At 42.5% G+C, this 57,671-nt stretch carries 44 protein-coding genes and 3 pseudogenes (2 of these 47 only partly in view); 22 read left to right on the top strand and 25 right to left on the bottom strand.

Annotation, left to right across the window (positions count from 1 at the left end; translation table 11 throughout):
- Positions 1–586, bottom strand: partial view of an aspartate aminotransferase family protein gene (locus FD716_RS03140; RefSeq protein ID WP_139850913.1) — the 5' end (the start) only. It extends 758 nt beyond the left edge of the window; the window shows 586 of its 1,344 coding nt (coding positions 1–586); the start codon lies at positions 584–586; its stop codon lies beyond the left edge, outside the window.
- Positions 587–765: 179 nt separating this feature from the next.
- Between FD716_RS03140 and FD716_RS03135 the strand changes: the two genes are divergently transcribed.
- Positions 766–1,542 carry a DeoR/GlpR family DNA-binding transcription regulator gene (locus FD716_RS03135; protein ID WP_139850912.1) on the top strand — a complete coding sequence of 259 codons (777 nt, stop codon included), beginning with the start codon at positions 766–768 and terminating at the stop codon, positions 1,540–1,542.
- A 417-nt stretch (positions 1,543–1,959) separates the two neighbouring features.
- Positions 1,960–4,023 carry an OPT family oligopeptide transporter gene (locus tag FD716_RS03130; RefSeq protein ID WP_139850911.1) on the top strand — a complete coding sequence of 688 codons (2,064 nt, stop codon included), beginning with the start codon at positions 1,960–1,962 and terminating at the stop codon, positions 4,021–4,023.
- 166 nt (positions 4,024–4,189) lie between these two features.
- Here the strand turns inward: FD716_RS03130 and FD716_RS03125 are convergent, their stop codons facing one another.
- Positions 4,190–5,200: a hypothetical protein gene (locus FD716_RS03125; protein WP_139850910.1), complete on the bottom strand. Its 1,011-nt coding sequence runs from the start codon at positions 5,198–5,200 to the stop codon at positions 4,190–4,192.
- A gap of 104 nt (positions 5,201–5,304) precedes the next feature.
- Here FD716_RS03125 and FD716_RS03120 point away from each other — a divergent pair, with 104 nt between their 5' ends.
- Positions 5,305–6,213, top strand: a complete 909-nt coding sequence (locus tag FD716_RS03120; protein ID WP_139850909.1) for a competence protein CoiA family protein — start codon at positions 5,305–5,307, stop codon at positions 6,211–6,213.
- Positions 6,214–6,252: 39 nt separating this feature from the next.
- Here FD716_RS03120 and FD716_RS03115 read toward each other — a convergent pair whose 3' ends face one another.
- The 11 genes and pseudogenes from FD716_RS03115 to FD716_RS03070 all read right to left on the bottom strand — a co-directional run.
- On the bottom strand, positions 6,253–7,716 hold the full coding sequence (locus tag FD716_RS03115; protein WP_139850908.1) for an efflux transporter outer membrane subunit: 1,464 nt from the start codon (positions 7,714–7,716) through the stop codon (positions 6,253–6,255).
- A 20-nt stretch (positions 7,717–7,736) separates the two neighbouring features.
- Positions 7,737–10,910 carry an efflux RND transporter permease subunit gene (locus tag FD716_RS03110; RefSeq protein WP_139850907.1) on the bottom strand — a complete coding sequence of 1,058 codons (3,174 nt, stop codon included), beginning with the start codon at positions 10,908–10,910 and terminating at the stop codon, positions 7,737–7,739.
- Entirely contained in the window at positions 10,907–14,143 is a 3,237-nt protein-coding gene (locus FD716_RS03105) for an efflux RND transporter permease subunit (RefSeq protein WP_139850906.1), read from the bottom strand. The genes FD716_RS03110 and FD716_RS03105 overlap by 4 nt, the downstream gene beginning before the upstream one ends.
- A 7-nt stretch (positions 14,144–14,150) precedes the next feature.
- Positions 14,151–15,428, bottom strand: coding sequence for an efflux RND transporter periplasmic adaptor subunit (locus tag FD716_RS03100; RefSeq protein WP_139850905.1), 1,278 nt, complete (start codon positions 15,426–15,428; stop codon positions 14,151–14,153).
- A 567-nt stretch (positions 15,429–15,995) separates the two neighbouring features.
- Complete coding sequence (gene pcaG, locus FD716_RS03095) at positions 15,996–16,625, bottom strand: protocatechuate 3,4-dioxygenase subunit alpha (protein WP_139850904.1); 630 nt, start codon at positions 16,623–16,625, stop codon at positions 15,996–15,998.
- Positions 16,626–16,639: 14 nt separating this feature from the next.
- Positions 16,640–17,365, bottom strand: a complete 726-nt coding sequence (gene pcaH / locus FD716_RS03090) for a protocatechuate 3,4-dioxygenase subunit beta (protein ID WP_139850903.1) — start codon at positions 17,363–17,365, stop codon at positions 16,640–16,642.
- A 21-nt stretch (positions 17,366–17,386) separates the two neighbouring features.
- Positions 17,387–17,794 (bottom strand): 4-carboxymuconolactone decarboxylase, encoded by a 408-nt coding sequence (pcaC, locus tag FD716_RS03085; RefSeq protein WP_139850902.1) that lies wholly within the window; start codon positions 17,792–17,794, stop codon positions 17,387–17,389.
- 12 nt (positions 17,795–17,806) lie between these two features.
- Positions 17,807–19,162, bottom strand: a complete 1,356-nt coding sequence (locus FD716_RS03080; RefSeq protein ID WP_139850901.1) for an MFS transporter — start codon at positions 19,160–19,162, stop codon at positions 17,807–17,809.
- A gap of 281 nt (positions 19,163–19,443) precedes the next feature.
- Positions 19,444–20,802 carry a 3-carboxy-cis,cis-muconate cycloisomerase gene (gene pcaB, locus FD716_RS03075; protein ID WP_139850900.1) on the bottom strand — a complete coding sequence of 453 codons (1,359 nt, stop codon included), beginning with the start codon at positions 20,800–20,802 and terminating at the stop codon, positions 19,444–19,446.
- 42 nt (positions 20,803–20,844) lie between these two features.
- Positions 20,845–20,976, bottom strand: a complete 132-nt coding sequence (locus FD716_RS19255) for a hypothetical protein (RefSeq protein WP_267285302.1) — start codon at positions 20,974–20,976, stop codon at positions 20,845–20,847.
- A gap of 189 nt (positions 20,977–21,165) precedes the next feature.
- A pseudogene (locus FD716_RS03070) lies at positions 21,166–21,439 on the bottom strand (CoA-transferase); the annotation flags it as partial.
- Positions 21,440–22,048: 609 nt separating this feature from the next.
- Between FD716_RS03070 and FD716_RS03065 the strand changes: the two are divergent.
- The 5 genes and pseudogenes from FD716_RS03065 to FD716_RS03040 all read left to right on the top strand — a co-directional run bounded on the left by FD716_RS03065 (position 22,049) and on the right by FD716_RS03040 (position 26,090).
- A complete protein-coding gene (locus FD716_RS03065) occupies positions 22,049–23,398 on the top strand; it encodes an MFS transporter (RefSeq protein WP_139850899.1) in 1,350 nt (449 codons plus the stop codon).
- Positions 23,399–23,437: 39 nt separating this feature from the next.
- Complete coding sequence (locus tag FD716_RS19405) at positions 23,438–23,584, top strand: OprD family outer membrane porin (protein WP_139853598.1); 147 nt, start codon at positions 23,438–23,440, stop codon at positions 23,582–23,584.
- A pseudogene (locus FD716_RS19400) lies at positions 23,584–23,966 on the top strand (OprD family outer membrane porin). The gene FD716_RS19405 and the pseudogene FD716_RS19400 overlap by 1 nt, the downstream one beginning before the upstream one ends.
- 109 nt (positions 23,967–24,075) lie before the next feature.
- On the top strand, positions 24,076–25,134 hold the full coding sequence (locus tag FD716_RS03045) for an aromatic ring-hydroxylating dioxygenase subunit alpha (protein ID WP_139850897.1): 1,059 nt from the start codon (positions 24,076–24,078) through the stop codon (positions 25,132–25,134).
- An 11-nt stretch (positions 25,135–25,145) separates the two neighbouring features.
- Positions 25,146–26,090 carry a PDR/VanB family oxidoreductase gene (locus tag FD716_RS03040; RefSeq protein WP_139850896.1) on the top strand — a complete coding sequence of 315 codons (945 nt, stop codon included), beginning with the start codon at positions 25,146–25,148 and terminating at the stop codon, positions 26,088–26,090.
- A 502-nt stretch (positions 26,091–26,592) separates the two neighbouring features.
- Here FD716_RS03040 and FD716_RS03035 read toward each other — a convergent pair.
- Entirely contained in the window at positions 26,593–27,270 is a 678-nt protein-coding gene (locus FD716_RS03035) for a GntR family transcriptional regulator (RefSeq protein ID WP_139850895.1), read from the bottom strand.
- Between the two features lie 630 nt (positions 27,271–27,900).
- Between FD716_RS03035 and FD716_RS03030 the strand changes: the two genes are divergently transcribed.
- The gene (locus FD716_RS03030) at positions 27,901–28,380 is read left to right on the top strand and encodes a MarR family winged helix-turn-helix transcriptional regulator (RefSeq protein WP_139850894.1); all 480 of its coding nucleotides are present in this window, start codon (positions 27,901–27,903) and stop codon (positions 28,378–28,380) included.
- Positions 28,381–28,384: 4 nt separating this feature from the next.
- Here the strand turns inward: FD716_RS03030 and FD716_RS03025 are convergent, their stop codons facing one another.
- Positions 28,385–28,843 (bottom strand): MarR family winged helix-turn-helix transcriptional regulator, encoded by a 459-nt coding sequence (locus tag FD716_RS03025; RefSeq protein WP_139850893.1) that lies wholly within the window; start codon positions 28,841–28,843, stop codon positions 28,385–28,387.
- A 447-nt stretch (positions 28,844–29,290) separates the two neighbouring features.
- Between FD716_RS03025 and FD716_RS03020 the strand changes: the two genes are divergently transcribed.
- From FD716_RS03020 to FD716_RS02990, 7 genes are all read left to right on the top strand, one after another.
- Positions 29,291–30,130, top strand: a complete 840-nt coding sequence (locus tag FD716_RS03020) for a p-hydroxycinnamoyl CoA hydratase/lyase (RefSeq protein WP_171477078.1) — start codon at positions 29,291–29,293, stop codon at positions 30,128–30,130.
- A gap of 45 nt (positions 30,131–30,175) precedes the next feature.
- Positions 30,176–31,627, top strand: a complete 1,452-nt coding sequence (locus tag FD716_RS03015) for an aldehyde dehydrogenase (protein ID WP_139850891.1) — start codon at positions 30,176–30,178, stop codon at positions 31,625–31,627.
- Positions 31,628–31,715: 88 nt separating this feature from the next.
- Positions 31,716–33,599 (top strand): feruloyl-CoA synthase, encoded by a 1,884-nt coding sequence (locus FD716_RS03010; protein WP_139850890.1) that lies wholly within the window; start codon positions 31,716–31,718, stop codon positions 33,597–33,599.
- A 95-nt stretch (positions 33,600–33,694) separates the two neighbouring features.
- On the top strand, positions 33,695–34,834 hold the full coding sequence (locus FD716_RS03005; RefSeq protein ID WP_139850889.1) for an acyl-CoA dehydrogenase family protein: 1,140 nt from the start codon (positions 33,695–33,697) through the stop codon (positions 34,832–34,834).
- Positions 34,835–34,931: 97 nt separating this feature from the next.
- Positions 34,932–36,182: an OprD family outer membrane porin gene (locus FD716_RS03000; protein WP_215895444.1), complete on the top strand. Its 1,251-nt coding sequence runs from the start codon at positions 34,932–34,934 to the stop codon at positions 36,180–36,182.
- A gap of 58 nt (positions 36,183–36,240) precedes the next feature.
- Entirely contained in the window at positions 36,241–36,627 is a 387-nt protein-coding gene (locus FD716_RS02995; RefSeq protein WP_139850888.1) for a PaaI family thioesterase, read from the top strand.
- Positions 36,628–36,703: 76 nt separating this feature from the next.
- Positions 36,704–38,047 carry an MFS transporter gene (locus FD716_RS02990; protein WP_139850887.1) on the top strand — a complete coding sequence of 448 codons (1,344 nt, stop codon included), beginning with the start codon at positions 36,704–36,706 and terminating at the stop codon, positions 38,045–38,047.
- Positions 38,048–38,244: 197 nt separating this feature from the next.
- Here FD716_RS02990 and FD716_RS02985 read toward each other — a convergent pair whose 3' ends face one another.
- The 5 genes from FD716_RS02985 to FD716_RS02965 form a co-directional block, all read right to left on the bottom strand.
- Positions 38,245–39,510, bottom strand: a complete 1,266-nt coding sequence (locus FD716_RS02985) for a carbohydrate porin (protein ID WP_139850886.1) — start codon at positions 39,508–39,510, stop codon at positions 38,245–38,247.
- A 247-nt stretch (positions 39,511–39,757) separates the two neighbouring features.
- Positions 39,758–40,660, bottom strand: a complete 903-nt coding sequence (locus tag FD716_RS02980) for a hydroxymethylglutaryl-CoA lyase (protein ID WP_139850885.1) — start codon at positions 40,658–40,660, stop codon at positions 39,758–39,760.
- A gap of 7 nt (positions 40,661–40,667) precedes the next feature.
- Positions 40,668–42,050: a tripartite tricarboxylate transporter permease gene (locus tag FD716_RS02975; RefSeq protein ID WP_139850884.1), complete on the bottom strand. Its 1,383-nt coding sequence runs from the start codon at positions 42,048–42,050 to the stop codon at positions 40,668–40,670.
- 1 nt (position 42,051) lies between these two features.
- A complete protein-coding gene (locus FD716_RS02970) occupies positions 42,052–42,516 on the bottom strand; it encodes a sodium/proton-translocating pyrophosphatase (RefSeq protein ID WP_139850883.1) in 465 nt (154 codons plus the stop codon).
- A gap of 46 nt (positions 42,517–42,562) precedes the next feature.
- Positions 42,563–43,840, bottom strand: coding sequence for a hydroxymethylglutaryl-CoA reductase, degradative (locus FD716_RS02965; RefSeq protein ID WP_139850882.1), 1,278 nt, complete (start codon positions 43,838–43,840; stop codon positions 42,563–42,565).
- A 113-nt stretch (positions 43,841–43,953) separates the two neighbouring features.
- Here FD716_RS02965 and FD716_RS02960 point away from each other — a divergent pair, with 113 nt between their 5' ends.
- Positions 43,954–45,342 carry an aminotransferase-like domain-containing protein gene (locus tag FD716_RS02960; protein WP_139850881.1) on the top strand — a complete coding sequence of 463 codons (1,389 nt, stop codon included), beginning with the start codon at positions 43,954–43,956 and terminating at the stop codon, positions 45,340–45,342.
- A 251-nt stretch (positions 45,343–45,593) separates the two neighbouring features.
- On the opposite strand, the pseudogene FD716_RS02955 reads toward FD716_RS02960, so the two are convergent.
- A pseudogene (locus FD716_RS02955) lies at positions 45,594–46,106 on the bottom strand (Fic family protein); the annotation flags it as partial.
- 311 nt (positions 46,107–46,417) lie between these two features.
- Here FD716_RS02955 and dusA point away from each other — a divergent pair.
- The 3 genes from dusA (at position 46,418) to FD716_RS02940 (ending at position 51,521) form a co-directional block, all read left to right on the top strand.
- Positions 46,418–47,443, top strand: a complete 1,026-nt coding sequence (gene dusA, locus FD716_RS02950; RefSeq protein ID WP_139850880.1) for a tRNA dihydrouridine(20/20a) synthase DusA — start codon at positions 46,418–46,420, stop codon at positions 47,441–47,443.
- Positions 47,444–48,014: 571 nt separating this feature from the next.
- A complete protein-coding gene (locus FD716_RS02945; RefSeq protein ID WP_228714900.1) occupies positions 48,015–50,741 on the top strand; it encodes a TonB-dependent receptor in 2,727 nt (908 codons plus the stop codon).
- Between the two features lie 438 nt (positions 50,742–51,179).
- On the top strand, positions 51,180–51,521 hold the full coding sequence (locus FD716_RS02940; RefSeq protein ID WP_139850878.1) for a DHCW motif cupin fold protein: 342 nt from the start codon (positions 51,180–51,182) through the stop codon (positions 51,519–51,521).
- A gap of 65 nt (positions 51,522–51,586) precedes the next feature.
- On the opposite strand, the gene FD716_RS02935 is transcribed toward FD716_RS02940, so the two are convergent.
- The 4 genes from FD716_RS02935 to FD716_RS02920 all read right to left on the bottom strand — a co-directional run bounded on the left by FD716_RS02935 (position 51,587) and on the right by FD716_RS02920 (position 55,815).
- A complete protein-coding gene (locus FD716_RS02935) occupies positions 51,587–52,444 on the bottom strand; it encodes an XAC2610-related protein (RefSeq protein WP_139850877.1) in 858 nt (285 codons plus the stop codon).
- A 90-nt stretch (positions 52,445–52,534) separates the two neighbouring features.
- Positions 52,535–53,551, bottom strand: coding sequence for a ketol-acid reductoisomerase (gene ilvC / locus FD716_RS02930; RefSeq protein WP_139850876.1), 1,017 nt, complete (start codon positions 53,549–53,551; stop codon positions 52,535–52,537).
- A 48-nt stretch (positions 53,552–53,599) separates the two neighbouring features.
- Positions 53,600–54,091 (bottom strand): acetolactate synthase small subunit, encoded by a 492-nt coding sequence (gene ilvN / locus FD716_RS02925; protein WP_139850875.1) that lies wholly within the window; start codon positions 54,089–54,091, stop codon positions 53,600–53,602.
- On the bottom strand, positions 54,088–55,815 hold the full coding sequence (locus FD716_RS02920) for an acetolactate synthase 3 large subunit (RefSeq protein WP_139850874.1): 1,728 nt from the start codon (positions 55,813–55,815) through the stop codon (positions 54,088–54,090). The genes ilvN and FD716_RS02920 overlap by 4 nt, the downstream gene beginning before the upstream one ends.
- Before the next feature lie 593 nt (positions 55,816–56,408).
- On the opposite strand from FD716_RS02920, the gene FD716_RS02915 reads away from it, so the two are divergent.
- Positions 56,409–56,819, top strand: a complete 411-nt coding sequence (locus FD716_RS02915) for a DUF4124 domain-containing protein (RefSeq protein WP_139850873.1) — start codon at positions 56,409–56,411, stop codon at positions 56,817–56,819.
- 102 nt (positions 56,820–56,921) lie between these two features.
- A protein-coding gene (gene leuS / locus FD716_RS02910) for a leucine--tRNA ligase (protein ID WP_139850872.1) crosses the window boundary here: on the top strand, positions 56,922–57,671 show its 5' end (the start). Its footprint extends 1,875 nt past the window's final position; the window shows 750 of its 2,625 coding nt (coding positions 1–750); the start codon lies at positions 56,922–56,924; the stop codon falls past the right edge of the window.

The following is a 57,671-nucleotide window of genomic DNA, read 5'->3' as shown; positions in this document are numbered from 1 at the left end:
AGTCATCGGTTTCAATACGATAGGCATCGGGTGCAGGTACCAAACGTGTGGTTGCAGGCAGTGGTTGCCCTGAACCCAGTGCGGGTGAACATCCTGAGGTTAAATCGCTGGTGCCATGATAGGCTTCCTGCGACACAATAATGCCCGTTCCACCGCTATAACTGCGTGCAATTCGAATCGCAAGGTCATTGGCTTCTGAGCCTGTGCACATGAACATCGCACGGTCAATTTCATCTGGTGCGGTGGCTAAAAGTTGTTCGCTATAATCTAAAATACCTTCATGTAAATAACGGGTGTGGGTGTTCAGCATTTTCATCTGTGCATTCACAGCATCAACCACAGCAGGATGACAATGCCCAATACTCGCCACGTTGTTATACACATCTAAATATTGATTGCCTGCAGCATCCCACAGGTATTGCCCTTCACCTTTCACTAAGTGGATCGGATTGCGATAAAACAAACGATAAGATTCCCCTAAAACCTTGCTCCGTTTGTCCGTGAGCTTGCGTGTTTCTGTGTCTAATGCTGCTGCATGTTCTTCACGGAAGCTATTGGTATCCATGATGGTGGAACGTGTGACCATGTTTGACTCCTCAGATTTCATCTACCTTGAATGATGTGAGTTCCTTGTCCAATAATCATAATCTGCTCTTTTTTTAAATGCAACAAAATACACAAATACTTTTTTATACACATTTATGTTCACTTTCCTTGTCATTAGCGCTAGTATCGCGCTATTGATTTTGTTCAGGAATGATCCGCATGTTGCAGCAAGAACGTTTGCACCGTATCCAAGCATTGTTGAGTCGTGTGCAACGCTTAACCACTGAAAGGATTATGAATGAACTCAATACTTCACGTGAAACTGCGCGTCGTGACATCATCGAATTGGATGCGATGGGACTGGCAAGACGCGTACACGGCGGGATTGTAAGCATTGAGGATGTGGCAACAGAAGCACCGCTTAATGTTCGTTATGCTCAGCAAACCAAAGAGAAAAGAGCAATTGCCCGTGCAGCCCTACAGCACTTAAAAACAGGACAAACGGTATTTATTGATGCGGGTAGCACCACTTCCATTTTGGCTGAAGAACTGCGCACCCTATCGGGTTTAACCATTATCACCAATAGCTTACAAGTGGTACTCAACCTCAGCATGGCCAATGAATCGGATCCCTTGCAGCACGAGATTATTTTATTGGGTGGTCGTATTCAGCACCGTCCACAAACCCAAGGCGATTTAGTTATTGCTGAAATTGAGCGTTATCAAGCGGATGTTGCACTACTTTCTGCTGTTGGTGTTTCTGCCGAACAAGGTGCCAGTAGTTTTTACAGTGAAGAGGCTTGTATTGCTGCTGCCATGATGAAACATAGCCAGCAACTGATTTTGATGGCCGATCACAGTAAATTAGATGTGGTCAGTCGTGTACGTTATGCCAAAAAACAAGAGATCTCGATCCTCATCACCGACCAAGCTGCCCAAGCTCGCGTCGATATCGACAATTATCGCAAGCAATTACAGAAAGTCATTCTGGTTTAATGCCGCAATAGAGGCTGCTATTTGAAATGGTTTTTCAAAGTGCTTTAGATTTTGTAGCGCGCTGGTTTTATCACTGTATTGGTAAATCAGTATTTAGAAAAATGCGTGCATCCTCCTAAAAACCAAGCTGAAATTGAACTTTTACATCTTATTTACACAGCATGCGATTTCAGCTGAAATCTGCTGCTTGAATTAACAAAAAATTAACCATTGCTTGGCTTGGCCTGACGTATAAATACAGCCAAAGCACATTATTTTAATTGAATACTTTTATTCTAAAAATCGGTATCTTGCCTCATTTAAAGTTTTCGTTTTGGGTTTTAGAAACAAACATATTCAACATTACATAATAAATAATTCACTCTCATGATGACCAACACGATCTATCTGAGAGGAATCTGATTAAAGGATACTTTAATGAGGGATGCAGCACATTATATTGACCCTTATCATGCCTATAAAGAATTAACACTACGTGGCATTTTACTTGGCATCATTATTACGATTTTATTTACCGCATCTAATGTCTATTTGGGATTAAAAGTCGGTCTGACTTTTGCGTCTTCAATTCCCGCGGCTGTATTGGCCATGGCCGTTTTAAAGTTTTTTAAAGATTCTAATATCTTAGAAAACAATATGGTGCAGACCCAAGCTTCAGCCGCAGGTACCTTGTCTTCGGTGGTTTTTATTATTCCTGGTTTACTCATGCTTGGTTATTGGCAGTCATTTCCATTTTGGCAAACCACACTGATCTGTATGAGTGGTGGTATTTTAGGGGTTATTTTTACCATCCCACTCCGACAGGTGATGGTCGTAAATAGTACGCTTCCCTATCCTGAAGGTATTGCTGCTGCCGAAATTTTAAAAACTGGTGCTATAGGTATTGTTGCCAATCAACAGGGTGAAGTCATCCAAAATGAAGATGACAATCAAGACAAAAGCCAAGCCAATGACATTGTCTATGCGGGCGTGCTGGCTGCTTTTGTCAGCTTTCTCAGCGGTGGTCTTCGCGTGATTGCAGACAGCAGTAGTTTTTGGTTCAAAATGGGGTCTGGTATTTTTCAAATTCCACTTGGTTTTTCCTTGGCGTTACTGGGTGCGGGTTCTCTGATTGGCATTGCCGCAGGGGTGGCTATTCTATCGGGGGTCATTCTCGCTTGGGGGATCGCCGTCCCTATCTTTTCAAGTCTTTCTCCACAACCCGACAATTTAGATATGATTACTTTTGCCCAGCAAATTTGGACGCAGAAAGTCCGCATGATGGGAGTTGGTGTCATTGGGATTGCTGCGATTTGGACTTTACTGAGCTTGGTTAAACCGATGTTTGAAGGTGTTCGCCTTTCAATTGCAGCCTACTCCAATAAAAACAGTCAACAACCGCAAAACAGAGCACAACGAGACCTCAGTCCTCGTCTGATGTTATGGATTAGCATCGCAATGGCCCTGATTTTAGTTGCAACATTCTATAGCTTTATTGCAGCAAGCAACCTCAATGCTGCACTGGCTTGGGGGCTGGTTCTGGTTGTCACCATACTGACCTTAGTGATTGGCTTTTTGGTTGCTGCTGCTTGCGGCTATATGGCCGGATTGGTTGGCTCTTCATCTAGTCCAATTTCGGGGATTGGTATTTTAGCGGTATTGCTCTTCGCGATCATTTTTCTGTTGATTGGAAACAGTCAAGGTCTCACCACCACGGAAGATGGCCGACATTTCTTAACGGCACTGACCTTATTTGGAACCACAGCCGTATTGGCAATTGCCACAATATCGAATGACAATTTACAAGATTTAAAAACCGGGTATCTCATTCATGCTACGCCAGCCCGACAACAAATTGCCTTAATCATTGGTTGCGTCGTGGGTGCATTGGTCATCGCGCCCATACTTGACTTGCTCTATCACGCTTATGGCTTTAGTGGTGCAATGCCCCGTCCCGATATGAATCCACAACTGGCACTCGCAGCACCACAAGCCTTGTTAATGACCACCCTATCCCAAGGGATTTTTTCTCATGCTTTAGAATGGGGATATATTCTGCTTGGGGTCTCGATTGGTGCTGCTTTAATTGTTTTAGACCGCTTACTCAAGTATTTTTCGCATGACAAATTTAGCTTCCCTATTTTAGCGGTTGGGATGGGAGTTTATCTGCCCCCGACAGTCAACATTCCACTGGTTATTGGTGCTGGCTTATTTTGGTTTATTCAGTCTCAGGTCAAAAAATCTAAAGCCCCCAATGTTGAACAGCGACTTAAAAAGGTGGAGCAACGCAGCACCTTATTCGCAGCTGGCCTGATTGTGGGTGAAAGTTTAATGGGCGTTATTCTAGCGATTATTATTGTAATTTCACTGAGTATGGGGGGCTCAGATGCACCGCTTGCGCTAGATCTACCTCGATGGGGATTAATGGCAGAGAGCTTGGGTTTCCTCGTCTTTAGTGTCACCATTCTATTTTTTATGGTGCGCTGTTTGAAGCGTGATTGAGCTTATCAAAACACTCCCTTGATGTAGGGAGTGTTGGATGAATCAAATAAAATGGAGAGCTGATGTATGCAGATAAAAATGAGATCATTCATGCATCTTTAGTGTTCATTTTAAACAAGGTCGAGTCTGCGTTATATTTTGTATAATTGCTAAAACTCTATATATTTCAAGCTCCGAGATACTTTCCTTTCATCGTAATACGATCAAAACTATAAACATGTGAAAAAGGGCTTTCAACACAACGGCCAACAAGTGGTGCATTTTGATCTGGCTTTCCATCCCTTAACACAATACCTGCCGTGCAGATTGGGCATGTTGCTGTAAATCGTGTAAATCTTGTGATTTGATTTTTTTCATTATCACGAAACATTTCAATCTCAGCATCTAATTCGCTAAAAGCCAAAAAGTTTGAGGGTGCTTTAATGACTCGATGCTCAGGCAAATTCATAATAGGAATAAAGCGATATTTCCACAACAACCAAGTAGAAAAGATAACAAGTAGTAAAATAATAAGATTGAATGAAGTAAAGTTTTTCCCCAGTGGATCTAATATCAAAGCAATAACTATCATATACAGTAACCAAAAAACTAATGATAAGAAAATTACAAATATCAGAAAGATTCCACTTAGGCTTCTATTTCTCATTTCCCCTTTTTTAAAAAAAATTTGATAAAGCCAAGAAATTTTAATCATTGATGGCGCACTACGATGATAAGTCACAAACTGCTTTTTAATCAGCGCATCTGATTTATCATATTCAGATATGGCTGTCTCATCGAAATGTTCAATTTCCTGTTCTTTAATATCAAGCCAATACAACTTTTCATTGCCTTTTCCGCCTTTGGTTTCATTGGTCTTAATAATCGGAATATAACCCAATGCATGAAAAGGTTGATGCTCGGCTTCGATGATCCGGCGGAGTAGAATATTCATTTTTTTATCATCAATCCACTTCTGCAGTTCTTTAGGATCAGTCTCGTTCGCAACTTTTATTCCGCAATATTTCGCTTTAAGTTTCCATCGAGTAAAAGTAACTTCTGCATCATTGTTAGATTCCAATGTGTCGATTGAGTCATCACACATGATTTTTAAGCATTCATAAGCTTTTCCATTCCTTGGGAAATCAGCTAATTCTTGTTTTAATTTCAAAATAATTTGCAGTTTATTTTCAATCATTTAGATACTCCATATACCCGTATCCCACCCCTAAATGCGGTGTTATGGAAATTAAAACACATGCAGAGTCAGTGCGTAAATTAACTTTCTAAAGGAATTAGAAAATGACAATGCTCATTGCTTTAAATGAAAATAAAAAACTAATCCATATTAACAATACAGTTCGTGGTCTTGCTTGTAACTGTACTTGCTTTGAATGTGGTGAAAGTGTCTTAGCACGCAAAGGTGAGATTAAAGAGCATCATTTTGCACATATAAATAATAAAGAAAGTTGTGTAATTCACCCTGAAAGTGTCTTACATAAATATGCGAAGGAGGTCATTATCGAGTCAATGGGCTTGCGCCTACCCCAAATACCAAGTCTAGAAATCGAATCAAAATGGTGGGCATTTGATGAAATTATTCCTGAATTTAATTTAGGTGAAATTCGCCCCGACTTAATCGGCTATATCAATAACGAACCTATTTTTATTGAAATTGCTGTGACTCACTTTATTGATGCAAACAAGCTTAAAATAATCAAATCTTTAAATATAAAAACACTTGAAATAGATTTATCTGATTTTTTAAATACTGAAATCAGACTACCCAGTGATCAAGCCAAATGCTTTATTCTAGAAAACTTGAGTAATAAACGATGGATTTTGCCTGTTGAAATAATAAAACCAGTCATTACCAGTCCAATCACCTCTGAAATATATCTATCAACCGTATCTAACCGTGAAATTTCTATTCATCCAAAAGCCCCGGTATCATGGGAAAACTATAGTTTTACAATCAACGGCATTTGGGTTCATGCCCGAAAATTTTCTAGCGGAATGCTTTCAGTAAATTGTGCTGCTTATAACCCTAAAATTATTGTAATGTTAAGACAGTGGCGTAATGAAGGAGGTGGCAGATATAACCCTAAATATAAGTCTTGGAATTATTGGCAGCCATTCTCTGAAACCGTGCTCAAAAGGCTTCAAGAAATACATTCCAATCAACTTGCCCTACCTAGAATTGTATCCTGAATGACATAAGTGCATCGTATTGGATAAACTTCAATCAACTCAATCCCACTTTCCCCCCATCGCAGTAACCAAACTCACTGTGGTTTGGTACTGCCGATTACGTATCGTCCAGACCGCATTTTGCGCGCTAATCCGAGTATTTTGCGCAGTTAACACATTTAAATAGGCCACGATGCCAGCTTTATATTGATTCATGGTGGTTTTTTCAGCCCGTATCGCTGCATCCAAAGCAGCTTGTTGTTGCTTGGCTTCACGCGACAACAGATATTGCGCTGCAATATTATCTTCGACATTTTGAATGGCGGCTAATACTGTCTGTTTATAGGCTGCGGCACTGGCATCATATGCAGCTTTGGCTTGCTCAGTTTGTGCATGGCGCCGACCACCATCAAATAGTGTGGCTGCCAAACTTGGCCCCAATGACCAAATTAAATTTGGTGCGTTAAATAATTGACGCCAAAGACTACTTTGATAACCAATACTACCGACAAGATTAAAATCAGGAAAAAATGCCAACCGAGCAACACCAACTTGCGCATTGGCTGCTGCCATATTTTCTGCTGCAGCTGCAACATCAGGGCGTTGCTGTAAAACACGAGACGGAATATTGGCTGGGAGTTGCGGTAAGGTTGGCAATTGCGTGAGCGCTTTGAGCTGAAACTGATCTTGTGGTTGTCCAATTAGCATCGCAATCGCATGTTGCAGTTGAATTTGTGAAAGCTGTAAATCTGAATAACTGGCCAGTGCCGTGTGATATTGGCTTTGCGCCTGATCGACCGTGGTCGAGGCCACAATGCCTGCCTGATATTGATTTTGGGTCATGCTTAGAACACGTTTTAAATTATCAATATTTTCTTTTTCTGATTGCAGTTCAAAGTTTTGTAAGACCCACTGTAAATAACGACTCACCAATTGAGCCTGCATACTCAAACGCATATTATTCAGTTCTGCTTCACTGGCTTTGGCTTGGCTTTGATTGACTAAAATATTTTGTCGAATTTTCCCCCAAAGATCTGGTTCCCAACTGGCCATGCTACTTAAATCATATTGGTTTGTGGTCAAAAGCGTGCCAGCTTGTTGGGCTTTGCCACGCGTCATAGAGGTATTTGCTGCCACGCTTGGTAACCGTGCGGCCTTTGCCTGATCAATCATCGACAAAGCCTGCCGATATTGCGCCTCATATTGCGCAATCGTGGCATTCCCCTGATTTAGTTGTGTCAGCAATTGATTAAGCTGAGCATCCTGAAAAATCTGCCACCATTCACCTTTGGGTAAATGTGCGCTTGGTTGAGCAATTTTCCAATCCTGCGTTTCCCAATCCTTCATGTCTAGGCCATATTGAGATGGACTGGAAATCTGCTGACCGATGGCGATTTGAGGTTTCGGCGCTGGTTTAATCATCTGACACCCACTCAGCCCCAACAACACAGCAAAGCCAAATACTGAACGTCGCGTTACAAGCGCTCTGGCCTTAGAGAATGTTGCTTGAATAAAATATTGCATGAGCAATCTCCTGATTATTTTTAGACTGAGCGCTTTAATATCTTGGCGTTTTTAATATGCATCCGGCACCATTTCCCCAAATGATCAATATAAACATACATCACTGGGGTGCTAAATAAAGTCAAAAGCTGGCTAACAAATAATCCACCGACAATAGACACCCCAAGTGGTACATGCAGTTCCGAGCCATAACCCCCTCCCAAAGCCAATGGCAATGCCCCAAATAACGCAGCCAATGTGGTCATTAAAATCGGGCGAAAACGGAGTACCGCCGCAGTCAAAATCGCCTGTTCTGGACTAAGGTTTTCTTGGCGTTGTAAGTTGAGTGCGACATCAATCATCATAATGGCGTTCTTTTTCACAATACCGACCAACAATAAAATACCAATCAGCCCAATCACATCAAATTCCATTTTAAACAACAACAAAGCCAGCAAGGCACCCAGACCTGCGGAGGGCAAGGTGGAAAGAATGGTCAAAGGATGCGCGAAGCTTTCATAGAGAATGCCCAACACAATATAAATCACCACGATTGCAGCCAAAATTAAGAATGGCTCAGATCCCAACGAGTCTTGAAAAGCCTGTGCAGTGCCTTGGAAACTGCCATGAATTGCATTGGGAACCTGTAAGCGATTTATGGTCTCATTGATTTGCGTGGTTGCATCAGAAAGTGAATAACCAGATTTGAGATTAAAGGTGATGGTACTGGCTGAAAATAATCCCTGATGATTGACCGACAAAGCCGTATTTTCAGCTTTCCATTGGCTAAAGGCCGATAAGGGCACCATTTGCCCTGTGCTGCTTTGCAGATAAATCGACCTTAATGCCTCAACACTGCGCGCATATTGTGGTGCCACACCGACAACCACATGATATTGATTCATGGGGTTATAAATAGTAGACACTTGCTTCTGTCCAAAAGCATTATTCAAAATACTGTCAGCTTGTGCTTGAGTAATTCCCAACTGTGCCATTTTGTCGTGATCAAAATCTAATTGTGTTTTTAAGGCTTTCACATCTTGATCACTCGACACATCGGTGATGGCAGGCAATTGACTTAAGGCCGCTTGAATTTTTGGGGTCCAACGGCGTAAGGCTGTTAAATCTCCACTTTGTAAGGTGTATTGATAACTGGCATCACTGGAACGCGCCCCAACTTGAAGGTCTTGAATTGGGCTTAAGGTCAGTCTTGCACCAGCTTCTTTGGCAAATACAGCGTTTAAACGTGCCATGATTTCTGCTGGTGTATCACTGCGTTCACTCAACGGTTTCAGTGCTAAAAATAGATTGGCACGATTCATTTGTGAAATACCAGTCAGTCCCATCACTCGCTCAACTGCAGGATCTTGCTCACTCAACGCAATATAATGTTTAAGTTTTTGATCCATTGCAGCAAAGGAGATATTTTGATCGGCAACCAAAGCCGCCATGATCAAGCCCGTGTCTTGCTGTGGAAAAAAGCCTTTGGGCACCACAACAAATAGATAGACATTCAAACCAATGCTGAGAAAAAAAAGCAGTAAAGTGACGGCCTTAAAACGTAAAGCCAAGGCCAAACTGCGTTTATAGAACAGTGAGATTTTTCCAAATAGCGCTTGTTTCTTTAAATATTCATCGCTCGTTGCATGGCTTAAACTGAGATATTCCACTGTTGTTGTCGTTGGCGTTTCAGTAGACGCATGTTGTGAATTGCGACCATGGCCATGCGGATACTTATTTTTTTTCAGCCAGCATGCGCACAACATTGGTGTGGTGGTTAATGACAGTAACATTGAAATAAAAATAGCATAGGACAAGGTCATGGCAAATTCGTGAAATAAGCGCCCCACGATTCCCCCCATCAGCAAGACCGGCACAAAGACTGCAATCAATGACAGGCTCATTGCCACGACGGTAAAACTCACTTCTTGCGTACCACGAATGGCCGCCTGTATCGGACTAAGCCCTTGCTCGATATGCCGTGAAATGGTTTCTAGCACCACAATGGTGTCATCCACCACAAAGCCAGTCGCCACCGTCAACGCCATCAGACTAATATTGTTCAATGAAAAGCCAGAGACGTACATGAGGGCGAAGGTCCCGACCAATGAAATTGGCACCGTAATCGCAGGAATGAGCGTTGCCCGACCATTTCTTAAAAAAACAAAGACCACCAAAATGACCAAGATCACCGCGATCACCATACTGCGTTCAATTTCTGCCACGGAAGCGCGAATGGTTTGACTACGATCAACAGCAGCATGGACTTCAATGGTTGGCGGTAAGGCTGCTTTTAAGGTTGGCAGCATATTTTTAATGCGCTGAATCGTTTCGATCACATTGGCATCGGGCTGTTTATAAACCAACACCAAAACCGAGGCTTGATCTGAATAATACCCTGCATTTTCAACGTTTAAGACCGACTCATGTACCTGTGCCACATCTGAAACTCGAAGTGCTGAATTGTTTTTGTAACTCACAATCAAGGGTAAATAGTCGGCAGCTTGTTTAAGTTGATCGTTGGCCTGCACTTCCCAAAGTTGTGCTTGGTTTTCAATAAAACCTTTGGGCCGATTGAGATTATTTGCACTGATCACCGATGCGACTGAATCCAATGCGATACCATGATGCGCTAGTTGTAACGGATTGAGTTCAACGCGAATGGCAGGCTGTGCAGCCCCACCAATAATAATATCGCCAACCCCTTCAATCTGTAATAACTTTTGCCCCAAGAGCGTATCTGCAGCATCATAAATTTGCCCAGGTGGTAAGGTTTCCGAGGTCAGTGCCAAAACCAGTACGGGTGAATCAGCAGGATTAACAATGCGATAGGTTGGATTATTTTGTAAGCCGGCTGGTAGCATCGTCAATGCGGCATTGATTGCGCCCTGCACGTCTCCTGCTGCCGCATGAATATCCCGATCTAAATCAAACTGTAAAACAATTTGGGTGGAGCCTTGGGTGCTGTTCGAAGTAATTTGATTGACCCCTGCCAACATCCCCAAAGTACGCTCTAAAGGTGTTGCTACCGTTGCCGCCATCACCTCTGGACTGGCTCCTGGCTGCTTTGCCGATACCGCAATGGTCGGAAAATCAACCTGTGGCAAAGAAGCGACGGGCAACCCATGAAAGGCCAAAATCCCCAGTAAGCACAGCCCTAAACTGAGTAAGGTCGTCGCTACTGGACGGCGAATAAATGGCGTAGAAATGCTCATAAATCCCCCTTAGATCGAATGTAATGTTCATAAGGGGGGAGCGCACTGGCAGGCTGATCGGGGCGCCGCTCACCTTTGATCCGGTGCGACAAATGATCAAAGGCCAGATACACCACTGGCGTGGTAAATAGCGTAAGTAACTGACTAAGAACCAAACCACCGATTAAAGTAATGCCCAAAGGATGACGTAACTCAGCGCCCATCCCATTGCCAAGCACCAAAGGAACGGCAGCTAAAATGGCTGCAAGTGTGGTCATTAAAATTGGTCTAAAACGCAGTAAACAGGCTTGATAAATCGATTCAATAGCACTCAACCCTTGCTGGCGCTCTGCATCAAGGGCAAAGTCAATCAACAAAATCGCATTTTTTTTGACAATCCCGATTAACAGCACAATCCCAATAATCGCAATAATATCCAGTTCATTACCGCTCAAGCTAAGTGCGAATAATGCACCGATGCCAGCAGATGGCAGGGTCGATAAAATGGTAAATGGATGAATATAGCTTTCATATAGCACGCCTAAAACAATATAGATCACCACAATCGCTGCAATAATTAACCACAAGGTATTGCTTAATGAGTCTTGGAATGCCAGTGCAGCCCCTTGAAATTGAGTCATTAAACTACTGGGGAGCTTGAGTTGTTGTTCAGTTTCGAGCACAGCATTCACCGCTTGCTCCAGTGACACCCCAGCCGCCGTATCAAAAGAAATGGTCACGGTTGGAAACTGTGCCAAGCGATTAATTTCAAGTAAGGTGCTGCGTTGTTGAATCGTGGCAATATCGTCCAAACGGACTGGTGTACCATGGCTTGAGGGGATATATAAATTTTGTAAGGCTTGCAGGCCGCTTTGGGCTTGCGTGTTTGGATCGCGTGTGTTGAGGTCTAAAACCACATGATATTGATTGCTTTGGGTGAAAATCGTGCTAATTAAACGCTGACCAAATGCATCATAAAGCACATTGTCGATATCGGCTGTGCTCACGCCATATTGTGCCGCAGCATCACGGTTGATATCGACATAGACTTGCAAGCCCCGATTTTGCCAATCACTGGCCAAGTCCGTCAGTTCTGGTCTTTGCTGCAAGGCCTGTAATAACTTAGGCAACCAAATTTCCAAGTCATCGCTATTGGTGGCTTGTAAGGTAAATTGATATTGGGTACGACTGCTGGTGGCATCAATGGTCAGGTCTTGCACTGGTTGTAAATAGACGGTCATGCCTTGGGCTTGAGTCAATCGGTGTTGCAGCTGCGCGATCACCGTGGCAATATTTTCGCGTTCCGATTTGTCTTTTAAATTAATCAAAATTCGCCCCATATTCAGGCTGCTATTGTTAGCATCCACACCGATGAACGAAGAAATACTTTGTACCGCAGGATCTTGCAGAATCAATTGTGCGGTCTGTTGCTGTTTGACTTGCATCGCCTGAAAAGAAATACTTTGATCAGCTTCCGTTACCGCAACAATTTGCCCGGTGTCTTGAATGGGGAAAAAACCTTTGGGAATTAACACATAAAGCATTATGGTCAGCGCAAAAGTTGCCACAGTTACCAATAAAAATAGCCCTTGCCGCCCCAATACCCACCGCAAGGCCTTGGCATATAAACTGATTAAGCCATCCCAAAAACGCCCCATTTTCAGATAAAACCAACCCTGTTGATTTTTGGATGTCTGCTTCAGTAAGCGTGCCGACAACATTGGGGTCAGGGTCAAAGAAATAAATGCCGAAAGTAAAACGGCCACAGCCAAGGTCACGGCAAACTCACGAAATAACCGTCCCACCACATCACCCATAAATAACAATGGAATCAGCACGGCCACCAAGGAAATGGTTAATGAAATAATGGTAAAGCCAATTTGTGCCGACCCCTTAAGTGCGGCCTGCATTGGTGTTTCGCCTTGTTCGATATAGCGTGAAATGTTCTCCACCATCACAATCGCATCATCAATCACAAAACCTGTGGCAATGGTCAGTGCCATTAACGTTAGGTTATTGACCGAGAAACCACAGAGATACATCAGTACAAAGGTGCCAATTAAAGACAAAGGCAACGCCACTGCGGGAATAAAAGTGGCACGACCGCTACGAAGAAAGAGGAAGACCACCAAAATTACCAACAACATTGCCAAAGCCAGTTCGAATTCCACATCATGTAATGAGGCTTTGATGGCAATGCTATTGTCACTCAAAATTTGTACCTGTGCCGATTGTGGCAAAGTACTTTGCAGCTGCGGCAAACGCTGCTTAATCTGATCTGCAACCTCAATCACATTGGCATTCGGTTGCTGCTGTACATTCAAGATAATGGCTGGGGTTTGTCCAGTCGGCCGACTTAGGTTTGGATTTGGCTTTACCTCCCCATCGCCCGCATCATTGCCATTGTGGTTGTCATGGCTGCTCTGCCCAATCCATGCTGCCAACCGAATATTCTCTGCCGAATCGAGCGTGGTGGCGATATCGGATATTCGCACTGCGGCACCATTTTTGTAGGCGATAATCAGCTTATTAAAATCAGCGGCGGTTTGGAGCTGATCATTGCCATCAATGCTTGAAGATTGCAGCGCACCATTGATACTGCCCTTGGCTTGATTAACATTAGCCGCGCTGATCGCTGTACGTATATCTTCTAGGGTTAGTCCCATACTGGCTAGTGCAGCAGCATTGGTTTGTATTCGAACGGCTGGGCGCTGTGCACCACTCAAACTGATTAAACCAACCCCATTAACTTGAGATAATTGCTGAGCAAAGCGTGTTTCAACTAAATCTTCGAGTTGGGTAATTGGCAATTCATTTGAGCTGATCGCAATGGTCATTATCGGCTGATCAGCTGGATTGACTTTGTTATAGGTGGGTGGCGTTAGCAAATCACTGGGCAATACATTATTGGCGGCATTAATCGCAGCCTGAACTTCTTGTTCTGCTACATCTAAAGATAAATTCAAATTGAACTGCAAGCGAATCACCGAGGCCCCATTCGAACTGCTTGAACTCATTTGGCTTAAACCGGGCATCTGTCCAAACTGGCGTTCCAAAGGTGCCGTGATGGTTGCTGCAACCACTTCTGGGCTGGCACCCGGATAAATTGTGGTGACTTGCATGGTTGGATAATCAACATTGGGTAACGCTGCAACGGGCAAGACTTTCCAAGCAATGATGCCGCTTAAGAAAATGGCCAACATGACCAAAGTTGTGGCGACTGGTCGTAGGATAAATAAACGTGAAGGATTCATAGTGACCTCACGGCGTCGCTAAATGCGATGGCTGACCAGAGGTTCCCTGCGCGGCAAGCGCTTGGGTGGAGTGATTCTGCTGCGCTGTATGACTTTGTCCTAACTTAATTTTTGCGCCATCTTTGAGCTTGTCTACCCCATCGATGACCACACGATCATTCTCGCGAAGTGCTCCCTCGGTCACCACAGTGGTATCCCCTTGCACCACACCCGTTTTCACATAGACCACCGAAACCGTTTGATTTGCATTGACCTTATAAACAAAGCTGCCCTTGCTTCCGAGCTGTAACGCCACTGTTGGTACAATGATGGCATTTTTAATGCTGCCTAAATTCATCCGAATATTGACAAACTGGTTCGGAAATAAATGCTGACGATGATTATCAAAACTTGCTTTGATATTAATACTGCCTGTGGCGGTTGAGACTTGACTGTCCAATGCCACTAGCTTTCCTTCGGCGAGTTTTTGGGTGTTTTGTCGATCCCATGCTTCAATGACGACGCGATGTTCGGGATGATCAATAAAAGGCATTAACTGAGCCAAATATTGTTCAGGTACCGCAAACACCACTGAAATATTTTTTAATTGGGTAATATTGGCAATGCCTGTGCTACTGCTAACGCTATTGCCGACATCGACCAGTCTTAAACCAATCCGCCCATCGACAGGGGCAACAACACGGGTATAACTGAGTTGTACTTTGGCATTGTCTACTGCGGCTTGATCTGTTTTCACCACCCCTTGATACTGTTGCACCAATGAAGCTTGTGTATCGTATTGTTGTTTTGCAATCGAATCTTGCTTCCACAGTGTGGCATAGCGTTGTAAATCAAGTTCTGCATTGCTCAATAGTGCTTGATCTCTTAATAACTGCCCTTCACTTTGTAGTAATGCGGCCTTGGCGGTTCGATCATCAATCAAAGCCAACAACTGACCTTTCTGTACAAAACTGCCTTCTTTAAAATAAATCTTGGTTAAGATGCCGCTGCTCAACGGCATCAACACCACACTATTGGTGGAAGTGACGGTACCCAATGCTTGTACTGTGTCATTCACATCTTGTTGTAAAACATTGGCAACCCCTACCACCACAGGCGCTGTATTGGCGGCCGTGGTATTGACAGCATTTGTTGGCACGTTAATGGCGGCGGACTTATAGCTAAAATAGCGAAAAATCCCCCAAGTGATGAGTAAAAGAATGATCAATAAAATAAGATAACTGACGATTCCATTCACCTTGGACGATTTATTGTTGGCTTTGGTTGGTTCAGATGCATTTTTCATTTTTCTCATCTTTTCATTATTCGGAGGGATTGATCATCCGTTTTTGTTTATTTGCTCTTTTCAAATGTATTTCCAAAGATGCAGACTTTGTTATTGATCTTCTTAGCGTTTGAGATTCCAGATTTGGCTGGTGTTTCTCGTTTGGAATTTTGAGATTCTAGTTATAGTTTTGTGGTTTTAGTTTTCGATTGTGGTTTTCGTTTTCGTTTTGAGATGCTCGTTTTCGTTTTGGATTGTGCTTCTAGTTTTCGATTTGAGATGCTCGTTTTCGTTTTGAGACACTTGTTATAGTTTTGGGCTTGAGATGCTTGTTATAGTTTTGTGGTGGTGATTTTGGGCTTCTGGCTTTTGATCAGAAACAATACAGCCCGATCATATGTCAGTTATTTGCAGCAAAGAAACTGTTTAAAACAGTATTGCGTATTTATTAACTTGAAAACATGCCGCTATAAATTGGCTACTTCTTCCTTCCTCCATGCCGACTTTATGCAGTCGGCATGGAGCGCTTCATCACAAAAGTGATTACAAATGGATGATAAGCTTGAGATATTGAGGTTTAATCCGCGATTAAATATCCAAGAAAACCGTTTCTTTTTCGCCCTGAATATAAATATCAAAACGATAAACAATGTCACCATCACGCGCTTCGCGTTTTGCGATTAAGGTCTGACGACGTGGTGCCCATTCAATACTATTCAGTACTGGATCTTGGGCATTGGCTTCGGCTTCATCTTCGAAATAAACCCGTGTGTTCAAACCCAAGTTAATTCCACGAGCAAAAATAATCAGATTAATATGTGGGGCTTGCATGGTTGCTTTGCGCCCAGGCACCCTGCCAGGTTTAATGGTATTAAATGACCAAATCCCAGTTTGAAAATCTGCACCTGCGCGTCCCCACCCCTGAAAGTTTGGATCGGCATCTTTGCCTTGAAAATCGGCTTTACTCGGATAAACGCCATTGGCATCTGCCTGCCAAATTTCCACCAACACATCCCGTAATGGCACACCAATGCCATCAAAGACTTGGCCTTCTAAGCGAATGCGCTGACCTTGTGGATGATGCTTGACTAAATCATGATCAAAGTTATGTTCAAAAACATCAATACCCGCTTGATTGGGTAATAAACCAATATGCACATAGGGACCACCGGTTTGTGATGGGGTCTCATGTAAATCTTCAAATTTCCAACCGTTCATGATGGTTCCATCCCTTAATGTAATTCGTTTTCGAAGTAAGTCGCACGACGACCACGTAAAGTAATATCAAAACGATAGCAACGGCTATCAGCCTCAATAAAGTTACTCTTATCTTCCAAAGCAATTAATGCACGACGTTGCGGTTCAGAGGGGATGGTTTTAATGATTGGGCAAGAATCAATTAAAGGATCCCCTTCAAAGTAGAACTGTGAAATTAAGCGCTGTGCCCAACCATCGGCAAGCAATGAAAAATGAATATGTGCAGGACGCCATTCATTAATACGGTTACGCCAAGGGTATGGACCTGGTTTGATGGTGCGGAAAATATAGAAGCCATTTTCATCGGTCATCATGCGGCCACAACCCCCAAAGTTAGGATCTAAAGAACCAATATATTGGTCATTCGGATGACGATAGCGACCTGAAGCATTGGCTTGCCACACTTCGACCAAGGCATTTTTTACAGGGCGACCAAACTGATCACGCACATAGCCATGCACAATAATCCGCTCACCTATCGGTAAGCTGTCTTTGGCACAGTTTAAAATCAGATCATTGTCTTTCTTACCAAATTGCGCTGCGGAAAACTCGGGTGAAGTTACTTCTGAAATGGTTTCAGCAATTGAAATTAATGCGTTTTTTGGCGAGCGTAACACACTGGTTTTATAACCTGAGGTTTGGGCTGGCGGATGGTCTTCGGTGTTACGTTGCGCGTAAGCACCCAAAATAATTTGAGACATAAATCCTCTCCTTCTGATTGTTTATTTGTCCTTAGTACGCTTTTCTGGGGCAATTCCCATTTCTTCAAAAACTGCTTCAGCCATATGCATCGCGGCATTGGCAGCAGGTAGGCCGGCATACAGCGAAGAATGAATAAATAATTCTTTTAAATCGTCTTTGGTCACGCCATTGTTAAAGCATGCGCGGATATGCATGCGTAACTCATCGTTACGTCCCAAAGCCAGTAAAATGGCAATGGTCACCAGACTACGGGTATGTCGTGCCATGCCTGGACGCGACCAAACTTCTCCCCAAGCAAAACGACTAATGAAGTTTTGAAAGTCTTCATTAAAATCATTTAAGTTTTCTAAAGATCGACCGACATGCTCTTCACCCAATACTTCAGTTCGAACCTGTATTCCTTGTGCATAACGTTGTTCATCGTTCATCTGTCTTCTCGCTTAAGTTGCATCTGTGTGTGCAACAAATGATTTAATTAGAATGGCTATCGAGGCTGCAATTGCAGGAATAAGTAATAAGCTCAAAATGGCACTAAATGACCAATCGTTGCCAAGCAATACAGCGCCAATCCACGCACCGAATACCGCGCCAAAACGACCAATACCTGACATCCATGCCACACCTGTTGCACGGCACTGGGTGGGATAAAAACGTGCGCTCAATACCGGCATGGCCGTTTGTGCGCCATTTGCCGCCATACCTGCACATAAAATAAAAATGGCAAGTAGCACGGGATTCCCCAAGCTTTGCCCAACAATGAAAGCAAATACCCCTGCCAATAAGTAACAGGTTGCAATCACACGGTTGGGGTTAAAACGATCCATGGCCCAACCAATAAATAAAGCACTGACCACCCCTCCGAACTGGAACAAACCACCAATAAATGCAGCTCGCTCCATGGTTGCGCCAGTTTCACGCATTAGCGTTGGCAACCAACTGGTCAGCAAGTAAATAATGATCAGTCCCATAAAGTAGGTGACCCACAATAGAACGGTGCCTTTGGCATAGGATGTTGAGAACAACATCGCCAACACTGATTTTTTACGGCCAGTCTCAGTTTTTTCTTCTGGCACATGGAACTCAGTGACGTGAGCGACTTTGCTTGGTGCAATATGCATGAGAATTTTTTTAACTTGCGCGGTCTTATTGCCCTTCACAATCAAATAACGATATGACTCAGGCAAACAGAAAATGACTATCAGCATCAAAATCAGTGGTGCCCAGCCCCCAATTAAAAACAAGCTATGCCACCCATAGTTTGGAATCAGCCAACTACTAAAGAAGCCACCGACAGCCATACCAAGGTTATAACCACAGAACATGCAGGTCACCAGCAATGAACGCTGACGTGCGGGGCAATATTCTGAAAACAAAGTCGTGGCATTCGGCATGGCCGCACCGAGGCCAATCCCCGTGACAAAGCGATACAGTACCAAGCTATCCAAATCAGTCGCATACGCACAAGCGAGGGTAAAGCCCCCGAATATCAGCATCGCGATGATTAAAACGATCTTGCGACCAAAGCGATCAGCCAAAGGGCCCGACATCAATGCACCAAAAATCATCCCGCCCAATGCGGCACTCATGACAGGTCCAAGCTGAGAACGATCAATCCCCCAATCTTGTGCCAATGCGGGTGCAATGTATCCCATTGCCGCGGTATCAATACCGTCTACAAATACAATGAGAAAACAAACGATCGCAATCATCCATTGATAGATTGAAAAAGGTGCATTATTAATTAATGCTTGGGCATCAATCCCTTTGTTTACAGGGTAACAATCCTGAGATGCCATGCTTGCCTCCTTAAGGCTAAATCCATTTAATTTTTTAGTTCATTGTTTCGACTTCACCATCTCTAATGAGCGAGCTCGATTCAACTCAATTTTTCTGCTCAATTGTGTCCATTTAATGATGACAAGGTTAGGTGCTCCACTTTACGGTTTCGGCTAAATCGCTATTCGCGCGATTGCACCTGCTTAATAAATTGCAGTAGAGAACACAATCACCGGTGCATTTTGTGGGCCTTCAACTTGAATCGACTGACTTTCTCCTTGTCGATTGGTCATGCTTTGCCTCATTGATCTGCTCCTTTTGCGGTCGCCAGTACGGCATCAATTTGTGCTTGGATATTGCCTAGATACGAGGCAGGTCTAAAAATTTGTGCAAGTTCTGCGGCATCAAAATACTGTTGCACTTGTGGCAACGCAGCAACAACTTCCTGTAAATGACGCTGAGTTGCTACGGCTTGCTGACAAGCGGCTTCGACCAAATCATGCGCATTTAAGCGTCCCATTTTCGGAGCCAACGCCATCATCACCGCCTCTGCCATAATCAAACCTTGGGTGCATTCGACATTGCGTTGCATCTGCGCTGTATTCACTTCAAGGCCTTGCAAAACCTCAACCGTACGCTCTAAAGCACCACCACATAACTGAAAAATTTCAGGCACCGCCAACCACTCAGCATGCCAAGCGCCCAAGCTACGTTCATGTTCTTGCACCATGCTTTGGTACACACTTGACATCAATACGGGCATACGATTTGCAGCCGCCAATATCGAAGCCGCTGCAACAGGATTACGCTTATGCGGCATGGTCGATGAACCACCACGGCCTTTTGCAGTAGGTTCAAATACTTCAGCAATTTCAGTTTGCATCATCAATGACCAGTCGCGCGCCATCTTGCCAGTATTGCCAACCACAATCGCCAATGTGCTGGCCACCTCAACAATCCGATCGCGTTCTGCATGCCAAGTGCATACTGGCGTATGCAAATTGAGTTGCTGGGCATAGGCATCTACCACGGCAGTTCCCGCATCGAGCAACGATGCCAATGAACCCACGGCACCACCGAGTTGCGCAGTGAGCGCACGTTGTTTGACTGCGGTTAAACGGTCGAGATCACGTTTAAAACTACTGGCCCAGCGTGCGGCCTTATGCCCGAAAGTAATCGGCAAAGCTTGTTGCAACCAAGTGCGTCCCATCATCACTTGATCACGATATTTTTCTGTGAGTACGAGTGATGCAGCATAGGCCTGTTGGAGTTGTACCTCGATCAGATTGAGTGCATCCCGCATTTGTAAAACACAGGCAGTATCGAGAATATCTTGACTGGTCGCGCCCCAGTGCACATAGCGAGATGCGTCTTCATCGTAGGTTTTGACCGCAGCGGTAAACTGTTTAACAAATGGAATCGCGATATTCCCCGCCAACCCAGCAGCCACAGCCAAGTCCTCAAAATCAATGACCTCAATGCCTTTTGTCGTCGCAACCCAAGTAATGTGCTCTGCGGCGGCTGTTGGAATCACTCCAACTTGTGCTTGGGCCTGCGCAAGCGCCACCTCAGCTTGAAGCATGTATTTCAACAAGGCACGATCACTGAAAATGGCTGTGATATCCGCTTGATAGAACAGACTTGCATATAAATGGCTCATGCGCAGTTATCCTTCTACTCGTTCAATCATCAGTACAATCCCTTAGCCTGCGCCAATACCCATTGCACACAATACATATCGGTCAAATGCGGTACGAACAGCATCTACAATATAGGCATTCTTCATTTTTGCTTCCTTTCTCTCATACGCTAATGCCGATGTGATTGCTTCCACACCATCCTCCCTTCGTCCCTCCTTTAAAAGGAGGGAAACACGCACCCAGTCCAGCTATAAAGCTCCCTCTCCTTTTGGGAGAGGGATGGGGAGAGGGAGTTAATCCTCGACCTGAGTTGTTGCATCAATCAATCTAGCATCCGTCATCACCTGCAATGATTCAAAGCCAAGTCCATAGCCTTTTCTTTCAACAGCAGGAATAGCATCAGCTGCACCCGTATGCCAATTGGCCAAATCACCATTTTCAGCAATTTGAAAAGCACCCAACACACAAAGATCCAAGTGCCCGCCACACATCATCGCAAATGAATCACCATGATGAAAAAAAACAACCCCCTGTTAGCATGGTGACAAATTCTTTACCGGCATTAATCAACTCTGGATCCTGTGCATCTTTTGCAGGCGGTAGCGCAAAGGCCAATAGACCATTTTCAGAAGGTAAAAATACATCCCCACAAGATGGAGACAATTGCACAAAACATTTTTTAGATCAGATCAAAATTAAATGACTCAATCCCAAGTGTTTCCATTGGAATTGCCCTTTATTCTTAATTCTTTTGAGTTGTACAGCTAGGCTTATCAAGCGATTTTGTTCGATCTTTAAAATAAAAATCTGATGATCGAACAAAATTTTAATTGTTTTTATCCAATATCACGCCAACTTAATATAATGATGAGGCTCGCTAAAAATGGATAAAAAAAACGCAATAACACATGCGATCCAATACGGAAATTTTGCAGCAACTTAAGACCAATAAGCGATTTCATCATTGATGATGATATCGAAAATCAGAACAAAAAATCATCAACTCAAAACAAGAAAACTGAAGATCAGCACGGTTCCTTTCTTCACTTTTGTATAGAAAACCGAGTAAAGCGCTAAAGGCTTACATTCATTATTGGATCCAACAATGTTAACTTCCAGCAACTTAGATTACCACTCAGACAGGGATATGGTCTGAATCTAAGCTTAAAAATTCAAATGTAATTGAATATACAGACACACAGGGATTGTCTAAATAGCAATGAGCCAAAGGCCCTTCCTGTCTGCTTGTTATAAGGAGAGTCTTAAATGGAGCTTAATCCAAGGGAAGAGCTGAATAAAAAAGCCATGAATTCATTTCAGTGGTTTATTATCGGGATCTGTATTCTTCTCAATATTATTGATGGTTTTGATGTCATGGTCATGGCATTCACCGCATCCTCCGTATCCGCTGAATGGGAACTCACTGGATCCCAACTAGGTGCTTTACTCAGTGCAGGCTTATTTGGGATGGCGTTTGGCTCCCTCTTCCTCGCACCATGGGCAGACAAAATCGGTCGTCGCCCACTGATCCTCATTTGTTTACTTATTTCTGGCTTTAGCATGATTGCAGCATCGATGGTGCAATCCGCTTTCCAACTCGGATTTATGCGTTTTATTACTGGTCTTGGCATTGGTGGCATTTTAGCCAGCAGTAACGTCATTGCCAGTGAATATGCCTCAGACAAATGGCGCAGTTTATCGGTCAGCTTACAATCAACTGGTTATGCCATTGGTGCAACGGTTGGCGGTCTGATTGCAATTTATCTCATCAGCACATTTGGTTGGCGCACGGTGTTTCTTGCAGGCGGTATTTCGACCTTGGTCATGGTGGCGGTAACTTACTTTGCACTACCTGAATCATTGGATTATTTGCTGGCGAGACAACCTAAAAATGCCTTAGAAAAAGTCAATGCACTCGCAAGCCGATTGGGCATAAATCCAATCTCAAGCATGCCAGAAGTGATGGTGTATCAGCAGCAATCTAAGAGCAGTTTCTCCAAGCTATTTAGTCCTGCAATGGGACTACAAACCATTTTCTTATGGCTCAGTTTTTTCTTGGTGATGTTTGGCTTCTACTTCGTAATGAGCTGGACCCCTAAAATCCTAACCTCTACTGGCATGACCACCACACAAGGTGTTACCGCAGGTGTATTGATTAGTGCGGGTGGAATTTTCGGTGCGGCCTTGATTGGTTTAATCAGTTCTAAAATTCGTATTTTCTACGTGCAAGCAGCATTTATGGGCATTACGGCATTGTTAATTGTGGCCTTTGTAAGCAGCACAACTTCACTCAATATCGCCTTATTCTTGGCATTATTGCTCGGTATTATGGTCAACGGTTGCGTTGCGGGTTTATATGCAATGTCTCCATCCATTTATGGGGCAGATGTCCGTGCGACAGGCGTTGGCTATGCGATTGGCTTTGGTCGTGTCGGTGCCATTATTTCACCATTGGTTGCCGGTGTTTTCCTTGACTCAGGTATTTCTCCTACAACCCTGTATAGCTACTATGCCATTGCCTTTATTTTGGCGATTGTGGTGGTACTTAGTCTTTCAAAATCCAATGCGAAGCACAAGCAAAGCTATCCGTTCAAAAGTTCAAGTTCTACGGTTTAAACAGATTTCAAGGCTGGTTCTGCCAGCCTACTTTTAAAAATTTCAGGAAGAAATAATGAAATATGTAATGTCTATTGCAGGGATTGGGCACAAAGTTTTATTTTCCAAGCAGAATCTGGATATACCGAAGGCTGGGTTGGGATTGGATTGGATTGGATGTGCAAGCCTTTGCTGGTTTTAAGTTAATGGGTGACAAAGACGATGCCGGTACGAGTTTATTAGCGGTCGATAAAGCCAGTCATGAACGCGCCAATAGCTATGGTGAAATCGGGGTGACGGGAAAAGTTAAAATAAACAATAACACGCTACACGTCGGTACACTCGGCCCGCAGTTTCCCGTGTTCATGTCCTCATCTGCCGTTTATTCCCTCAGACTTATCGCGGTGTACATTTACAATCCACTGAAATCCAAGATTTAAAACTACATGCGATTTATGTCGATCGGGTCAATCACCGTGATTCAAGCAATTATGAGCACCTCCGACTGGCCAATCCCAATCAGCGCTTTCAAAGTGCCGCGGAATCGTCTGGACTGTATATGTTTGGTGGAGATTATACGCTCAATTAAATAAATACAATATGGATCCAATTTGCACTTAAAACCGATAATTTAAGTTGACTACAGATTTATAAAGCAATAAATTGGATCCAATTAATAGCGTGATATGGAGATCCAAATGTTTATTAAAAATGCATGGTATGTCGCTTGTCGCCCTGAAGACCTTCAGGAAAAACCTTTGGGTCGTACCATTTGCGGTGAAAAAATCGTATTTTATCGCGGCAAAGAAAATAAAGCCGCAGCAGTTGAGGATTTTTGTCCACATCGTGGCGCACCGCTGTCACTTGGTTATATTGAAGATGGCAATCTGGTTTGTGGTTATCACGGTTTAGTGATGGGTAACGATGGAAAGGTGGTCTCTATGCCGTCACAACGTGTTCGTGGTTTTCCCTGCAATAAAAGTTATGCCATCTTAGAAAAATACGGTTTCATTTGGGTTTGGCCAGGTGAACAAGCACTAGCGACCGAAGCAGCTTTGCCCGTGCTTGAATGGGCTGAAAGCAATGAATGGTCTTATGGTGGTGGCTTATTCCATATCAATTGCAACTATAAGTTGATGATTGATAACCTGATGGACCTGACCCATGAAACCTATGTGCATGCCAGCAGCATTGGTCAAAAAGAAATTGATGATGCACTCCCAACCACCAAAGTTCAGGGCGATCGTGTGATTACCGAACGTCATATGGAAAATGTAGAAGCCCCGCCCTTCTGGAAAATGGCACTCCGTGGCAATAACCTCGCAGATGAAGTACCTGTCGATCGCTGGCAGATCTGCCACTATTACGCCCCAAGTAATGTGCATATTGAAGTGGGTGTTGCACATGCCGGTCATGGCGGTTATCACGCAGCGAATGACAAAAAAGTATCCGCTATTGTGGTCGATTTCATCACCCCTGAAACCGAAACATCACATTGGTATTTCTGGGGAATGGCACGTAACTTCCAACCAGACAACGCAGCATTAACCGCTGAAATTCGTGCCGGTCAAAGTAAAATTTTCAGTGAAGATCTCGATATGCTGGAACAACAACAACAAAATATCTTGAACAACCCTGAGCGTAAATTACTCATGCTGAATATTGATGCAGGTGGTGTACAGTCCCGTAAAGTGATTGAACGCTTGTTAGCATTGGAAAATACGGACAGCAAAATTCAAAATATCAACCTTGCATAAGGAATCGCAACATGGATGTGATTATTCAAAATATTCTGCCACTGACCCCGCAGATTCTTGGCTTTGAACTGATTCAAAAAGATGGATCTGCCCTACCAGCATTCACTGCGGGTTCGCATGTCGATGTCTTTTTAGAAAATGGCTTAATTCGTCAATATTCCTTAGCCAATTGCAGCAGTGAAACGCATCGCTACCTGATTGGGGTACTGCAAGATGAACATTCACGCGGGGGATCCAGTTTTATCCATGCTAACTTCAAAGTTGGTGATACCCTCAAAATCAGTGAACCACGCAATTTATTCCCGATTCAAGCTGCCACTCAAAAAGCCAAACTTTTTGCAGGTGGTATCGGAATCACCCCCATTTATGCGATGGCCCATGAATTAAAAGCCAAGCACATTCCTTTTGAACTGCATTATTTTGCACGCTCAAGCACGGCACTGGCTTTTGCAAAGCAGTTACAGCAACAGTTTGATGGTCAAGTATTTTTCCATGTCGATGATGCGCCTGAATCTAAAGCAGATATGCAGCAAATTCTCGCTGAACCGGCAGAGTCACATCATTTATATGTCTGTGGCCCGAATGGATTTATGGATTTTATTATTCAATCTGCAGAAAAAAATGCTTGGTACTCAGCGCAAATTCATAAAGAGCATTTTGTTGCAGTCGCACAAGACACCACCGATGATGGTGAGTTTAGCATTGAGATTAAATCGACGGGTCAACGTATTGCCGTCGCAGCAGATCAAACAGCGGTGCAAGCCCTTGAAGACAGTGGTTTTTGCATTCCAGTGTCATGTGAACAAGGCATTTGCGGGACCTGTTTAACCAATGTGCTTGAGGGTGAACCAGAGCATCGTGATATGTTCCTCACCGAAGAAGAACAAGCCATGAATAATCAATTCACCCCATGCTGTTCGCGTTCGAAGACAAAAGTCTTGGTGCTGGATTTATAAGGTTTTTTGATTCCAAAAGCAGCTCGTTATGCACAGCCGTGCTGGTGACTTTCTTGAAAGTAATCTTTGCGTCACTGTGCTAAGGCCTGTATTGAAAAGCAAGCTCTCCTTAAAGGAGAAAAGTACTTCATATAAGTAATGCCAGTCAGTTAAGGGATTTTGTAGTTTAAAAGCACCCTCTTCCCACTTGCGGAATATATTCCTCATCCCAAAGGGAGAAGGGGCTTTCAGATACAACTGATCAATCAAAAACAGTTGTATTTGTCTTAACTGACTAGCATTACCCCTAACCCATCTTTTCCAAAGAGGGGGACTTTTTTGGTAATTCAAAGCCTAGTATATGCGATACAACGCTCCTCCCTTTGAAAAAGGGAGGTTGGGAGGGATTGTCTCAAAAAAGCTAAGCAGTATGCCGCACAAGGGGGGGGTCGACTAGTAATTTCTATCAAAAGACGTATAGATACCCCTCCTTAAAGGAGAAAAGTACTTGATCTAAGCGTTTCTATTCTGCCAATATCGCTTTTACTTTTTCACCTAAAATAACCACATTACTGTGCTCACGCATCAGGCTCTCCGCGCTGCCAGATCGACCATGCAATAAGGCATCATAAATGGCGCAATGTTGTAGATGTGCGCAGTGTAAACGACGGTATTCACTAAAATCATTGTTGTTGTCGTAGGTAATCGCTTGGGCAGAAGCCATCGGCAATTGATTATTTTTGGCAAGCGCTTGCATCAAGGCAACATTGTCCGCGCCCTGAATAATCGTGTCATGAAAAATCACATTGTGGTGATGATAAATCTCTAGGCCATCTTCATTAAAGCTACCACTTTGAAATAACTTTTCAGTTTCCTGAATACAGTTCAGCAAGGTCTTTTTTTGTTCTTCGTTTAGTCCTTTTTCAGCCAAACTCTTGGCTGCTAAACCTTCCAATACCCCACGAACTTCCAGCGCATCATGCACCAATTTGCCCGAAATTTTTCGAACGGTATAACCTCGTGTCGGGTTTTTTATTAATAAACCTTCTTGCTCTAGCAAGCTAAAAGCCGTCCGGATCGGTTGACGAGACACACCCAATAATTCTGCGGTCGGAATCTCTGCGATACGCATACCGCCTTCAAATTCACCTGAAATAATCATTTTTCTAAGTTTAATTAACACCTGTTGTCCAGAAGACATCCTATGCACACTTTATTTATGAAACCCGACATAATGCTACAGGTTTCATCCATTCCAAGCAATTCAAATAAAGTGTGTCATATACAACTTTGTCAATCTAAATTTTAGCGACAAGCCCTTATAGATTAAGGTCTTATCGCTCAATTCAAATCAATGATTGAATAATGCTGCGCACACCGGTAAGTCTGGCATAGCTATGCAGACTTACCATAACTTGACGGTCTATCGCCATGGTTTGTCGGGTTGATTACTAAAAACAATCATTGAGATATCGGTTGCTTTTCGCGCAATTAAGTCCTGACCAAGCGCTTTGGTGAGTGCGATGACATTGTACTTATTTTTTAGGAATGGGCAGTGTTGAATCAAGTTTCCAAGCATCTTAATTTGCGTTTCTACGGGGAGGACTCATCCTTAAATTCTGGTGTTTACGTATCATCGTTTTGACCAACCGTACAAACACCGAATAAACTCAATCTGATTAAAATTAGAATATACCTAAGAAACCTAATTTTTCTAGATACTTAAATTTAAATACAATAATTGATATCTCAACCATATGGTTGATTATGCAACTAAATATTTTAAAAGTAACTATGCTAAAATTGCTCAAAATAATTTATCGCCTTTGCTATGAAGCCAAAATCTACATTGGAACTTAATCGTTACCTGCCCGCATTAATTAATTTTTTTTCCAATAAAATGTCTAATGCCTCCTCTCAGCTTTATGCCCATCTTTTTAATATGGGTGCAACCGATTGGCGAGTTATTTCCTTGCTGGCAGTTGAATCCAATATCCCTGCAAGTCGGATCTGTCAGGTGATTGGCCTCGATAAAAGTGCAGTAAGCCGTTCTCTGAGCAAATTAAATCGAGATGGCTTTATTGAAATAGAAGTAGATAAAAAAGATACCCGTGCGCGAAAGAATGCATTAACGGAAGCTGGAATCCGCCTGCATGATGAGATGTATATTGTGGCGTTAGAGCGCGAACAAGAAATTCTGAATGTGCTCTCCGTTGAAGATCAAGAACACCTGATCAGAATCATGAATGCATTAAATACAGAAATTACCGATATTAATGATTTTTTCACTGAAAAATACATTACAAAATAAGAATTTAATCAGCTTTGGTTTTTAAATTATTGACCATGATCTCTAGATTATTTCGCATCAGTAAAGCGAGATTCATATCAATGCCTTGCAGCATTTGAAGCTCGACAGCTTCGACGACCTGATTACATTCAGCCAATTTCTTATGTCCAGATGCCGTTAATTTCACCAAAATCCGACGCCCATGTGTTGGATCTGGATTTTTTTCGATCCAGTTTTCGGAGAGTAAATCCTGCAAAATTTTGTTTGCTGACTGTGGCTTAATAAAAGAGCGTTCTGCCATTTTTGCATTAGAAAGACAATCTTTGGCCGCAAGCACCGACAGCGCCGTATATTGCGGCAGGGTGATATTAAGCTGCCTTAATTGTTCTGTAAGCATTTTACTAATAATACGGTCAACCCGAGCCAGCATATAACTGAGCCTAGGTGACTGATTTTCATTTTGTTTGTGTGGCTTTTCCAACATAGTAATTCTTGATTTAATCCTAATCAGGTATATGCGTATTAGAGCATATTTCAAAATTAAAATGTAAGGTTGAACAAGGCCGTATCTCGGCGCTGTCCTTGCTTTTCAAACTCGCAGTAACCTTCCAACCACGACCTCTCACCCTACATATATTTATCTCTTTGCCCGCTATGACTGAGTACAACCGCATTGACTTCGGCTGCACTGAGTACAACTTTAGTGCAGCCAACATTGGACGAAGCCAGCGCTCCCCTCTTGGCATGCATAGTATCACCTTAACTTATAAAAAATAAATATATTATTTTATTGAATAAAATCAATAAAATTAAATTTAATTAAAAATCAAATAGATGATAAAATAATTTACAATTTCTCAAAAAACACTTGAATATAAGTCTAACTGACATTAAGTTGGTTTAACCAACACAACACCTGTCATCATGGAGTATCGATATGACTTATCAAAATCGCTGGAAAACAGTGGACGTTAACGTTGAAGCTGGCATTGCTTGGGTCATGTTTAATCGCCCAGAAAAAAAGAATGCAATGAGTCCGACCCTCAATAAAGAAATGATTGATGTGCTAGAAACACTAGAACTCGATCAGGAAGCCCACGTTTTGGTCTTCACTGGCGCAGGTGATTCATGGACTGCGGGCATGGATTTAAAAGAGTACTTCCGCGAAGTCGATAACCAACCAGAAATTTTCCAAGAACGCATCCGTCGTGACTCATGTCGTTGGCAATGGCAGTTACTGCGCATGTATTCCAAACCAACCATTGCCATGGTGAATGGCTGGTGTTTCGGTGGTGGTTTTTCTCCACTGGTTGCCTGTGATCTTGCGATTGCTGCAGATGAAGCAACCTTTGGATTATCTGAAATAAACTGGGGTATTCCACCAGGTAACTTAGTCAGCAAAGCCATGGCAGATACTGTCGGTCACCGTACCTCGCTATACTACATCATGACGGGAAAAACCTTTGGTGGTCAGCAAGCAGCCGAAATGGGCTTGGTCAATAAAAGTGTGCCTTTGGCAGATTTAAAGGCAGAAGTGACTGAACTTGCAAATATTTTGCTTGAGAAAAACCCTGTGGTGCTGCGTACAGCAAAAAATGGTTTTAAACGTTGCCGTGAATTGACTTGGGATCAGAACGAAGATTACTTATACGCCAAACTTGATCAATGTAATCATCGTGATACTGAAGGCGGCCGCGAACAAGGCCTGAAACAATTCCTCGATGAAAAATCCATTAAGCCAGGTTTGCAGTCATACACGCGTGCCGGCTAATTTCACACTGATCTAATTCCAATGGACTTGTAAGGAAACGAAGCCATGCAAAATGTACAGTTACTCATTCACGGTCAAAGCCTAAACGCCAGCACAGGAAAAACCTTTGATCGCATTAACCCCATTGATGCTTCAATCGCTTCAACAGCTGCTGCGGCCAGCATCGCTGATGTCGATCGCGCCATCGAATCTGCGCATCAAGCTTTTGCCGTTTGGTCTGCGTTATCGCCAACAGAACGTCGTCTACGACTGCTCAAAGCCGCAGATTTAATGGACCAAAAGACGGCGCAATTTATTCAGATCGGGATGCAAGAAACGGGTTCAACTGCAACATGGTATGGCTTTAACGTACATCTCGCAGCCAATATGCTGCGGGAGGCTGCGGCAATGACCACACAAATCGATGGCAGTATTATTCCCTCAGATATCCCCGGTAACTTGGCGATGGGTATTCGTAGTCCATGTGGTGTCATTGTCGGTATGGCGCCTTGGAATGCACCCATTATTTTGGCGACTCGAGCCTTAGCCATGCCACTGGCCTGTGGCAATACTGTGGTGCTTAAAGCCTCCGAAGGTTGCCCTGCAACCCATCGTTTCATTGGTGAAGTCCTGCACGAAGCGGGCTTAGGAGATGGCGTGGTCAATGTGATTACCCATGCGGCAGAAGATGCGCCACAAATTGTGGAGCGTTTAATTTCACACCCACTCAGCAAACGAATTAATTTCACTGGTTCAACCCATGTTGGCAAAATCATTGCGGAAATTGCAGCCAAATCACTGAAACCAGTGTTGCTAGAACTGGGAGGTAAAGCACCTGTTGTCGTGCTTGATCAAGCCAATCTGGATGATGCCGTCAATGCGATTGCCTTTGGTGCTTTCTTTAATCAGGGACAAATCTGTATGTCGACAGAACGAGTCTTGGTTGATGAAAGCATTGCAGAGGCGTTCATTGAAAAACTCGTCAACAAAGCCAAAACGATTCAAGCCGGTAATCCGTTGGATAATCAATATCCTTTGGGCGTCTTAGAAAGTACACGTGCTGCGCAGCGTATCCAAGCATTACTGGAAGATGCACAGCGCCACGGTGCCAATATTCCGTTGGGCATTAATATTCAAGCAACCTGTATGCAGCCAACCGTGATTATTGATGTCACCCCAGAGATGCGAATTTACCGTGAAGAGTCATTTGCTCCTGTTTGCACCATTCAACGTTTTAAAACCGAAGATGAAGCCGTTCAACTGGCCAACGACAGTGAGTTTGGACTCTCTGCAGCGGTCTTTAGTCAAGACTTGGCCCAAGCCTTGGCGATTGCCAAACGCATTGAATCTGGGATTTGCCATATTAATGGAGCAACGGTGCACGATGAAGCACAAATGCCCTTTGGTGGGGTAAAACAAAGTGGCTATGGTCGTTTTGGCAGTAAGGTTTCGGTGGCTGAGTTTACTGAACTGCGCTGGATCACCATTCAAACCAGCCCTCGCCATTATCCCGTCTAAAAAATACATCACGGCGTTGGCATGATGCTGACGCTTATCTCGTTGCAGTGAAAATCGTGATAGAAAAGATTTACATGGAGTAAAAGGAATGACGCAAATGAATGCTACTTCACAGCACTATCCTGAACGTTTGGTAAAACTTGGTGGGCATGAAATTCATTTCCATTATGACAATGAAATACTTTATATCTCGCCCAAAGAGCAACTACAGACTTATCCCCAGAAATTAACAGATCGCTTAATCCAATATGCAGCGAGCCAACCGGAACAGAGCTTTGCTGCAAAACGAGATCTGCAAGGTGAATGGATCCATCTCAGCTATGCCGAAACCATGCATCGTGCTTGGCGAATTGCACAAGCCTTGCATAATCGAGCAGCGCTTTCGACTGAACATCCCTTGCTGATTTTGTCTGGAAATGACCTTGAACACCTCACGCTTTCAATGGCAGCAATGCTTGCCGGGGTGCCTTTTTCTGCAATTTCGCCAGCCTATTCCTTAATTTCAAAAGACTTTGGCAAACTCAAACATGTGTTTGAAATACTTACACCGGGCATGGTCTTTGCGAGCGATGGTCAAGTTTTTGCTCAAGCGATTCAAAGCTGTGCAGGCACAGATGTTGAAGTGGTCACGCTCAGTGGAAAAATCGGTGACAACGACTGCAGTACATTCCAAAGCTTACTGGATACCGAACCAGTCAATATCCAACAACACTATGCCACACTCGATGAGCATCAAGTGGCTAAGTTTTTATTTACCTCAGGTTCCACCAAAATGCCGAAGGCGGTGCCGACCACACATTTAATGTTGTGCGTAAATCAACAAATGCTGTTACAGACCTTTCCTGAGTTTGCAGAAACTCCACCGGTTTTACTCGATTGGCTGTCTTGGCACCATACCTTTGGTGGCAGCCATAATGTCGGAATTGCGCTCTATAACGGCGGCACAATTTATATTGATGATGGTAAACCCGTTGCTGGAAAGTTTGATGAAACCATTCGCAATCTCAAGGAAATTTCACCGACCGTTTATTTGAATGTACCCAAAGGTTGGGAAGAGTTGACCGTGGCATTGGAACAAGACTCAGTGTTATGTGACACGTTTTTTGCCAAAGTAAAAGTCTTGTTTTTTGCGGGTGCGGCCCTGTCCGAAGCGGGTTGGAATCGATTAGACCAGATTGCCCAAGCGCATTGTGGTGAAAGGATTCGCATCATGAGTGGTTTAGGCATGACCGAAACAGCACCTTCTTGCGTATTTACCACTGGCCCAAAAGTGATGGCGGGTTTTATTGGCTATCCTGCACCGGGATGTGAAATTAAGTTAGTGCCTTATGGCGACAAGCTTGAGATTTGTGTGCGTGGCAAAAACGTCATGAAGCATTATTGGCGTATGCCCCAAGTACAACAACACGATATCTTTGATGATGAAGGTTTTTATCGGACTGGCGATGCGGTGAGACTGGTCGATCCGCAAGATCCCAATCAGGGCTTGATGTATGATGGGCGTATTGCAGAAGACTTCAAACTCAATACTGGCACCTTCGTCAATGTCGGCACATTAAGAAACAAAATCCTGATTCAGGGCAATCAATTGATTCAAGATGTCTGTGTGACAGGTGCCAATTTAAATGCTATCGGCCTGCTTGTTTTCCCTAAATTAGACGCCTGTGCCGAGCATGCTGGCTTAAATCTAACACAGTCCAACGTCCATGAAATACTGTCACACGCTAAAATCCAACACTGGTTTAAACAGTTCTTAATTGAATTAAATCGAGATGCAACAGGCAGTTCCAATACCCTGTCCATGTTGTATCTGATGACCGAGCCACCACAGTTAGATGCAGGCGAAATTACAGATAAAGGCAATTTAAACCAAGGCGGTATTTTAAAGCGCCGCGCTGACCTGATTGCAGAACTTTATCAAAAGCATGCCGTGAATCCACTGATTACACGCATACCAACGCTTAGAGACTAAAGCCCCATGATTAAAAAAACAGCCCTGTTGTGCAGGGTTGCTCAGCCCTTTTGTCTTTATTTTTTGGGTTTTCATCTGTCGTACGAGGAAATAACATGCCAATAGACAGCGACTTTGAACTTTTTCGTGACAATTTCAAACGTTTTTTAAATGAAAATGTTGCTCCCTTCTATACCCAATGGGAAGAGCAAGCACGGATTCCACGTGAGATCTGGCACAAACTTGGTGAGAATGGTTTTCTCTGCGTTGATGTGCCCGAAGCCTATGGTGGCTATGGCGCACCTGTGCATTACTCATTGATGTTGGTGCAGGAAACTGCACAGGCAGGATTTACGTCGCTGGCTGTCGCCATCGGTGGTCAAAGTGAGTTGGTCTCGCCCTATATTCAAAATATTGGCACTGAATCACAAAAGCGTTATTGGCTACCCAAAATGGTCTCAGGCGAAGTGGTGACGGCAATTGCCATGACAGAAGCCAATGCAGGCTCTGACCTCCAAGCGATTCGCACTCAGGCGATTTTGCAGGATGATCATTATGTTGTAGATGGCGCTAAAACCTTTATTTCCAATGGCCAACATGCCGACTTAATTGTTTTGGTTGCCAAAACAGATCCTCAAGCACGTGCCAAAGGCATTTCGATTTTACTGGTCGATGCCCAGCTGGAGGGCGTTAAAAAAGGTCGTGGCCTAAAAAAAATAGGCTTACATGCGCAAGACACCGTGGAACTATTTTTCGATCAGGTCAAAGTCCCTTGCGATCAACTGCTCGGTGAAGCCGGCAAAGGTTTTGCCTACCTGATGCAAGAACTGCCACGTGAACGGCTCAGCATTTCAATGATGGCGCTAGGTTCTATTCTCGGTGCTATTCAAATCACCAAAGACTATGTGCTTGAACGTCAAGCATTTGGTCAAGCATTAAGTCAATTTCAGAACACCCGCTTTGTGCTTGCCCAAGCACAGATCAAAGCCAAAGCAGCAGAAGCCTTTGTCAATCAATGTGCTGAACGATATCGCCATGCTGCACTCACGGTGAGTGAGGTTGCCGCCTTGAAATGTTTTATCACCGATGTGCAATGTGAAATCGTCGACCAACTGCTCCAGCTGTTTGGGGGTTATGGCTATATGCAGGAATACCCGATTTCACGTTTCTATGTCGATGCACGGGTGCAAAGAATTTACGGTGGCACCAACGAAATTATGAAGGAGATTGTGGCGCGCGAGTTATTGGGAAAATAACCCCAGCGCGACAAAACAGGCTTAAACATGTTCAAAACTGGGGAATACAGGGGTGTATTGCCTTTAAAACAACAACGTCATTTCAGGAAGAAATGTTATGCGAAATATTTGGATCACGTCAACCATGTTGCTGTCTACGCAAGTATTTGCCAACAGCTTTATTGACAACAGCAAAGTGGAACTGAGCACCCGAAACTTTTATTTTGATCGGGACTATACCGAAGTATCCGCCTATCCTGCCGCCAAAGACTGGAGTCAAGGTTTTATTTTCAAAGCCAATTCAGGTTATACCGAAGGGACTGTTGGATTTGGTGTCGATATTTTAGCAACCGCAGGCTTTAAACTCTATGCCGACGCCAAAGATGCAGGAACAGGCAATTTACCTCGCGATGCCAAGACCAATGAACCTGCGGATAGCTATGGTCAAATCGGCTACACAGGCAAAGCCAAGATCAGCCAAACAGAAATGCGCATCGGGACATTATTGCCAATGACTCCCGTTTTGGTCGCATCACCAGCACGGCTGTTACCACAAACTTACCGTGGGATATCAATCCAATCCAAAGACCTGAAAAACTTTGATTTACAAGCTGCGTATATCGACAAAGTCAATCATCGAGATTCAACCAATTTTGAGAAAATTAAAATTTCTGGGGTCAATGGCCGCTTTAAAGCCGCAGAAACAGATGGGCTCTATTATGTCGGCGGGCATTATGATGTTTCTCCAGCGCTGAAATTTACCTCTTTTTATATGGATGTCGATGATCTATATAACCAAGGCATGTTTGGGGCAACCTATAAATATAATTTCACAGCGCAAACTCAACTGACCACTCAACTTCGTTATTACCGTAGCCGTGAAGATGGTCAAGCCAAAGCGGGCTTGGTCGACAATGACCTTCTGGCCAGTCATTTTGAACTCAAGCATGATTTACACAAATTTATCTTCAGTACTTTTCACCATCAAGGTGCAACCGCCTTTCCCTATTTAACTGGCGGTGAGACTGGATTACTTATTGATACCTGGCCAGCTGAGTTCTTAAACCCCAAGGAACAGGTCTATAGCTTTCGCTATGAGTATGACTTTAAAAACTATCTGCCTGGGCTACGTTTTATGACGCGCTATACCACTGGCCACAATATCTACGCACCACAATTGGGTGGCACAGATCTCAAAGAAGATGAACTCGATTTTGATATTGGTTATACCGTTCAAACTGGTTTTTTCAAGGACCTTGGGCTACGCGCACGTTATGCCATGTATGACAACAATATGCTGTCTACGGCCAATATTAAGCCCAGCAATGAGACGCGCATCAATATCGATTACACATGGAAATTTAAGTAATTCACAACACTCAGCCCAACAGTAATTGGGCTTGTGTTTTTTCTAAGGAGATCGGCAGATGACGATGTTTAAGTTGGAACACCTTCCCCCAATTCATCATCTCCTGAATGGACATGAACTGGAATGGGATGCAGATTTACGTCACCTCAAAATCAAATATACCGCGCTGGAAAGCTTCACCAATCCACGTGGAACGGTAGAAGGTGGCATGCTTTGCGCCATGTTGGATGATGCTATGGGAATCCTTGCTGGACTGAATCAAGCTGAGCGTCCCGCAACCACTATCAACTTAAGCCTAGATTTTTTTAGACCCTGTCAGGTCGGTGTTGTAGAGACACACGCTTATTTCATCAAAGAAGGCCAAAAAATCCTCAATCTTGAAAGCGAAGCATGGCAGGACAATAAACTGATCGCCAAAAGCAGTGCCGCATTTATGGTTTTATAGGGACAATTAAAACCATCAGGCATAAGCACTTTATTCATTGAAGAAACTTAAAAAAGCAATAAACATGGAGAGAGATATGTCAGAACTACAGATTAAAGAGGTGATGAATGAACAGCCAATGAGCCGTTATCAATGGTTTATTGTCGGTATTTGTTTGTTCTTATACATCATCGATGGATTTGATTTTATGGTCATGGCCTATGTTGCCAGCTCCATTGGCGCAGAGTTAAGCCTGACCAGTACACATATTGGGGCACTGATCAGTGCGGGATTAGTCGGCATGACGGTCGGGTCTATTTTTGTGGCACCACTGGCCGACAGAATTGGTCGTAAAAACCTCGTCATTATTAGTTTAATTCTTTGCGCGACAAGTATGGTTGCAGCCACCTTTGTGCGTTCTGCATTTGAATTGGGGATTTGTCGTTTTATTACTGGCATTGGGATTGGCGGCATTCAAATCAGTTGTATGGTGCTGGCCACTGAATACTCGTCTAAACGTTTAAAAAGCTTTTCAGTCGGTCTGCTTTCAGCAGGTTATGGTCTTGGTGCAACACTCGGTGGCCTACTTGCTGTCTATCTGATTGGCAGTTTTGGCTGGCGTTATGTGTTTCTCTTTGGCGGCATCGCCACGTTTGTCGGCTTGCTCTTATCAATACGCTACTTACCCGAATCAATTGATTATTTACTGTATAAACAACCCAAGCAAGCCCTTGAAAAGCTCAATATGATTGCCAAAAAAATGGGTCATCAAATCATGGAAAACTTACCCGCACAAGCACTCAAGCCTACAGGCAAAAGCACCATCAAAAAAATATTTAATGAAAAATATTTAATGCAAACCCTCATCTTATGGTTTTCCATGTTCTTCATTTTATTTGGCTTTTACTTTGTTATGGGCTGGACACCGAAGATCATTGCCTCGTCAGGCTTAGGCAATGAATCTGGGGTTACCATTGGTATGATGATCAGTGCTGGCGGTATGATTGGTGCCCTTGCATTAGGTGTACTCAGCACTAAATTTCGTGTTTTTCATGTGCAAGTATTTTTCCTCTGCGCCACTGCCCTCTCTGTATTCATGTTCGTAAACTCAACGGCCACACCCAATCTGCTGATCTTATCCGCCATTATTTTAGGACTGTTTATCAATGGTTGTTTGGCAGGAATTTACTCGATATCGACAGGTATTTATGAAGCAGACGTGCGTTCGACGGGCGTTGGTTTTGCAACAGGAATCGGGCGTTTTGGTGGAATTTCATCGCCGATTATTGCCGGTTATTTTCTCGATCAAGGCATGGCACCTTTAAGCCTGTATGGACTGTTCAGTGTGATCTTTATTATTGCTGCGATAGGCATTTTCTCTCTTTCACGTATGAATGCCAAAGCAGAGAAAAAATTTCAGGCTCAGCCTGCTGAAGCATAACTTTTTAGTTTTACTTATTCTGCCTCAGCTGCCTAATATCTAATCTAAGATGGTCGTAGATAGGAGATCTATAGCGACTAGATTGAAGGCTTTTTTAGAATAAGCACTTCGCCCCCATTGCATCACAATGAGGGCGAAGTGTTTTGAGTTTTAAATTAAAAATAGATAATAAAAAACGATCAATTACTTAAGCATGATTAGAAGGTTAATTTACTGGTTAAGCCTAGAACTAAAGCATTATCAACATGGCTGGTCGCACCTGGATTGATCACATATTGAATATTTGGTCGAAGCATTGCCCATTTCGTTGGAAAATAAGAATAATTCAACTCAAGATTATATTCTGCTGGTTTATCTAATCTGCTACGCGATTCTCGATAGCGATCACTAACATGAATACGACTTAAACCCAGACCCAGAATATCATTTTCACGGGTTTCAAATAGACCAATATACTTCAAGCCCACTTGCTGCATATTGTCAATTTTATTGGTCGTTTTATCATGAACACTGAGATTCATAAAGCCATGTAAACCTTGCTTTCCAGATCCTTTTTGCGTGAGTTGCTGCTCTGCAACAAACCATGTCCCATAGCTATGATCTTTCGCTTCCCCAGTAACAATATCTTTTTGATTTTCAATCTTATCTGCCGTGTTATACATCACGCCTGCACGGTATGTAGCAGGCAAGCCACTCACCGCACTCTTCGGTTGCCATACCAGTTCTATCGGTATGGTTACCCCGTCTGCATTTGAGGTGCTTAGATTCCACCCCTCTTTTTCTTTAATATTGGTCGGATTAAATTCAAAGACCGCCACTTGCGCAGATAACTCAGGATTAATCTGATATTTCACCATCCCAGCCCATTGACTTACTGGTGTGTTGTACCAAGTGCCACCCTGCCATTTACCCATCTGTGCGGCACAGAAAGAGGTGTTTTGGAAATCACATGACATCGCATTAAAATAAGTCCCCATCCCAAATCGACCGACTCGAATACTAACTCCTTGTGCTTTAAATTGTTTTTCTAAGGAAAATTCAGTCAAACGACTCCCACTGTTCCCACGCCCATAACTGGACTGAACATTCGCCATTTGTGGTGCTAAAGGATCTGAAATCTGATCAACAGATACACTCTGACCTTGTCGTGCTGTCACCACGGTACGCACCGAAACGCCATCCCAACCCAAGAGTTTCTCCAAGTCCCAATGACTGCCTAACCACAACTGGCTGGTATAAGTTGGATCTTGCTGATCTTTATATCCACCATCCGCGAGGTAGGCAGTATCTACGGTTATATTGGCATCGAACTTAATACCTTGTTCAGCGAGACTATTGCGCTTACCATTCCAGTCCCCCAATAAATATGCAGCATTGGGGTCAAAAGCAGTCGTTGCATGGCTCTGTGCAAATGTCAAAACAAGTCCTACACTACCGAGTAATTGCTTTGTGATTAATTTCATTCCTTGATCCTTTTAGTTTTTAGGCATGCAGAAAACCGGCTCATAACCAGATATTGGATATAAGCGTTCTGTACGACCTAACGATTTAAAGTTGTAAGCGCGAAGTAATTGCTATGGTTTGCTCCGAATTACATGCTGCTGCGTAATGAACATGATGTTTCCGATCACGCTTACAAGTCCCTTGCATTTACTCATTCTTAACGACAGTGCTTCAGGTTAAAAAGCACTGTCGATTCAGTTTCAATTTTTAAATCAATGATTTTGCTTGATATACTTTGGCAAAATGCGATTGATTTTCTCGTTGCAGTACCGCTGTAATAAAATCACCAGCACTTAACAGTGCTGAAATATCAATGCCAGTCTGAAAGCCAGACTGTTCCAATAAGTACACCACATCTTCGGTTGCCACATTGCCAGTAGCGCCTTTGGCATAAGGACAGCCACCTAACCCCGCAATAGATGAATCAAAAATTCGAATACCTTGATTTAAAGATTCAGCAATATTGGCAATCGCCATCCCATAAGTGTCATGAAAATGGCCCGCGATACACTCAACGGGAATCACATCTAGACACGCTTGTAGCATTTGACGGACTCGAATAGGCGTAGCGGTCCCTATGGTTTCACCCAAAGAAATTTCATAACAGCCTAAATCAAACAATCGTTTAGCGGTCATGGCGACTTTTTGAGGATCAATCGCCCCCTCATACGGACAGTCCACAACACAAGATACATAGCCTCGTACTTTGATATTGTGCTGTTTTGCCAGTGCAAATATAGGCTCAAAACGAGCAAAGCTTTCATCAATGGAACAGTTAATATTTTTATGAGCAAATGATTCTGAGGCCGCGGTAAAAACTGCAATCTCTTTACACCCAACCTGTAGCGCAGCTTCTAGCCCCTTAATATTCGGAACAAGTAAGCTAAAGTTCACCTGTTCGGGTTTTTCAAGGGCTGCATATAAATCTGTGCTTTTATCCATTTGAGGAACCCAACGTGGTGAAACACAGGATCCCACTTCAATCGATTTAAAGCCGCTCTGCACCAGTCTATTTAACAATTCCAAGCGTTGCTCAAAGTGGATCACCGATTTTTCATTCTGCAATCCATCACGTGCACCCACCTCTACAATTTTCACAAAATCATTCATGACAGACTTATCCCACGAGACTCATTAAAGCGGGTACGCTTAGAATTGCCATGTAATACCCCATGAATTGACAGCCGGCATTAAAGCCAAAATGTTTGGAGAGTAATCCACCAACCAAACCAATGGTCAGAATCACCAATACACCAAGCAGTGCACCTTCCCATAAACTAATCACTAAAATCAGACCAACAAATGTGGCGATAATGGCTTCATGACTAATATACTTGGTCACAAATAATGCAGCACGGCGGGCATAATTCATGGCAAATGGATAAGACACCAATGATGCAATTGCAACAGCCAATAAACCGTAACCTAAGAATTCCCATTGACTGAGTAAATGGTGCAAGTTGTATCCTTCAGTGCCATTTCCGCCAACGGTGAATACTGGTGGTGCATTAAATAAGGGGGCTGCTGGACCTGCCGCAACGGGGCTTAAAGGTAAACCAAATGCAATCAATGGAATTAATGCTTCAGCAATATAGGTCGACTCTGTCACCCCATTTTTGGCAGCAAGGGTGGTGGTTAAACGTTGATAAACTTGCTTAAAGCGTGAAGAAACAAACTCTCCCAAAGCAACCGTCATGGCAACAGGACTGAACACAAAAGTCGCACTAGAGACCACTGAGGTTGCTGCTGTCCATTTTAATTGTTCTTTGTCTAAAACTTTAAATGGATTAGGGAAATAGCCCGACCAGCTTTTTACTTCAGGTGCAATAGAAAGTCGATTGACCGTGTTACGCCGCATTTTCTTACGGCCCATTGGCGAGCTAACTAAAAATAAATCAGCAATTAATGGTCCGATTGCAATCCCAATAAAATAACTCACAGAAAGTTTGGTATCGAATTTTGCAGTGAAGCTCTGTAGCGCAATAATCAGCACCACAAATGGAATAAGCAATAAAGTTGAAGCCAATTTACCTGGAGAAAAATAAGTAATAATGATGGCTGCAAATGCAAAAATCCAAGGTGCAAAGGCTTTAATTGAATCACCAAATGGTGCCAACAAAGATGCGAATAACACAGCACAAGGCACAGCAATAAATGCAGAAACAATTGCCCCTGAAATCATCTTACGTAATGCAATATGTGGCGCACCGAGTTTTCGCATGGCGTCACATTCAGCCATTAACGGTGTCGCTAAAGTATCCCCTGGAATGCCTAATAATGCAGTTGGAATGGCATGTGTCATGTGTTTCGCAACAACGGCAGACATCCAAAAAGTAAAGACTCCAACAGCTGGTGCACCGAGTAAAATAATCAGCAGCGTCAGCGGCGCAATGGTGGCAGTTTCATCCGTCCCTGAAATTAAGCCAATTGCAGCAAATAAAACCGCCCCAAACAAACCAAATCCGAACGCAATCAACACTTGATCAAAGAGTAATTCCATTTTATTTATCTTCCTTTTGTTGACGTTTTTGCGCATGTGCAACAAATGCGTCATACAAATTAAGTTCCTTTAATTCACCCACTATTTTCTCAGGTAAACCATGAACTGATCCAATGGACTTGCCCTCTTTTTCCCATTCATCGATCAGGCTTTCGAACCATTCCATTGATTGATCTTCAGACTCTAAAATTTCTCGTTTGGGTTTGTAGAGAATTGAACAAATAAAGCCAGCAAGGATACAGCCGACTAATCCACATAACATGCTATAAGCATGAGCAAGCGTTGGGTTTTCTACAATTTGATTTAATAGCCATTGAGACGAATAAAAAAATGACACACTTAAAACTGCGCCAATTAAAATAGATTTAACCAGCGACGAGAAACCAACGGTATCTCCCCAAACTTCAACGAGCTCTTCATTGTGATGCGCTCCCTTTTTTTCATCTTGCTGTATCGCATTATCCATTGCTACCAACTCCAAATGCTTCTAGTGTTCTAGAAGCCTTAAATAATCAACCACGTAATTCGGTGAGTAATTCCAATGCTCTGTCGTTGCGAACATCATGCTCAGCAACCATTTGGGCAATAATCTGATCAACTTCATCAGGCTTCGCCCCAGCCACCACTGCAATATTGCGTGCATGTAATGCCATATGACCACGCTGAATGCCTTCGGTCGCCAATGCACGCATTGCCGCCATATTTTGTGCTAAACCAACTGCAGCAATGACTTCTCCAAGTTCATTCGCAGACTTGATATTCAACATCTGAATAGATAACTGTGCCAAAGGATGGGTTTTTGTTGCACCCCCCACCAGTCCAACAGCCATTGGCAATTCAAGACAACCTACTAAGTTTCCTTGAGCATCTTTTTTCCAGGTGGTCAAGGAAGTGTAATGTCCGTTTTTAACTGCATAAACATGCGCACCCGCCTCAATTGCACGCCAATCATTGCCCGTTGCAACAATGACCGGATCAATCCCATTCATAATGCCTTTGTTATGGGTCGCAGCCCGATAGGGATCAATTGCAGCAAATTCATAGGCTTCAATCATACGATCGATGACTTCTTCACCCGATAAGGTGGCTTGCTTGAGTTGATCTGGACGTACCGTCAATTCTGCGCTGACCAAACGTAGATCCGCTAAATTTGACAAAATTCGTAAACGGACTTGGCCACCGGTAAGCTTTTCAACCAAAGGTGTAACTGTTTCAGCCATGGTATTGACGGTATTCGCGCCCATTGCATCACAGACATTGACGATCAAATGCATAACAGCCATCGGACCAACTTGTGTGGATTCAAATAAATGAACCTCAATATCTTTACAACCACCGCCCAAACTAATCAGGAATTTATCCTTACTATTCGCAAGCTGAATGATCTGTTCTTTATTTTCCAATAGAATTTGTTTGGCTATTTCAACAGAATCAAGACCTAAAATTTGTACTTGTGCACGCATTAAAGGTTCAGTACTTGAAGTTTTAAAGCCACCATTTTCACGTACTATTTTCGCCATATATGAGGCAGCAGCAACAACAGAAGGTTCTTCAACCACCATTGGAATTAAATGATCTTTGCCATTAATTTGAAAATTTGCAGCAACACCAAATGGAAGTTCAAATTTACCAATCACATTTTCAATCATACCATTTGCTAAATCGGGACTTAGTGCACCGTCATTCTCTAACAATTGCTGTTGTTGTTCACTAAAACCTGCTATTTTTGCCACTTCCTTGAGACGTTCTGATACTGTTAACTTTCGAAAATTAGGTAATTTAGAATTCACTTTTGCTGTCCTGTGCTCGTTCTGTTCATAACTGCAATTTAAGTGCTTATATTACTTTGCTCAAGGTACAGTTTTTAAGGACAGTTATTTTTTAGGATAATTCAGCAGATATTATGGATTCCAACGCAATACTTCTTGTCGATCAAATTTATCAAATCTTAAAGCATCAGATAAAATCACAGCTTTATAAAGAAAATGAAAAGATCCCCTCTATACGCAAATTATGCGATCAATATAACATCTCTAAAAATACGGTTATTTCTGCATTAGAACGCTTAATCGATGAAGGCCTTATCTATTCAAAACCAGCCTCCGGTTTTTTTGTGATGGAACAGAAAATAACGCCTCGTTTTAAACAAGCCAATATTGAAATGCAGAATATCGATGAGCTTTGGTTAATGCGTCGTCAACTGGAAACATTTAATGGTGTAATCAATGTTGGTGATGGTTTCCCAGACACTGCTTGGTTTGAGCTATTGCCATTAAATAAGCTTTTACAAAAATCGATTCAAGAAAACCGCACCAAATTATTACGTTATGGCTCGAAATATGGCTATGAGAATTTAAGGGAAATACTTTGTTTACGCTTAAGCCGACTTAATATTAAAACGGCCGCAGACAATATCCTTCTCACCAATGGAGTAAATGATGCAATTGATTTAATCATTCGCTACTTTGTCGAATCAAATACAACGGTCTTGGTTGACTCACCTATTTATTATCCTTTATTGAAAAAACTACAGCTAACCCACTGTAAAATCCTTGAGATTCCAAGACTTGCAGATGGGCCAGACTGTGATGTGCTTGAGTATTATTTAAAAAATAAAAGTCCAAAACTCTTTTTCACCCAAAGTATTTCTCACAATCCAACCGGCACCCATATTTGCGCAGAAAAAATAAATATCATTAACACCCTATGCAAAGAAAATAATTGCCTGATCATTGAAAATGATATTTTCTCTGAATACACAGAAATTAAAAATAGACTCAGTTCACACAGTAATTTTTCACACCATTTATATATTGGGGGCTTTTCTAAAATCATTAGCCCATCGATTCGGGTCGGTTTTATTGTCGGTGAACATCATTTAATTGACAAGCTTTCAGATTTTAAAGCCATTTTACATGTCAATAGTTCGGAGTATGCCGAGCAATTTATTTGCACAATTTTGCAAAGTAAATTTTATGAACAACACCTAACTTTTTTCAAAGAGAATTTAAAATTAAGCAGCAAGCTTGCACTCGATAATATAAAAAAATTAGGTGGGCAAGTCTTTTATGAATCTACTGATTCTTTGTATTGCTGGGCTTCATTTGAGCACCTAGATTTTTCTCATGAAATGATGAACAGAGCAATCGAAAATAAATTGATATTCGCACCTGGTTATATTTTCAGTTTACAAGGACAGCAATATAATCAATGGACACGTTTAAATATTGGTGTTGCTGCGAGTCCTAATTTCTATGAAAATTTTAATCATTTTTTAAATAATGAGCATTGATGATTGAAATAAGTTCAAAGTTATTTCAGAAGAGTGCTAAAAGTATTTTTGACTCTCTAGAAAGTGATAGCGTTATAAAAAATGTAGCAATAATTATTATTCTGAACACCCAAAATTATATGCATGTATTCACTTTCAAGCACTCTTCATTTAAAAATAAAACTATTTTCATTTCCTTAGTCTGGCTTTTGGGTAATTCTGTACTCATAATAAATTAACCAATCTCCACCCAAAAAAAATGTGTGACCATTTCACACACCCTTTAATTTATATTTCTGCTTAGGGCTCTTCGGTTTCTCTGGAATTGTCCGTTCAACCCGTCCAGCTTCTAGCGCAGGATTAAGATAATTCTTTTGAAATGTTGCTTGATGCGACAAATCTAAAAGTGACATCAATTTTGCAAGCGTTTATTCAGCTTGATCCATACGTGAAATGAGAGTTTTAACTTGAGCGGTATCTTGATCGCTTACTTGAGCGGTCTCGGTCGAACTTAAAATCGCGTTAAAAATCATCTGCAAAATAAACTCGATAAATGGCGCAGCGTCAGTACGCTCAGTACTCGCTTGTAAAGCATCATAATACGCTTGTTGATTTTGATAAATGAGGCTCTCAACAGGGATCTTTGCAAAGATAGGATTCCATTGGCTGAGGATCAATGTTTGCCATAACCGCCCCATACGGCCATTTCCATCCGAAAAAGGATGAATAAATTCAAATTCATAATGAAAAACTGAACTCAGGATGAGCGGATGTTCTTGGCATTCAACTCACCTTTGCAGCCTAAAATAGCAAAAAGTTTAACGATTTAAACAATGACTCCATTCATCTTCATTCTAAATAGTGCTATTTCACGATAACAATCAGTATCAGACTTTAAAAACCTATTTTTGATGCAGAAGTAGTCTAATAAAATGAGAGCATATCTTTACCCCAACCCATCCCCCCTTAAACATCACTCCACCATCACTCCAAATCGATAGTTCCACTTTTCTATGCTAAAATCACGCGCTCAAATTCCCCGCTATATATCAATACGCACATCCATCTGGGTTTGTTTTTAAAGGTAAGATCAACCATGAACACCGCAGCACCCACTGAACTGACACCTGTTAAGAACGCACCGCGCATCAGCGTGGCCCCGATGATGGATTGGACAACCCGAGACTACCGATTTTTCGCGCGTCTGTTTAATCCCAATGTGATGCTATATACCGAGATGGTGACCACAGGCGCGATTTTATTTGGTGATGCCGCACGCCATTTAGACTTTAACCAACAAGAACATCCGATCTCATTGCAGCTCGGTGGCTCAAACCCAAAAGACTTGGCAAGCTGTAGCAAGATGGCGCAAGACTGGGGCTATGACGAAGTTAATTTAAATGTCGGCTGCCCAAGTGACCGCGTACAAAACAATAAGATTGGCGCATGCCTGATGGCGGAACCCGACCTCGTTGCAGAATGTATCGCAACGATGCAGCAAGCAGTGAGCATTCCTGTCACCATCAAACATCGTATCGGCATTGATGACATGCAAAGCTATGAAGAGATGCTGCATTTTGTCGATACCGTAGCCAAAACTGGCTGTACTCACTTTGTGGTACATGCACGTATTGCGATCCTTAAAGGGCTTTCACCCAAAGAAAACCGCGACGTGCCACCATTACGTTATGAAGATGTCTATCGCCTTAAAATCGAACGCCCACATCTGACCATTGAGATTAATGGCGGGATTAAAACCCTTGCGGAAACACAGCAACATTTACAACATGTCGATGGGGTGATGATTGGTCGTGAGGCCTACCACAATCCTTATTTACTGGCTGAGTTGGGCCAGCTTTGGGGGCTTGAAGCACCGAATCGTTTTGAAATTATGCAGCAGATGTTGCCGTATTTTGAACAACGTGTAGCGCAAGGTGCACCGGTTTCAGTCTTGACCCGTCATATTCTGGGGCTATTCCAAAATCTACCCGGTGCACGCAAATGGCGTCAGTCACTCAGCGGTGGTAATGTCAAAAGCTTAAGTGATGTCGATGCTGCAATCAGCAATATCCAAGCAGCGATGCAACGTACTGAAGATTATTTAGCAGAACATCAGGAATAAATCGGCTTATTATTTTCAACCTACTCGCTCAAGAATGAATAAGCCAATTGCACTCAAATAACCTCGTATCCACAATATGTGAATGAGAGAATAGAAATGAGTAAGCCCGTTTTACATGTTTTCTTGGCGATAGGTGACGGATATGAGAAAGATAAAGTACGAGCTCAGTTTTTAAGCTAATTCTATTTCCCCTGCAAGCACATTTTAAGGCAACTTAATCTCACGAATTTAATGATTTTAACCAAAATCAAGAGCGTGAGATTATATGAATCTGTGTTTAGCATTTCTTACCCAATCACTAAATCCTCATAATTCTTGTGGAATTAAGGATAGAGTAAAACAAAAAACAATTAAAAAATATCAGGTTACTTTTATATCGAAAAACACAAATGCAAATAATTATCATTTACTTGGTGGGTTTATTATGTATACTTTGTGGCAATTTGTAACTCTGATGTAATAGGAACGTTCAAATATGCCCACTTCATATCAAGCTTTATTTCTGCGATTAACAACTTTTAAGAAAAACCCACATCAATATTTGATAAAAAAAATGATTTATGCCTCCGTTATGATTGGGATCAGTCCAATCGTAGTAGCAACAGAATCAACTCCTCATGTATTACCCACCATCGAAATCGAAGCGCAACAAGAGCGAAAAGCGTTAAAAGATGGAAATATGGATATTCCCCGCACTGAAGATGATGTCCAACCCTATACGATTATTAGTGCTGAAAAAATTAAAAACACAGGGGCAAATGATGTTAGTGACTTAATTACCAAGCTTTTACCTCAAGCAACGTCAGTGCCTAATGACGCTGGTTCTGGATTTACAGGAACCACAAGTCAAATTAATTTACGTGGTCTCGGTGCAAACCATACATTAATTTTAATTAACGGTCGTAGAACAGCAGGTATCGGAAATCGTGGTACTGCCGAAAGCACAGACCAACCGAACTTAAATAATATCCCGCTAGAAGCCATTGAACGTATTGAAGTACTTCCAACATCTGCATCGGCAATTTATGGCTCTGGTGCAATTGGAGGAGTTATTAATATTGTTTTAAAACGTGATTATGTCGGTACTGATATAAATGTACGTTACGAAGATAACCTTGCGAATAATCAACCCGTAAAAACCGTGAGCTTAGTCACAGGCTTTGCACTTGAGGATGGTCGTACACAGGTATTATTTACTGCATCGAAACGGGATCAAGATGCACTCACACAGGGTGAAAAAAAATGGCGCAATATGGGCCGCGCCACACAGTTAAAAAATAATCCTGATTCAATTCATAATGCGACCACCCCACCAGCAGGTGATTTGGTCAACCTCCGGATTAAAAACGATGATGGTACTTATACGGCTGCACATATTCCCAAAGCTTGGAATGGAGATATTAATACACTTGGAAAAGGATATTCACTCGGCTTAGCTGATTCAATGAGTGCTTGGTCAGGCAATACAACACTTATTACTGAAAGTAAAACTGAAGCATATGGATTATCTATTAATCGTAATTTTACAGATCGTTTAAATGTCTACCTAGAAGGTGCCTACGATAAAGAAGAAGGCGTCCATTTAACAACACCACATGGCTATGGTACGGTCACTTATAAAGCGAATAATCCAGCAAATCCATTTGCGAAAGATGTCCAGCTAAACTTTCCTGTCAATTGGTCAGATATGGGAGAAAAAGCTTACCGACATATTGAAAATAAAACGCAACGCGTCGCGACAGGCTTCACTTATGATTTAATGCCTAACTTTACCATTTCTGCTGATTATGCATGGAGTCAGGCCGATATTTTAGTTAATTATCCTCGTCGTGGCCGTAATAACCCTGGAGCAAAATCCTGGATGGCGGACCTTGATGCAGGGTTAATTAACTTAATTAAAGATACAACCACTGAAGGCACGGATGTTATTACTAAGTATTGGAATTATCCAAAAACTCAAACTCAGTCCACGCTCAATGATTTCGCTCTAAGAGGTGCTGGCGCTGTTTACTCTTGGTATGCCGGTGATATTAGTATGGCAACAGGTTTGGAATATCGTAAAACAAAAACTGAGGGCTTTGCAGACCACCAACATGTGGATAATCCTTGGCGTAAACCTGCGGAACGCAATATGGAGGCTAAAAGTGCTTATTTAGAGTTTAGTGTTCCTTTGATTTCGCCGGATATGGAGTGGTCTTGGGCCAGATTATTAGACATTCAAGTCGCTGGACGTTATGAGGAGTTTAATATTGACTCACGGACACCACAATATAAAGTTGACTCTGCCACAGGTTATAATTCTCAACTGACTGGTTACCACACCCAACCTAAAGCTAAATTTGATGCAATAACACCAACACTTGGTTTTAGATTTGCACCAAATGATCAGGTAATGCTTCGCGCCTCTTACAGTGAAGGCTTTATTTCACCAACAGTTTCTCAACTTGCCGAGCCAACCAATACGCCAGTAATTAATGCAACATTAGTCGATCCGCAAACGGGAAAAATAATTACGCACTACGCATCTATTGCAAATGGAAATCCTAATATTACGCCCGAGTCCTCCAAAAGTTATAATGCGGGTATTGTATTAACACCAAACTTAATTCCAGATCTAAGATTATCTATTGATTATTTTCACATTGAAAAAAGTAATAACATCGCAGAACCAACTGCCGAGTATGTTCTAAAAAATGAAAAATATCTTCCGGGCCGTATAATCCGTGATGCGAATGGCAATGTGACTACAATTAACACCCAACCCTTTAATGCTTTAGGCTTAAAGACTAGTGGCATCGATACTGCATTAAGCTATTCATTTGATAGTCTATTGGGGGCTTCGACATTTAATTTGGGTTATACCTATGTTGATCAATATATTCAAAAAACGAGCTTAACGGGGGGCTGGGAAAGTCAATTAGGTGGTAGTGCAAGTGGCGATCCGATCAGACATCGTGCCAATGCTACATTTACCCTAAAACCCAATGATACTTGGACATTTGGTTGGGGAGCACAATATTACAGCTCATATAATATTACCAATGCAGCAGCTATTTTAAATCAAACTGGAATAGCGTCAGATACCTTAACAATTGACAGTGAATTATTTCATGACATTTTTGCTCGTGCTAAATTGAAAATACCGGGCGTCAAAAAACTTAATAATGCAGAGCTCGGTTTTGGCATTAATAATTTATTTGATACTTATACTTTAGATATGTCAGGTAGAAACTATATTAGCCGATATAGTAATACACTAGGCCGTAACTATTACTTAAATCTCAAACTATCTTTTTAACCACCAAGATCTAAGCAAAGACTCGCTTCACTATTAATTTATGCTTAGTCTTTGCTAGAAATTTTAAATATCGCAGTTGCACTTGATTGGTCAATAATCAACCGATACTCACAAACGTTTTAACATGCCATTTTCAATCTGATCAAGCTGTCCATGACCAGACTCAAGCTAGTGTTTATCAGCAATGAGTTTTGGATAACCTGTGATTTTTTCTAGTTACGGCGAGCGTTGGTATTGATTAGTTTTAGGATTGTACATCCAATAAATATACTGCTGCTCCTGCCGATCAACCACTCGATCGGCATTGAGCCAAACCAGATCAGAAAAATGGGTTATCAATGGGTTTGTATTTATATCTATTCAAATCCCCAATAACCCATATTATGAAACATAAACAACGCTATACTTTCAACAAAATCCACCCTGTTGACGATCATTATGAATATCTTCCCTTTCCCTTTTCAAATTACCGATTGGAAGCAAATAGCGGTCACCGAGCATCAGGGTGAGACCGGAATAGCCTATTGGAAAACTCAATATTTTGGGGAAGAAGGTAATAAAATTCGGGTGCGCCAAGTTGAATACTCAGCCAATTATTTAGCAGATCACTGGTGTGATAAAGGTCATATCTTATTTTGTTTAAGCGGTGAACTAGAAAGCCGATTAAAAGATGGCAGAACATTTAGTTTAACTGCGGGCATGAGCTATCAAGTTGGAGATAATTCGGAGCCACATCAATCTTTTACACGAAATGGTGCAACCTTATTAATCGTTGACTAAGTCAGTTACAGCCTCAAAAGCCCAGTCACAATGAACTGGGCTTTTTATTGGGCATCAACCGATACTCACAAACGCTTTAACATGCCATTTTCAATCTGATAAAGCTGTCCATTGCCAAATTCAAGCTGCTGCTTATCGGCAATCAGTTTTGGATAACCTGTAATTTTTTCTAATTTTGGAGAACGTTGATATTGATTGGTTTTAGGATTGTACATCCAATAAATATACTGCTGCTCCTGCGGATCAACCGCTCGATCGGCATTGAGCAAAACCAGATCAAAATGCCCATCATAATTGAGATCCTTATACTCAACCCAATCGCCTTGTGCGGTAAAACCGGTTAAACGATCGATTCGCTTGCCCGTTTTTTTATCAATCACATCAATGGCTTCAATCCGCTTACTGTTACTGATCGCATCCACGGCACCATAAAACTTAAATATAAATGTTGGCTTATTCTTAACTTGCACTAAAGGTACAAACGCAACTTGCCTTTGTAGGCCACTGGCAGTATCGGACAGCGTTGCTTGCAAGGTACCATTGTCTGTATTTAACACACCTTCCAGTTTGATCAATTTCATATCTGATACAGCGGTTTTCTGGTCAAGTGCTTGAGACATCATCACCGTATCTAAGGTTAATGTATTGCCCTTTTGCAAACCTTGTAATATCCAGCTTTGCTGAGTCTGAAGATCAATGAGTCGTGCTTCAGGATTCCAAATACCAGCTGTCAATTCCAATACATAACGGCCTTCTTGCGACTTCAACAGACGTTGTACTTTTATTGGCACACCTGAAATTGCCTTCAGTGGTGCTGCAAGCGACGTTGGCTCAGCCGCTTGGGCATGCGGTAATATTGAAACAGATAAACATAAAGCCAGCCCCAAATGAGCTGCAAATTTTGAAGTATTGATTTTTTTCACCAAAGAAACCATTCATATTTTATGTCGCTAATTTAGCACAAAAAACCCACGCAACTGCGTGGGTTTTTCAAACAAATAATCAGAACTAAATTAGTTCTTTTCTTTGTCTACGATTTTGTTTGCTTGGATCCAAGGCATCATTGCACGAAGTTTAGAACCTGTTACTTCGATACCGTGTTCAGCATTTTGACGACGACGAGCAGTCATTGAAGGATAGTTTAACGCTCCTTCTTGAATGAACATTTTCGCGTATTCGCCAGATTGGATACGTTTCAATGCATTACGCATTGCTTCACGAGACTGTTCGTTAATAACTTCAGTACCAGTTACGTATTCGCCATATTCAGCATTGTTTGATACTGAATAGTTCATGTCCGCGATACCGCCTTCGAACATCAAGTCAACGATCAATTTCAATTCGTGTAGGCATTCGAAATAAGCCATTTCAGGTGAATAACCTGCTTCAACTAAAGTTTCGTAACCCATTTTAACCAATTCAACTGCACCACCACAAAGCACTGCTTGTTCACCGAACAAATCAGTTTCAGTTTCTTCGCGGAATGAAGTTTCGATAATACCAGTACGACCACCGCCCACGCCAGAAGCATAAGACATTGCAACATTACGTGCATTGCCAGAAGCATCTTGGTGAATTGCGATTAAGTCAGGTACACCTGAACCACGTTGGAATTCTGAACGAACTGTATGGCCTGGTGCTTTTGGCGCAACCATGATCACGTCTAAATCTTTACGTGGAACCACTTGGTTATAAAGTACAGAGAAACCATGTGCAAATGCTAAGGTTGCGCCTTGTTTGATGTTCGGCTCAATCACTTCGCTATAAAGTTGTGATTGGAATTCATCTGGCGTCAAAATCATGATGAGGTCAGCTTGTTTAACTGCTTCAGGCACTTCTGAAACTTTTAAACCTGCATTTTCAGCTTTCTTCCAAGAAGCCGAACCTGCGCGTAGACCAACTGTAACATCAACACCCGAATCTTTTAGGTTCAGCGCATGTGCATGACCTTGTGAACCATAGCCAATAATCGCTACTTTTTTGCCTTGGATGATTGAAATATCACAGTCTTTATCATAAAAAATTTGCATTGTTGTCTCCACTATAATGCGTTTAAATGCTTTTCATTGAAAAATTAATTAGATGGTTAACACTTTCTCGCCACGGGCGATCCCAGAAACACCCGAACGAACGACTTCGAGAATGGTGTTTTCTGCAAGTGCATCAATAAACGCATCTACTTTTTCAGTTGTCCCTGCGATTTGAATCGTATAGGTTGTTGGTGTTACATCGACGATAGAGCCACGGAAAATATCCGCAGTCCGTTTAATTTCGTCTCGCGCTGAGCCCAATGCTTTGAGTTTAATCAGCATCAGTTCACGCTCAATATGCGGTCCTTCAGATAAGTCAACGACTTTAACCACTTCAACCAATTTATTCAATTGCTTGGTAATTTGCTCAATCTTATGGTCATCACCATAAGTGGTCAGCGTCAAGCGTGACAAAGTTGCATCTTCAGTCGGTGCCACATTGAGGGTTTCAATGTTATAGCCACGTTGTGAAAACAATCCCACTAAACGAGAAAGCGCACCAGCTTCGTTTTCAACCAGTACAGAGATGATATGTCTCATGTTGTACGCTCCCCTTTGCTTAACCACATATCTGACATCGATTGGCCTGCAATCAACATTGGATAAACATGTTCGTTACGATCAGTGATTACATTGATAAATACACATTTATCATTAATCGCCATCGCTTCTGCTAATTTAGATTCTAGTTCATCTACATGATCAATTTGGATACCCACATGACCATATGCTTCCATCAACTTGGCAAAATCAGGTAATGATTCAACATATGAACTTGAATGACGACCTTCATAGTTCATATCCTGCCATTGCTTCACCATGCCCAATGAACGGTTATTCAAGCAGAGAATTTTAACGTTCAAGCCATACTGCTTGCAGGTCGACAATTCTTGGATACACATCTGAATTGATGCTTCACCAGTGATACAAACCACTTGCTCATTTGGGAAAGCCAATTTGGCTGCCATCGCATAGGGTAAGCCGACACCCATAGTACCCAAACCACCAGAGTTCAACCATTGACGTGGACGCTTGTACTTGTAGTACATCGCAGCAAACATCTGGTGCTGACCCACATCCGAAGTAATGATCGCTTCACCATCGGTGACTTTATATAACGCTTCAACCACTTGTTGCGGCTTTAACGAACCATCTTCATTTTTGTCGTAACGTAGACCTTGAACCTTACGCCACTCATTAATTTGTGCCCACCATGCCGCAATCGCTTCAGGGTTTGGCTTGCTGACATCCAACTGCTTAAGCTGTACCAACATTTCTTGTAAAACAGGTTCAACCGCACCCACAATTGGGATATGCGCCATAATTGTTTTAGAAATTGCTGCTGGGTCTACATCAATATGAATAACTTTTGCATTGGTACAGAATTTAGCAGGATTGTTGGTTACACGGTCATCAAAACGCGCACCTACAGCTAAAATAACGTCTGCATTATGCATAGTCATATTGGCTTCATAGGTTCCATGCATGCCGAGCATACCCACAAACTGCGGATCATCCCCAGGAAAAGCACCAAGTCCCATTAAGGTATTGGTTACAGGGAAATCAAGAATCCGTGCAAGTTCAGTTAATAATGCAGATGCATTGCCTTGAACCACACCACCGCCACTATAGATAATTGGGCGTTTGGCGTTAATTAACTCTTCAACCGCTTTGCGAATTTGCCCCGTATGACCACGTGAAGGTGGCTGATACGAACGCATCTTCACTTTCTCTGGATATTCGTAGGCAAATTTATCCGTTGGATTGGTTACATCCTTTGGAATATCAATCACAACTGGGCCTGGACGACCACTTGAGGCGATATAAAATGCTTTTTTGATAATGCCAGGAATCTCGCTCGCGTGGCGAACTTGAAAGCTATGCTTCACGATTGGGCGTGAAATTCCGACCATATCTGTTTCTTGGAATGCGTCTTCGCCGATCAAGTGCGATGCAACCTGACCTGACAGAATGACCATTGGAATCGAATCCATATACGCAGTTGCAATTGGCGTAACTGTGTTGGTTGCGCCAGGTCCAGAAGTGACCAGTACGACGCCAGTTTTACCTGTTACACGCGAATAAGCATCAGCCATGTGCCCTGCAGCTTGTTCATGACGCACGAGGTAATGATTAATTTTGTCTTGTTGAAATAAAGCATCGTAAATATGTAAAACAGCACCGCCTGGGTACCCAAAAACGTGCTCAACGCCCTCGTCCGCTAAAGCACGAACAAGCATTTCACCACCAGATAGAAGTTCCAACGTGATTCACCCTAATTTTATTTCATGACTTTATGGGAGACATAAGTCATATTTCATTCGTTTGTTTGCGTACCTGTTATAGCACACATATTTAATAAGTTTCTGCTGCAAATAAAATTTTTATAAGGCCGCTGCCGTTTAAGCAGTGACTTCGTCGAAAAATATGTTGGGATAAACATATTGAACTGATTTTCATTTTCTCAGATTAGAAAAAATGGTTTGCAAGCTACACCGTTATTCGAAGGGTGATCAAATAACGACATCTAAAACTTAAGCTGCATTTTTGTGGTTTTAGCAATCAAAGTCAAGTTTTCTCGCCAGCTTTTTTGACTTTATTGCCAAGTTATAGGTTTTTAACAGCATGATTTTTTTACGCTGCGCAAATCAATTTATTTTTAGACAATAATTCTCCGAATCAAGCACCTACTCAACATCAAGGCAAAGCCATACCAGCAAAGGGTTTTCAAGCATCCGATAGGGGTTTAAAATTACGGCGATGATTCGATTTGATGATTTAGACGCTCCCAAGATTTAAATAATTTTTAAATCACAATAAATGTTACTAAACAACCAATTGGTCAAAAGGAATCCAAATGAAGCCGCTAAAAGCATCGATTATTTTGGTTGTGGCCCTCTTGTTGAGTAGCAATATTCTCAGCAACGCCTACGCCAAATCCTATTACAAATGGGTCGATGACCGCGGCACAACCCATTATAGTGAACGCCCTCCGGCCAAATCAGTCAAAAATATCAAACTGGTTCGCACACAAGGTTGGATCAATACCGCCCCTGTTGCCCCGTCTGCAACTGCAGTAGAGCCAGAGGTTCTGAACCAGACCATGCCAATGGCACCGCAGTCCGCTCACCCCGACGGTGTCGTAGAAAAAACCAGAGAAACACCAACGCCCAACAAACCAGCCAAAATGACTCCTGCACCACCAAGCAAACCAATGCGATTAGCACCCGAAAACCCCAATTCAGCAGAGCAAGGTCCTGCATTGTGATAAAAATTCTAAGATAAATACGCTGCTATAATTCACATTGCAGGCGATTTTGCGCTATGCTGTGCGACAAACTTTTGACTATTGTTCTTACACGACGTTTATATGACTACACCTCACATTGACCCAGAATATCAAGCAAGTGCGATTGAGCCCAATGTCCAAAAAGACTGGGATGATCGCAAAGTGTTTAAAGTTGCCGACACCGTTACTGGACCACATCGATATATCCTGTCGATGTTCCCGTACCCAAGTGGTCGACTGCATATGGGTCATGTGCGCAACTACACCATTGGTGATGTGATTAGTCGTTTTCACCGTCTAAAAGGTGAAACTGTATTACAACCAATGGGTTGGGATGCATTTGGTTTACCAGCAGAGAATGCTGCGATTGCACATAAAGTCGCACCAGCCAAATGGACCTTCGAAAACATTGCCTATATGCGTGATCAATTGAAACGCTTAGGTTTATCGGTTGATTGGGATCGTGAATTTGCGACCTGTAACCCAGAGTATTACCACTGGGAACAATGGTTATTTGTACAACTTTATAAAAAAGGTCTGATTTACCGTAAATTATCGACGGTCAATTGGGACCCTGTCGATCAAACTGTATTGGCCAACGAACAAGTTGAAAATGGCCGTGGTTGGCGTTCTGGTGCATTGGTTGAAAAACGTGATATTCCAATGTATTACTTCCGCATCACCGATTATGCGCAAGAATTATTAGATGACTTAGATCAACTCAAAGACGGTTGGCCACAACAAGTGCTGACCATGCAACGCAATTGGATTGGTCGCTCTCAAGGGATGGATATTCGCTTCCCTTCGGCACAACCAGAAAGCTATGCAGAT

Origin of the sequence: Acinetobacter pullicarnis (assembly GCF_006352475.1) — a bacterium.
GTDB lineage: Bacteria > Pseudomonadota > Gammaproteobacteria > Pseudomonadales > Moraxellaceae > Acinetobacter > Acinetobacter pullicarnis.
Note: the sequence above shows the minus strand (reverse complement) of the source record. Positions and strands in the feature narration are given on the sequence as shown.

Bases quoted from the DNA above. Each gene is read 5' to 3' on its own strand.
- FD716_RS03135 (WP_139850912.1), top strand. From the start codon at position 766: ATGTTGCAGCAAGAACGTTTGCACCGTATCCAAGCATTGTTGAGTCGT.
- FD716_RS03130 (WP_139850911.1), top strand. From the start codon at position 1,960: ATGAGGGATGCAGCACATTATATTGACCCTTATCATGCCTATAAAGAA.
- FD716_RS03125 (WP_139850910.1), bottom strand. From the start codon at position 5,200: ATGATTGAAAATAAACTGCAAATTATTTTGAAATTAAAACAAGAATTA.
- FD716_RS03120 (WP_139850909.1), top strand. From the start codon at position 5,305: ATGACAATGCTCATTGCTTTAAATGAAAATAAAAAACTAATCCATATT.
- FD716_RS03115 (WP_139850908.1), bottom strand. From the start codon at position 7,716: ATGCAATATTTTATTCAAGCAACATTCTCTAAGGCCAGAGCGCTTGTA.
- FD716_RS03110 (WP_139850907.1), bottom strand. From the start codon at position 10,910: ATGAGCATTTCTACGCCATTTATTCGCCGTCCAGTAGCGACGACCTTA.
- FD716_RS03105 (WP_139850906.1), bottom strand. From the start codon at position 14,143: ATGAATCCTTCACGTTTATTTATCCTACGACCAGTCGCCACAACTTTG.
- FD716_RS03100 (WP_139850905.1), bottom strand. From the start codon at position 15,428: ATGAAAAATGCATCTGAACCAACCAAAGCCAACAATAAATCGTCCAAG.
- pcaG (WP_139850904.1), bottom strand. From the start codon at position 16,625: ATGAACGGTTGGAAATTTGAAGATTTACATGAGACCCCATCACAAACC.
- pcaH (WP_139850903.1), bottom strand. From the start codon at position 17,365: ATGTCTCAAATTATTTTGGGTGCTTACGCGCAACGTAACACCGAAGAC.
- pcaC (WP_139850902.1), bottom strand. From the start codon at position 17,794: ATGAACGATGAACAACGTTATGCACAAGGAATACAGGTTCGAACTGAA.
- FD716_RS03080 (WP_139850901.1), bottom strand. From the start codon at position 19,162: ATGGCATCTCAGGATTGTTACCCTGTAAACAAAGGGATTGATGCCCAA.
- pcaB (WP_139850900.1), bottom strand. From the start codon at position 20,802: ATGAGCCATTTATATGCAAGTCTGTTCTATCAAGCGGATATCACAGCC.
- FD716_RS03065 (WP_139850899.1), top strand. From the start codon at position 22,049: ATGGAGCTTAATCCAAGGGAAGAGCTGAATAAAAAAGCCATGAATTCA.
- FD716_RS03045 (WP_139850897.1), top strand. From the start codon at position 24,076: ATGTTTATTAAAAATGCATGGTATGTCGCTTGTCGCCCTGAAGACCTT.
- FD716_RS03040 (WP_139850896.1), top strand. From the start codon at position 25,146: ATGGATGTGATTATTCAAAATATTCTGCCACTGACCCCGCAGATTCTT.
- FD716_RS03035 (WP_139850895.1), bottom strand. From the start codon at position 27,270: ATGTCTTCTGGACAACAGGTGTTAATTAAACTTAGAAAAATGATTATT.
- FD716_RS03030 (WP_139850894.1), top strand. From the start codon at position 27,901: ATGAAGCCAAAATCTACATTGGAACTTAATCGTTACCTGCCCGCATTA.
- FD716_RS03025 (WP_139850893.1), bottom strand. From the start codon at position 28,843: ATGTTGGAAAAGCCACACAAACAAAATGAAAATCAGTCACCTAGGCTC.
- FD716_RS03015 (WP_139850891.1), top strand. From the start codon at position 30,176: ATGCAAAATGTACAGTTACTCATTCACGGTCAAAGCCTAAACGCCAGC.
- FD716_RS03010 (WP_139850890.1), top strand. From the start codon at position 31,716: ATGACGCAAATGAATGCTACTTCACAGCACTATCCTGAACGTTTGGTA.
- FD716_RS03005 (WP_139850889.1), top strand. From the start codon at position 33,695: ATGCCAATAGACAGCGACTTTGAACTTTTTCGTGACAATTTCAAACGT.
- FD716_RS03000 (WP_215895444.1), top strand. From the start codon at position 34,932: ATGCGAAATATTTGGATCACGTCAACCATGTTGCTGTCTACGCAAGTA.
- FD716_RS02995 (WP_139850888.1), top strand. From the start codon at position 36,241: ATGACGATGTTTAAGTTGGAACACCTTCCCCCAATTCATCATCTCCTG.
- FD716_RS02990 (WP_139850887.1), top strand. From the start codon at position 36,704: ATGTCAGAACTACAGATTAAAGAGGTGATGAATGAACAGCCAATGAGC.
- FD716_RS02985 (WP_139850886.1), bottom strand. From the start codon at position 39,510: ATGAAATTAATCACAAAGCAATTACTCGGTAGTGTAGGACTTGTTTTG.
- FD716_RS02980 (WP_139850885.1), bottom strand. From the start codon at position 40,660: ATGAATGATTTTGTGAAAATTGTAGAGGTGGGTGCACGTGATGGATTG.
- FD716_RS02975 (WP_139850884.1), bottom strand. From the start codon at position 42,050: ATGGAATTACTCTTTGATCAAGTGTTGATTGCGTTCGGATTTGGTTTG.
- FD716_RS02970 (WP_139850883.1), bottom strand. From the start codon at position 42,516: ATGGATAATGCGATACAGCAAGATGAAAAAAAGGGAGCGCATCACAAT.
- FD716_RS02960 (WP_139850881.1), top strand. From the start codon at position 43,954: ATGGATTCCAACGCAATACTTCTTGTCGATCAAATTTATCAAATCTTA.
- dusA (WP_139850880.1), top strand. From the start codon at position 46,418: ATGAACACCGCAGCACCCACTGAACTGACACCTGTTAAGAACGCACCG.
- FD716_RS02945 (WP_228714900.1), top strand. From the start codon at position 48,015: ATGATTGGGATCAGTCCAATCGTAGTAGCAACAGAATCAACTCCTCAT.
- FD716_RS02940 (WP_139850878.1), top strand. From the start codon at position 51,180: ATGAATATCTTCCCTTTCCCTTTTCAAATTACCGATTGGAAGCAAATA.
- ilvC (WP_139850876.1), bottom strand. From the start codon at position 53,551: ATGCAAATTTTTTATGATAAAGACTGTGATATTTCAATCATCCAAGGC.
- ilvN (WP_139850875.1), bottom strand. From the start codon at position 54,091: ATGAGACATATCATCTCTGTACTGGTTGAAAACGAAGCTGGTGCGCTT.
- FD716_RS02915 (WP_139850873.1), top strand. From the start codon at position 56,409: ATGAAGCCGCTAAAAGCATCGATTATTTTGGTTGTGGCCCTCTTGTTG.